The 55,397-nt window shown below is 66.9% G+C and carries 56 protein-coding genes (1 of these 56 running past the window's edge); 34 read left to right on the forward strand and 22 right to left on the reverse strand.

The window, feature by feature from the left end; translation table 11 throughout:
• The first annotated feature begins 213 nt into the window (after window positions 1–213).
• The gene (locus J7I92_RS02020; RefSeq protein WP_214836649.1) at window positions 214–990 is read left to right on the forward strand and encodes an SDR family oxidoreductase; all 777 of its coding nucleotides are present in this window, start codon (window positions 214–216) and stop codon (window positions 988–990) included.
• On the opposite strand, the gene J7I92_RS02025 is transcribed toward J7I92_RS02020, so the two are convergent.
• Together J7I92_RS02025 and J7I92_RS02030 are read right to left on the reverse strand one after the other, a co-directional pair.
• Complete coding sequence (locus J7I92_RS02025) at window positions 961–2,049, reverse strand: FUSC family protein (protein WP_214836652.1); 1,089 nt, start codon at window positions 2,047–2,049, stop codon at window positions 961–963. The two genes, J7I92_RS02020 and J7I92_RS02025, sit on opposite strands and share 30 nt — an antisense overlap.
• 132 nt (window positions 2,050–2,181) lie before the next feature.
• Window positions 2,182–3,825, reverse strand: coding sequence for an MFS transporter (locus J7I92_RS02030; RefSeq protein WP_214836655.1), 1,644 nt, complete (start codon window positions 3,823–3,825; stop codon window positions 2,182–2,184).
• Window positions 3,826–4,397: 572 nt separating this feature from the next.
• Here J7I92_RS02030 and J7I92_RS02035 point away from each other — a divergent pair.
• Both J7I92_RS02035 and J7I92_RS02040 read left to right on the forward strand, forming a co-directional pair.
• Entirely contained in the window at window positions 4,398–4,622 is a 225-nt protein-coding gene (locus tag J7I92_RS02035; RefSeq protein ID WP_214836658.1) for a hypothetical protein, read from the forward strand.
• Window positions 4,623–4,699: 77 nt separating this feature from the next.
• On the forward strand, window positions 4,700–4,954 hold the full coding sequence (locus J7I92_RS02040; protein WP_214836661.1) for a hypothetical protein: 255 nt from the start codon (window positions 4,700–4,702) through the stop codon (window positions 4,952–4,954).
• A 143-nt stretch (window positions 4,955–5,097) separates the two neighbouring features.
• Here J7I92_RS02040 and J7I92_RS02045 read toward each other — a convergent pair whose 3' ends face one another.
• Window positions 5,098–7,698 (reverse strand): ATP-dependent DNA ligase, encoded by a 2,601-nt coding sequence (locus J7I92_RS02045; protein ID WP_214836664.1) that lies wholly within the window; start codon window positions 7,696–7,698, stop codon window positions 5,098–5,100.
• Between the two features lie 40 nt (window positions 7,699–7,738).
• On the opposite strand from J7I92_RS02045, the gene J7I92_RS02050 reads away from it, so the two are divergent.
• Entirely contained in the window at window positions 7,739–8,806 is a 1,068-nt protein-coding gene (locus J7I92_RS02050) for a Ku protein (protein WP_214836667.1), read from the forward strand.
• Between the two features lie 32 nt (window positions 8,807–8,838).
• Here J7I92_RS02050 and J7I92_RS02055 read toward each other — a convergent pair whose 3' ends face one another.
• The 7 genes from J7I92_RS02055 to J7I92_RS02085 all read right to left on the reverse strand — a co-directional run bounded on the left by J7I92_RS02055 (window position 8,839) and on the right by J7I92_RS02085 (window position 14,880).
• Entirely contained in the window at window positions 8,839–9,105 is a 267-nt protein-coding gene (locus J7I92_RS02055; protein ID WP_214836670.1) for a Rho termination factor N-terminal domain-containing protein, read from the reverse strand.
• 2 nt (window positions 9,106–9,107) lie between these two features.
• Window positions 9,108–9,728, reverse strand: a complete 621-nt coding sequence (locus tag J7I92_RS02060; protein ID WP_214836673.1) for an SRPBCC family protein — start codon at window positions 9,726–9,728, stop codon at window positions 9,108–9,110.
• A gap of 351 nt (window positions 9,729–10,079) precedes the next feature.
• Entirely contained in the window at window positions 10,080–10,358 is a 279-nt protein-coding gene (locus J7I92_RS02065) for an HPr family phosphocarrier protein (RefSeq protein ID WP_214836676.1), read from the reverse strand.
• A 55-nt stretch (window positions 10,359–10,413) separates the two neighbouring features.
• Window positions 10,414–12,483, reverse strand: a complete 2,070-nt coding sequence (locus J7I92_RS02070; protein WP_214836679.1) for a fructose-specific PTS transporter subunit EIIC — start codon at window positions 12,481–12,483, stop codon at window positions 10,414–10,416.
• 2 nt (window positions 12,484–12,485) lie between these two features.
• Window positions 12,486–13,481 carry a 1-phosphofructokinase family hexose kinase gene (locus J7I92_RS02075; protein ID WP_214836681.1) on the reverse strand — a complete coding sequence of 332 codons (996 nt, stop codon included), beginning with the start codon at window positions 13,479–13,481 and terminating at the stop codon, window positions 12,486–12,488.
• On the reverse strand, window positions 13,478–14,287 hold the full coding sequence (locus tag J7I92_RS02080; RefSeq protein WP_214836684.1) for a DeoR/GlpR family DNA-binding transcription regulator: 810 nt from the start codon (window positions 14,285–14,287) through the stop codon (window positions 13,478–13,480). The genes J7I92_RS02075 and J7I92_RS02080 overlap by 4 nt, the downstream gene beginning before the upstream one ends.
• A gap of 335 nt (window positions 14,288–14,622) precedes the next feature.
• Window positions 14,623–14,880, reverse strand: a complete 258-nt coding sequence (locus tag J7I92_RS02085; protein ID WP_214836687.1) for a DUF6458 family protein — start codon at window positions 14,878–14,880, stop codon at window positions 14,623–14,625.
• A gap of 329 nt (window positions 14,881–15,209) precedes the next feature.
• Here J7I92_RS02085 and J7I92_RS02090 point away from each other — a divergent pair, with 329 nt between their 5' ends.
• The 5 genes from J7I92_RS02090 to J7I92_RS02110 all read left to right on the forward strand — a co-directional run bounded on the left by J7I92_RS02090 (window position 15,210) and on the right by J7I92_RS02110 (window position 21,667).
• The gene (locus J7I92_RS02090) at window positions 15,210–16,430 is read left to right on the forward strand and encodes a beta-ketoacyl synthase (protein WP_214836690.1); all 1,221 of its coding nucleotides are present in this window, start codon (window positions 15,210–15,212) and stop codon (window positions 16,428–16,430) included.
• Between the two features lie 29 nt (window positions 16,431–16,459).
• A complete protein-coding gene (locus J7I92_RS02095) occupies window positions 16,460–17,080 on the forward strand; it encodes an alpha/beta hydrolase (RefSeq protein WP_214836693.1) in 621 nt (206 codons plus the stop codon).
• A gap of 200 nt (window positions 17,081–17,280) precedes the next feature.
• Window positions 17,281–18,291 carry a LacI family DNA-binding transcriptional regulator gene (locus tag J7I92_RS02100; protein ID WP_311380044.1) on the forward strand — a complete coding sequence of 337 codons (1,011 nt, stop codon included), beginning with the start codon at window positions 17,281–17,283 and terminating at the stop codon, window positions 18,289–18,291.
• 136 nt (window positions 18,292–18,427) lie between these two features.
• Window positions 18,428–19,234: an HAD family phosphatase gene (locus J7I92_RS02105; RefSeq protein WP_251039367.1), complete on the forward strand. Its 807-nt coding sequence runs from the start codon at window positions 18,428–18,430 to the stop codon at window positions 19,232–19,234.
• Between the two features lie 72 nt (window positions 19,235–19,306).
• Window positions 19,307–21,667, forward strand: a complete 2,361-nt coding sequence (locus J7I92_RS02110; protein ID WP_214836701.1) for a glycoside hydrolase family 65 protein — start codon at window positions 19,307–19,309, stop codon at window positions 21,665–21,667.
• A 26-nt stretch (window positions 21,668–21,693) separates the two neighbouring features.
• Here J7I92_RS02110 and J7I92_RS02115 read toward each other — a convergent pair whose 3' ends face one another.
• Complete coding sequence (locus J7I92_RS02115; RefSeq protein ID WP_214836704.1) at window positions 21,694–23,040, reverse strand: MFS transporter; 1,347 nt, start codon at window positions 23,038–23,040, stop codon at window positions 21,694–21,696.
• Window positions 23,041–23,113: 73 nt separating this feature from the next.
• Between J7I92_RS02115 and J7I92_RS02120 the strand changes: the two genes are divergently transcribed.
• From J7I92_RS02120 to J7I92_RS02130, 3 genes are all read left to right on the forward strand, one after another.
• Window positions 23,114–23,707 carry a hypothetical protein gene (locus tag J7I92_RS02120; RefSeq protein ID WP_214836707.1) on the forward strand — a complete coding sequence of 198 codons (594 nt, stop codon included), beginning with the start codon at window positions 23,114–23,116 and terminating at the stop codon, window positions 23,705–23,707.
• A 112-nt stretch (window positions 23,708–23,819) separates the two neighbouring features.
• Entirely contained in the window at window positions 23,820–24,725 is a 906-nt protein-coding gene (locus J7I92_RS02125; protein WP_251039368.1) for a hypothetical protein, read from the forward strand.
• Complete coding sequence (locus J7I92_RS02130; RefSeq protein WP_214836713.1) at window positions 24,709–25,458, forward strand: LamB/YcsF family protein; 750 nt, start codon at window positions 24,709–24,711, stop codon at window positions 25,456–25,458. Before J7I92_RS02125 ends, J7I92_RS02130 begins: the two co-directional genes overlap by 17 nt.
• On the opposite strand, the gene J7I92_RS02135 is transcribed toward J7I92_RS02130, so the two are convergent.
• Window positions 25,455–26,810, reverse strand: a complete 1,356-nt coding sequence (locus J7I92_RS02135; RefSeq protein WP_214836716.1) for a DUF445 domain-containing protein — start codon at window positions 26,808–26,810, stop codon at window positions 25,455–25,457. The two genes, J7I92_RS02130 and J7I92_RS02135, sit on opposite strands and share 4 nt — an antisense overlap.
• Before the next feature lie 50 nt (window positions 26,811–26,860).
• Here J7I92_RS02135 and J7I92_RS02140 point away from each other — a divergent pair, with 50 nt between their 5' ends.
• The 5 genes from J7I92_RS02140 to J7I92_RS02160 all read left to right on the forward strand — a co-directional run bounded on the left by J7I92_RS02140 (window position 26,861) and on the right by J7I92_RS02160 (window position 29,717).
• The gene (locus J7I92_RS02140; RefSeq protein ID WP_214836719.1) at window positions 26,861–27,760 is read left to right on the forward strand and encodes a glycerophosphodiester phosphodiesterase family protein; all 900 of its coding nucleotides are present in this window, start codon (window positions 26,861–26,863) and stop codon (window positions 27,758–27,760) included.
• Between the two features lie 64 nt (window positions 27,761–27,824).
• Window positions 27,825–28,247 (forward strand): hypothetical protein, encoded by a 423-nt coding sequence (locus tag J7I92_RS02145; protein WP_214836722.1) that lies wholly within the window; start codon window positions 27,825–27,827, stop codon window positions 28,245–28,247.
• Window positions 28,244–28,987 (forward strand): AzlC family ABC transporter permease, encoded by a 744-nt coding sequence (locus J7I92_RS02150; protein ID WP_214837094.1) that lies wholly within the window; start codon window positions 28,244–28,246, stop codon window positions 28,985–28,987. The genes J7I92_RS02145 and J7I92_RS02150 overlap by 4 nt, the downstream gene beginning before the upstream one ends.
• Window positions 28,984–29,295, forward strand: a complete 312-nt coding sequence (locus J7I92_RS02155; protein ID WP_214836725.1) for an AzlD domain-containing protein — start codon at window positions 28,984–28,986, stop codon at window positions 29,293–29,295. The genes J7I92_RS02150 and J7I92_RS02155 overlap by 4 nt, the downstream gene beginning before the upstream one ends.
• Window positions 29,296–29,414: 119 nt before the next feature.
• Window positions 29,415–29,717 (forward strand): hypothetical protein, encoded by a 303-nt coding sequence (locus J7I92_RS02160; RefSeq protein WP_214837121.1) that lies wholly within the window; start codon window positions 29,415–29,417, stop codon window positions 29,715–29,717.
• A 94-nt stretch (window positions 29,718–29,811) separates the two neighbouring features.
• Here the strand turns inward: J7I92_RS02160 and J7I92_RS02165 are convergent, their stop codons facing one another.
• A complete protein-coding gene (locus tag J7I92_RS02165) occupies window positions 29,812–29,997 on the reverse strand; it encodes a hypothetical protein (RefSeq protein WP_251039369.1) in 186 nt (61 codons plus the stop codon).
• A gap of 194 nt (window positions 29,998–30,191) precedes the next feature.
• The gene (locus J7I92_RS02170) at window positions 30,192–30,827 is read right to left on the reverse strand and encodes a TetR/AcrR family transcriptional regulator (RefSeq protein ID WP_214836730.1); all 636 of its coding nucleotides are present in this window, start codon (window positions 30,825–30,827) and stop codon (window positions 30,192–30,194) included.
• 98 nt (window positions 30,828–30,925) lie between these two features.
• Here J7I92_RS02170 and J7I92_RS02175 point away from each other — a divergent pair, with 98 nt between their 5' ends.
• The 5 genes from J7I92_RS02175 to J7I92_RS02195 all read left to right on the forward strand — a co-directional run bounded on the left by J7I92_RS02175 (window position 30,926) and on the right by J7I92_RS02195 (window position 35,010).
• Complete coding sequence (locus J7I92_RS02175; RefSeq protein WP_214836732.1) at window positions 30,926–31,276, forward strand: thiamine-binding protein; 351 nt, start codon at window positions 30,926–30,928, stop codon at window positions 31,274–31,276.
• An 89-nt stretch (window positions 31,277–31,365) separates the two neighbouring features.
• Window positions 31,366–32,043: an O-methyltransferase gene (locus tag J7I92_RS02180; protein WP_214836735.1), complete on the forward strand. Its 678-nt coding sequence runs from the start codon at window positions 31,366–31,368 to the stop codon at window positions 32,041–32,043.
• 107 nt (window positions 32,044–32,150) lie between these two features.
• Window positions 32,151–32,630, forward strand: coding sequence for a Dps family protein (locus J7I92_RS02185; protein WP_214836739.1), 480 nt, complete (start codon window positions 32,151–32,153; stop codon window positions 32,628–32,630).
• A 115-nt stretch (window positions 32,631–32,745) separates the two neighbouring features.
• Window positions 32,746–34,425 carry an HNH endonuclease signature motif containing protein gene (locus J7I92_RS02190; RefSeq protein WP_214836742.1) on the forward strand — a complete coding sequence of 560 codons (1,680 nt, stop codon included), beginning with the start codon at window positions 32,746–32,748 and terminating at the stop codon, window positions 34,423–34,425.
• Window positions 34,426–34,782: 357 nt separating this feature from the next.
• A complete protein-coding gene (locus J7I92_RS02195) occupies window positions 34,783–35,010 on the forward strand; it encodes a hypothetical protein (protein WP_214836745.1) in 228 nt (75 codons plus the stop codon).
• On the opposite strand, the gene J7I92_RS02200 is transcribed toward J7I92_RS02195, so the two are convergent.
• From J7I92_RS02200 to J7I92_RS02230, 7 genes are all read right to left on the reverse strand, one after another.
• Window positions 34,979–35,980: a zinc-dependent alcohol dehydrogenase family protein gene (locus J7I92_RS02200; protein ID WP_214836749.1), complete on the reverse strand. Its 1,002-nt coding sequence runs from the start codon at window positions 35,978–35,980 to the stop codon at window positions 34,979–34,981. The two genes, J7I92_RS02195 and J7I92_RS02200, sit on opposite strands and share 32 nt — an antisense overlap.
• 31 nt (window positions 35,981–36,011) lie before the next feature.
• Complete coding sequence (locus tag J7I92_RS02205) at window positions 36,012–36,857, reverse strand: universal stress protein (protein ID WP_214836752.1); 846 nt, start codon at window positions 36,855–36,857, stop codon at window positions 36,012–36,014.
• 127 nt (window positions 36,858–36,984) lie between these two features.
• Window positions 36,985–38,217 carry a YihY/virulence factor BrkB family protein gene (locus J7I92_RS02210; RefSeq protein ID WP_214836755.1) on the reverse strand — a complete coding sequence of 411 codons (1,233 nt, stop codon included), beginning with the start codon at window positions 38,215–38,217 and terminating at the stop codon, window positions 36,985–36,987.
• Window positions 38,218–38,293: 76 nt separating this feature from the next.
• Window positions 38,294–38,914, reverse strand: a complete 621-nt coding sequence (locus J7I92_RS02215) for a DUF3618 domain-containing protein (RefSeq protein WP_214836758.1) — start codon at window positions 38,912–38,914, stop codon at window positions 38,294–38,296.
• Window positions 38,915–38,947: 33 nt separating this feature from the next.
• Window positions 38,948–39,370, reverse strand: coding sequence for a phage holin family protein (locus J7I92_RS02220; RefSeq protein WP_214836761.1), 423 nt, complete (start codon window positions 39,368–39,370; stop codon window positions 38,948–38,950).
• Entirely contained in the window at window positions 39,367–40,323 is a 957-nt protein-coding gene (locus J7I92_RS02225) for a hypothetical protein (RefSeq protein ID WP_214836764.1), read from the reverse strand. The genes J7I92_RS02220 and J7I92_RS02225 overlap by 4 nt, the downstream gene beginning before the upstream one ends.
• Before the next feature lie 184 nt (window positions 40,324–40,507).
• The gene (locus tag J7I92_RS02230) at window positions 40,508–41,551 is read right to left on the reverse strand and encodes an NAD-dependent epimerase/dehydratase family protein (RefSeq protein WP_214836767.1); all 1,044 of its coding nucleotides are present in this window, start codon (window positions 41,549–41,551) and stop codon (window positions 40,508–40,510) included.
• 200 nt (window positions 41,552–41,751) lie between these two features.
• Here J7I92_RS02230 and J7I92_RS02235 point away from each other — a divergent pair, with 200 nt between their 5' ends.
• The 11 genes from J7I92_RS02235 to J7I92_RS02285 all read left to right on the forward strand — a co-directional run bounded on the left by J7I92_RS02235 (window position 41,752) and on the right by J7I92_RS02285 (window position 53,920).
• Window positions 41,752–42,648, forward strand: coding sequence for a sigma-70 family RNA polymerase sigma factor (locus tag J7I92_RS02235; RefSeq protein ID WP_214836770.1), 897 nt, complete (start codon window positions 41,752–41,754; stop codon window positions 42,646–42,648).
• A 156-nt stretch (window positions 42,649–42,804) separates the two neighbouring features.
• Complete coding sequence (locus J7I92_RS02240; protein WP_214836773.1) at window positions 42,805–43,359, forward strand: HAD-IIIA family hydrolase; 555 nt, start codon at window positions 42,805–42,807, stop codon at window positions 43,357–43,359.
• A complete protein-coding gene (locus tag J7I92_RS02245; protein WP_214836776.1) occupies window positions 43,356–44,432 on the forward strand; it encodes a glycosyltransferase family 9 protein in 1,077 nt (358 codons plus the stop codon). Before J7I92_RS02240 ends, J7I92_RS02245 begins: the two co-directional genes overlap by 4 nt.
• Complete coding sequence (locus J7I92_RS02250) at window positions 44,429–45,445, forward strand: glycosyltransferase (RefSeq protein ID WP_214836779.1); 1,017 nt, start codon at window positions 44,429–44,431, stop codon at window positions 45,443–45,445. The genes J7I92_RS02245 and J7I92_RS02250 overlap by 4 nt, the downstream gene beginning before the upstream one ends.
• Window positions 45,442–46,695: a glycosyltransferase gene (locus J7I92_RS02255; RefSeq protein ID WP_214836782.1), complete on the forward strand. Its 1,254-nt coding sequence runs from the start codon at window positions 45,442–45,444 to the stop codon at window positions 46,693–46,695. The genes J7I92_RS02250 and J7I92_RS02255 overlap by 4 nt, the downstream gene beginning before the upstream one ends.
• A complete protein-coding gene (locus J7I92_RS02260) occupies window positions 46,692–47,405 on the forward strand; it encodes an SIS domain-containing protein (protein ID WP_214836784.1) in 714 nt (237 codons plus the stop codon). The genes J7I92_RS02255 and J7I92_RS02260 overlap by 4 nt, the downstream gene beginning before the upstream one ends.
• Window positions 47,402–48,841: a PfkB family carbohydrate kinase gene (locus tag J7I92_RS02265; protein ID WP_214836787.1), complete on the forward strand. Its 1,440-nt coding sequence runs from the start codon at window positions 47,402–47,404 to the stop codon at window positions 48,839–48,841. The genes J7I92_RS02260 and J7I92_RS02265 overlap by 4 nt, the downstream gene beginning before the upstream one ends.
• Window positions 48,842–48,948: 107 nt before the next feature.
• Window positions 48,949–49,665 carry an SDR family oxidoreductase gene (locus J7I92_RS02270; protein WP_214836790.1) on the forward strand — a complete coding sequence of 239 codons (717 nt, stop codon included), beginning with the start codon at window positions 48,949–48,951 and terminating at the stop codon, window positions 49,663–49,665.
• 179 nt (window positions 49,666–49,844) lie between these two features.
• Window positions 49,845–51,278 carry an aldehyde dehydrogenase gene (locus tag J7I92_RS02275; RefSeq protein WP_214836793.1) on the forward strand — a complete coding sequence of 478 codons (1,434 nt, stop codon included), beginning with the start codon at window positions 49,845–49,847 and terminating at the stop codon, window positions 51,276–51,278.
• A complete protein-coding gene (rfaE2, locus tag J7I92_RS02280) occupies window positions 51,275–52,924 on the forward strand; it encodes a D-glycero-beta-D-manno-heptose 1-phosphate adenylyltransferase (RefSeq protein ID WP_214836796.1) in 1,650 nt (549 codons plus the stop codon). The genes J7I92_RS02275 and rfaE2 overlap by 4 nt, the downstream gene beginning before the upstream one ends.
• A 33-nt stretch (window positions 52,925–52,957) precedes the next feature.
• On the forward strand, window positions 52,958–53,920 hold the full coding sequence (locus J7I92_RS02285; protein ID WP_214836799.1) for a spermidine synthase: 963 nt from the start codon (window positions 52,958–52,960) through the stop codon (window positions 53,918–53,920).
• 212 nt (window positions 53,921–54,132) lie between these two features.
• Here J7I92_RS02285 and J7I92_RS02290 read toward each other — a convergent pair whose 3' ends face one another.
• Window positions 54,133–55,029 (reverse strand): LysR family transcriptional regulator, encoded by an 897-nt coding sequence (locus J7I92_RS02290; RefSeq protein ID WP_214836802.1) that lies wholly within the window; start codon window positions 55,027–55,029, stop codon window positions 54,133–54,135.
• A 217-nt stretch (window positions 55,030–55,246) separates the two neighbouring features.
• Between J7I92_RS02290 and J7I92_RS02295 the strand changes: the two genes are divergently transcribed.
• Window positions 55,247–55,397, forward strand: partial view of a 3-hydroxybutyrate dehydrogenase gene (locus J7I92_RS02295; protein WP_214836805.1) — the 5' portion only. The gene runs 599 nt beyond the window's last position; the window shows 151 of its 750 coding nt (coding positions 1–151); its start codon is at window positions 55,247–55,249; its stop codon lies off the right edge, out of view.

Consider the following 55,397-nt stretch of genomic DNA (forward strand, 5'->3'; position numbering starts at 1 on the left):
ACATCCAAATACCCGCGCTGCGCGTCCTCGCGTCCCTGCATAAGACCAGTCTTAACCACCAGCCGCGCCAGTCCAGCCGACGCGCCTTGACGCTCGCGATTAATTCAGCAGGCTCCTAGGAAGCCCTGGATCCCGCCGCTACCGCTTCGGCAAGACAGCCGGGAAGCCGGCCCGACCGCTGCGCGGACGGGCCGGCACGGCTAGGCTTCTGCCATGACGCAACCAGCTCCCGGACCCACAGCCCTGATCACCGGCGCCACCTCGGGCCTTGGCGCCGAGTTTGCCCGGCAGCTCGCCGAAGAGGGCCACCATGTGGTGCTGGTCGCCCGGGACGGGGACCGGCTGCGGGCAGCCGCGCACGAACTCGAGAACAACTACAGCATCACAGCGGAGGTGCTGTCCGCAGACTTGACCGACGACGCCGGGGTGGCGGCCGTCGTCGAACGCCTTTCCGATCCGGCGCGCCCGGTGGAAATCCTGGTCAACAACGCGGGGATCGGGCTGCTTCGCTCCTTTGAGGAGAACACCGTGGAGGAGGAGCGCAGGCATCTCCGGCTGCATGTCCAGACGCCCCTGGAGTTGTGCCATGCGGCGCTGCAGGGAATGCTGGCACGCCGTTCGGGACGGATCATCAACGTGGCCAGCGTGGCGGCGTTTGCGAACCGGGGCACTTACTCGGCGGCGAAGGCCTGGCAGGTGACGTTCAGCCGCTGGGCCAACCTGGCCTACGCCGGGCACGGAGTGAAGGTGACGGCGGTGTGCCCGGGCTTCACCCACACTGAATTCCACGACCGCATGGGCATGGACAAGTCCGTGGCGCCGCGCTGGCTCTGGCTGCACGCGGACCGCGTGGTCCGGGAGGGCTTGGCGGACAACGAGCACGGCCGGTCGGTGTCCATTCCGACGAAGCGCTACAAGGTGGTGGCGACGGTAGCCCGCATGCTGCCCGCCCGGCTCACGTCAGGTCCGCCGAAGCGGCCCCTGCAGTAGCCCGACCGCCTTCAATGTCCGGCGCCGGACCAGCACAATGACCAGGATTCCGATCACCGCGCCCACCACGGTTTCCACGGCACGTTCCATGATGAGGACGTATGGATCCGCCGGGGCCGCGAGCTGCGTCATCAACAGGATCACGGGCGTAAAGGACACCATGGCCAGCCCGTAATGCCGGGTCACGAACAGCTCGGTGGTGAACTGGAACACGATAACCAGCACCGCCAGGGCCGCCGCCTGCGCTCCGGGAAACCATCCCTGCGGGGCCCACGGGGCCGGAAAGAGCACGACGGCGACGATCACCAGACCGAGGAAGGTCCCCACCATGCGGTGGAGCCCGCGGTGCACGCTGCTGGGCAGGTCGGCGCCCGCCAGCGGCACCGCTGCCGCGGCCATGGCCCAGTGCGGGTGGCCGCTGCCGCTGAGAACACCGATTGCGCCGGCCGCCCCTACCGCCAGGATGTAGCGTGCCGCGTGGATTATGGCCGCCTGCCTGCGGGGGCCGTTCAACGGCCGGGCAGAACGTGCCGCTCCCGGTTGCCATGTCCGGCCGCGGATCCAGCCGCCAAACCCGACAACCATTGAAAACGCCGCTGAGGCAGCCGCGATCAGCAGCGCGGCAAACCAGGGAACCGTCGTGGGGACCGACGCGCAGGCACCCAGGGCCAGGATGCCGAAGAAGGGGCCGTTCGGCTTCAGGTTCACCCTGTCGGAGAACACCGAGCCGGCACCCGCCAGCACGGCTTCCACACCCACCAGCCACCAGGAATGAAGGTGGTTGACGGACAGGAAAACGCCCACGCCAACCCCGCTGAGCAGGACCAGTGCGGCCTGCGCCTGATGCGTGAGGCGGAGCTGGTGGGGCTCGGAGCGTCCGTACATCCCGGTCAGCGCGCCGAAGACGGCGTAGATGATCAGGTCCGGGCGTCCGAGGACGAGGAGGGCCAGTGACGGAACAGCAACGCTCACGGCGACGCGAAGCGCTGACAGGTGATCGTTGTTGGCGGGACCAAGGCTGTGCAGGGCCCGGAGGTGCCTCAGGAAGACATTGGTCACGGGGCGCGTCCTCTCTTCCTTGCAGCCGGACCTTAAAAGTGTGCCAGACACGCGAGAGGCCTGCTTTGCACGATGTCGCAAAGAAACATCATGCAAAGCAGGCCTCACCGGGCGGGGCTACGGACTGGAAAATCAGACCCTTGCAGGCACCTTTCCGGTCTCCGGCAGCTCATCATCGAACGGCAGTTCATCATCGAACGGCAGTTCATCCTCGAACGGCAGCTCATCCAGGTTGATCAGCGGGTTCTCATCCTGGGTGGCCACCAGCTCCTGGGCCTCAGCCTTGGTGTCCACGCTGGGCATGGAACCCGGCAGGGGACGGTTGGCGGATTCCTTCAGGAAGTAGATCGCGACGGCGCCGACGGCCGAGGTGGCCATCAGGTAGTACGCGGGCATCATGTCGTTGCCGGTCGCCTTGATCAGCGCCGCCACAACGAACGGCGTGGTGCCGCCGAAGATCGCCACGGAGAAGTTGTACGCGATTCCCATGGCGCTGTAGCGGCTGGCCGTGGGGAACTGGGCAGGCAGGGCCGAGGCCAGGTTCGCCACGTAGAAAGTGACCGGGAAGGCCACGAGGGCCAGGCCGGCCAAAGTGGACCAGATGCTGCCGATGCCGATCAGGAGGAACGCGGGTGCGGCCAGCACGATGGTGCTCACGGCGCCGATCCACAGGACGGGCCGGCGGCCGATGCGGTCGGAGAGCTTTCCAGTCAACGGAATGCACAGGCTCATGACTACCAGCACGGGGATGGTCAGCAACGTACCGTGGACGGGGTCGTAGCCCTTCGCGTCGGTGAGGTACGTCGGCATGTAGGACGTCAGCGCGTAGCCGGCGGTGTTGGCCGCGGCCACCAGGATCATGGCCACGATAATGGGCCGCCAGTTCGCCTTAAGAACGCCCACCGGACCCTTGGACCCGGCGTCGTCGGCCTTGGCGGCGTCCTTGCTGAGTTCCTCCTGCGCGTCCAGGGTCGCCTGGAACTGCGGGGACTCCTCAATCTTGCTCCGGAAATAGACAGCGACGAGGCCGAGGGGACCGGCGAGCAGGAACGGAAGGCGCCAGCCCCATTCCTCCATGGCAGCCTGGCCCATGGTCAGTTGAAGGGCCGAAACGAGCGCGGCACCCATGGCAAAGCCCAGGTAGCTTCCGAGGTCCAGGAAGCTCGCGAAGAAGCCGCGGCGCTTGTCCGGGGCGTATTCACTGACAAAAGTGGTGGCACCGGCATATTCGCCGCCGGTGGAGAAGCCCTGCACGATCTTCAGCAGCACCAGCAGGGCGGCCGCCCACAGGCCGATCTGCGCGTAGCCGGGGAGAAGGCCGATGGCAAACGTGCTGGCCGCCATAAGCATCAGGGTTGCTGCCAGGACCTTCTGGCGGCCAACCTTGTCACCGAGCCATCCGAAGATCACTCCGCCAAGCGGGCGCGCGATGAAGGTCGCGGCAAAAGTGCCCAGTAGGAACAGCGTCTGCGTGGACGGATCGGATTCCGGCAGGAACACCGGTCCCATGGTGGTGATCAGGTAGCCGAACACACCGACGTCGTACCACTCCATGGTGTTACCCACGATGGTGCCGCCGAGTGCTTTCTTGAGCATCGGCTGGTTGACGACGTTGACATCGGAGACTTTGAGCCTGCGGCGAGGCAGCAGCCTCGGCTTCTTGGCGCTTTGGGGCGCAACCCCTTGGGGCAAAACGCCCGGGGGCATAATACTGTCGGTTCCGCGGGCGTTGTCCACGCCTGCTGAAGAGTCGGTCATGCTTCGGTCTGTGGGCATTTGGGCTTCTCCTGTGGAGGTCATTTGCTTGCGACTTGTAGCTGCCCCGCTCCGGGCAGGCTTTCGATTTTACGCGAAATCCATGGCGTTTCCGAGTTGGGTGGCGTATGATCCGAGGTTTCGAGGGTCGATACAGCCCCAAAACAGAAAGACTTTTGGGCTGTTTCACCGCGCCAGCACTGGCATCCGGAGACCCGCCGCATCGTTATCAAACCTTTTTTCGTGAACGGGCTCAAAAAGCACGCCAATGGGCCGCAGTTCCCCCTTCAGCGCAAGCCTGCCCGAGCCTCCCCGTGGTCCTGAATGCTTCCGAACCGGGGGTTCCCACGGGCCGGATCACTGCCTAAGGTTGAGCCATGGGAACACTGATCTTTGGATAGGCCTGCGGCCGGCCGTCAGCCGTTGAGTTGCTGGCCAGTCCGCCCACCGTATTCACCAGCAATCTGGCTAGTCGGGACGCACCTCAGCGTTGATCCCCGCGCGGCAACCGCCGTCGTAATTTTCCTAGCGCGATCCAGCGCCTGTGCGCCTGCAAACCAGCCACCCGAGTCCGCATCACAAGGAGAGTTTCCGTGACCGATAAAACCAACACCGACAGCGCCGAGCCCGCGTCCGACCCCAAGGCAGAGGCTCCGGATTCCGGACAAGGCATCAAGTCCAGGCTGACCGACGCCCAACGGGAAATGCTCGCCAGCAAGTCCCGGGGCGGCACGACGTCGCAAAGTGTTTCCCACGGCCACAAGCCCACGCATGCCAGCGGAAAGCAAGGCCCTGCCCAGAAAAAAGTCCGCTGGTAGGCCCTGCAGACAGGCAATTCCTGCAGTCCTCGTATTGGCGGACACTTCATTTCAACGCGGAAAGGAAGAGTAAAAAAATGGCTGAGATAAATCCTGGGGGAAGGCTCGAACCGGAGCTCGCCAGTCACTTGGCGGAGTCCATGGACGAGGTTCCTGCGCCCGAGATGCCAGCTCCCGCCGGACCGGCCAACGGCGGCAAGCAGTGGCCGGACGGAAACGGCAAGCGGCGCCATCCCAAGGAACGGGACCTGGCCCACGGCCGCGTGGGCCACGAGGCAGCAGTGACCGCAGTCCACCGGACCGGCCGGCCGCAGATGCCGCACTCCTCGTAGATATTGCCGGCGAAGGACGCTCGACCGGCCCGGGGACACAGAAACGGCCGGGGGACACCCGAATCCAGGTGTCCCCCGGCCGTTTCCGTGTCCTGCGGGCGTGTGGACGTCCTGCGGGTGTGCGTCTCCGGCCGGAGGGCCCGTCAGCCAGACTCCATCACGATCTGGTCCGCGTTCTTGTCGAGGCGCCAGCCCCGCCACACCGGGTGCCTGAGCTTGCCGCCGCCTGTCCAGTCCCCAAAAGTAACTTCGCCCACCAGTCCCGGCGTAACCCACTTGGCGTCGGACGCGTCCTCCCGGGGAACCTCGGTGAACGGCGACGTCTTCCTGGCCAGGGAATCCATCCGCAGCCGCAGTTCCTTCAGCTCACGGTCGCTGAAGCCGCTGCCCACCCGGCCCACGTACCGCAGCTCGGAGCCCTCCGGAATGCCTACCAGCAGCGAGCCCACAGAGCCCTGCCGCGCACCCTTTCCGGGCCGCCAGCCGCCCACCACCACTTCCTGCGTGCGTTCGAACTTTAGCTTCAGCCACGACCGGGTGCGCTGGCCGCTGACGTAGCGGCCATCGACGCGCTTGGCCATAATGCCCTCCAGGCCCAGCTCCTTGGCGCTCTCGAGGATGTGCTCGACGTCGTGGACGAGCACCTCGGACAGGTGCACAGGGCAGCCGCCGGGCCACTCAAGCTGCTCCAGGCGCACCCGGCGCTTCCGCAGCGGCATCCTGCGGAGGTCCTCGCCGTCGTCGGACAGCAGGTCGAACACCATCAGCCGCACCGGGGTGCTGGCCCGGGCCTTGGCGACGTCCGCCGGCTTGGTCAGTTTCATGCGCGTCTGCAGCAGCCCGAAATCGGGCCGCCCGGAAGGCCCGACGGCGACGATCTCGCCGTCGGCGGTGAAGCTCTTCTCGGGCCAGCACTTGCGGTCCGTGAGTTCCGGGTAACTGGCCGTCATGTCGTTGCCGTTGCGGCTGATGAGGCGGATTTTGTCGGCGTCGCCGATGATGAGGGCGCGGATTCCATCCCACTTCAGTTCGAACTGCCAGTCCAGGCCCTGGAGGTCCGCCGTGGTCCCCGAACCGGCCAGCATCGGGGTGAAGTCCGGGGCCACAGGTGCGGGCTCGGTGCGCGCTGGCGCCGGCGACGGCGCTGGCCTGACACGCTCCGGCTCCTGTTTCTTCGCTGCGGATTCCTCGCTTGCGGATTCCTTGTCCGCGGCCGGAGCGCCGTGCCCCTTGCGGTCCATGAGATGGATCAGCCATTGGGCCTGCTCGGCTTTGTCGCTGTCCCGGCTGGTCCGGATCAAGGCGAACCTCTTTGTGCCGCCAAGGCCTCCGCCCTCCGCCCCGGTGAGGGTGGCGATGACTTCCTTGCCCGCGATCCATTTGTCGCATTCGTAGGTACCGTGGTCCCAGATGGTGACCGTTCCCGCCCCGTACTGGTCTTTGGGGATGGTGCCCTCGAAGTCGATGTAGTCCATGGGATGGTCCTCGGTCTGGATGGCAAGGTGGTTTTGCGCTCCAGTAACGGGCACCCCTTTGGGAAGGGCCCAGGACACGAGGACACCGTCCCGCTCCAGCCGGAAGTCGTAGTGCAGCCTGCTGGCGTGGTGCTCCTGGATGACAAACCGCTCCGTGATGGTGCCCGCGTTCGGGTCCGCGCGGTGCACGTCCGCGCTGAACGGCTCGGGAGTCGCATCCGGATCCCGCATGGAGCGGTACTTTGCGAGCCGCGGGTCCGTGCTGCCGCCGTCGGGCTTTCCGCCCCCGTCCCGGCTCTCGGCCCCGGATGCGCTGCCGCCGGACCCGTCACCGCGCGGATCACCGGATCCGCCGCCGTCGGGATGGCCGTGCAGGTGGCCGCCGGCGGAGACCGTAGCGAACGGGTCCTTGCCGTCCTTCACCCGGCGCATAACTTCCTGATAGTCCAGTTGCTTCAGGGCGGGGGAGGCGAGTTCGCGCCACGTCCGCGGGGCCGCCACCGTGGGACGCAGCCGGCCCCGAAGGGAGTAGGGGACGATCGTGGTCTTGGCCGCGTTGTTCTGGCTCCAGTCCACCAGCACTTTGCCCGTGCGCAGCGTCTTCTTCATGTCGCTGACGGCAAGGTCCGGATGATCCGCTTCCAGGGCGCGCGCAAGTTCGTGCGCGAACTCGGAGATCTGGTCCGAGCTTTGCGTGCCGTCGAGGCCGGCGTACAGATGGATGCCCTTGCTGCCGCTGGTTACCGGCACGGGATCGAGGCCCACGTCCTTCAGGATGGCACGGGCAAGCCTGGCCACCTCCACGCACTCAGCCAGGCCGGCGCCTTCACCAGGGTCCAGGTCCAGCACCAGCCGGTCGGGGAACATCGGATTGCCGTGCGGATCCACCCGCCACTGCGGAACATGGATCTCCAACGATCCCATCTGGGCCAGCCAGGTCAGCGTTGCCGCGTCATTGACCAGGGGGTACTGGTTGCTGCGCTCCTTGTGGCTGATGGAGGCGCGCGGAATCCAGCCCGGGGTGGACTCTTCCAGGTTCTTTTGGAAAAACACCTGTCCAGGCGCATCGGCCGTGCCCACGCCGTTGACCCAGCGCTTCCGGGTAACCGGCCGATTGGCCGCGGCAGGGATCAGAACAGGGGCGACGGCGGCGTAGTACGCCAGGACGTCCGCCTTGGTGGTTCCCGTCTCGGGGTACATCACCTTGTCCAGGTTGGTGACCACAAGCTCCCGGCCCTGGACCCGGACACGCTCCCTACTGCCTGCCAAAGGTCTTCACCTCCGGGCAACTCTGATGTTCACTTGATCCATGAGAGCCATCTGGAAAGGCGCTATCGCCTTTGGGCTGGTCAACGTGCCGGTCAAGGTCTACAGCGCCACTGAGGACCACGACATCGGGCTGCACCAGGTCCACAACGCCGACGGCGGCCGCATCCGTTACCAGCGCCGCTGCGAAGTCTGCAGCGAGATCGTGGACTATGCGGATATCGACAAGGCCTACGAAGAGGACGGGCGTACGGTAATCCTCACCCGTGACGAGCTCAAGTCCATCCCGGCCGAGAGCAGCCACGAGATCGAAGTGGTGCAGTTTGTGCCGTCCGAGCAGCTCGACCCCATCATGTTCGAGCGGAGCTACTACCTCGAACCCGACTCGAAGTCGCCCAAGGCCTACGTCCTCCTCCGCCGGGCCCTGGAGGACACGGACCGCGTGGCCGTGGTGCAGTTCGCCCTCCGCGACAAGACCAGGCTCGGTGCCCTCCGGATCCGCGATGATGTCCTGGTGCTGCAGTCCCTGCTGTGGGCGGACGAAGTGAGGGAAGCGGCTTTCCCTGCCCTCGAAACGACCGTCCGCATCTCTCCGCAGGAGCGCGAGATGTCCGCCGCGCTGGTGGACTCGATGGCCGGGGACTTCGAGCCCGGCCAGTTCACGGACGATTACCAGGTGCAGCTCCGCAAACTCATCGACGCCAAGATCGAGCAAGGCGAGTCCTTGGACACAGAGCAGACGTTCGGCGCCGAGGCTGCCGAAGCGGGCACCGGCGAAGTGATCGACCTGATGGAAGCCCTCAAGCGGAGCCTGGAAAAGAAGCGGGCCGGCGGCGGTGCCGCGGCCATGGACTCCGACGCCGGCGCCGACTCCGACGAAGCCCCGGCCAAGACGACACGGGCCAAAGCATCGTCGTCCCGTTCCGCCACCGCGAAAAGCACCGGTACCAAAACCACGGCAGCCAGTTCGTCCGCTTCCAGGGCGAGTTCTTCCAAAGCGAGCCCGGCCAAGGATCCCGCAGCCAAGGCTCCCAGCAAAACGGCAACCAAGACCGCTGCGAAGGAGCCGGCGGCCAAGGAGCCGGCCAAGAACCGGCGCAAGGGGGCCTGAGGCGGCGGAGCGGTAACCCATCGCTGCCGCGGTCAGGAGTTTCTCAGAGCTGAAATGAGCTCGCTCTTCTTCTTGGACGAGTACCCGGTGAGCCCTATTTCCTTGGCTTTGGCCTTGAGCTGGTCGACCGTCCAATCTTCATAGTCGCCGGACTTGCCACCCTTGCGCCCTACCGCCGAGCGTCCCCGCTTGGCTGCGGCATTGGAAATCCGGGCCGCCTTCTGCTTCGAGGCGCCGTCTTCACGGAGTTCCTCGTACAGCTTCGGGTCCTTGATGCCGGGGTTCTTTTTCTCGGGCATGCCTAGCTCGGATCCGACGGTTCGGCGTCGTCAATGAAAGGGTCCACACCGGCCGGACGCTGCGGCGAAGGAGTGGGCGTGTGGGGCGGAGCGGACGGAGAAGCACCAGGAGCCGGATGCTTCGGGGCGTTCGCTGCGAACCCTGCCTCTTCATCGGTACTTTCCACTTCTCCCTGGGCCACGGCGGAACGCCAGGCGCCCGTTTCAATACCGCGGGATTCGATGAACTCCTTGAACCGTTTGAGGTCCGCGGTGATCTGGCGGCTGTCCGCGTGGACTGCCGACCCTGCCTTCTCCACCAGCCCCTCCGGCTCCCATTCCAGCGATACTGTGACCCGGGACTGGTCCGGCCCCAGTGGTTCGAAGGTCACAGTTCCCGCGTTGCGCGGTTTATCCGTGCTGACCCACGCGATGCGCCGGTCCGGCAGCTGGTCGGTGATCTGGGCGTTGTATTCCCGCCTCACCCCGGCGATGTCCGTCCGGAAATGCAGGGACGTCTCGTCGACCTGCTCGACCGACTCCACACCCTTCATGAACTCCGGAAATGATTCGAACTGGGTCCACTGGTTGTAGGCGGTGGACACAGGAACGTCCACTTCGATGGTTTCCTGCAAAGTAGCCACTGTCTCATCCTCTTTCAGCCGGGGAACGTGCCCCCGATTGCGGGTCTGGTGAACGGCATGTCGCCACGTTTTCCACGCTAGCCGCGGCATCCGGCTAAAACAAGGAATTTACTAAGCTCGCTTAGGATGCTTCCCGAGCGGGCGAAGGGCTGGCAGGAGAAGGCGCAGCCCGCTCTCGGTTCAACGGGGGCTAGCTCGGTTCAACGGGGGTTAAACGACAGCGGCCGGTCCGCGCGCCACGTGCCCGCATTATTGCGGGACTTACCGTTGCGCAGCGGACCGGCCACTGCTGTGCTGCCGTACTAGCCGGCACTGGCACCCGGCACGGTACTGGTGCCGCGCGCCGTACTGTTACTCGGCGTCGTGATCGGTTTCCAGGATCTGGACCAGGTGGTCCAAAGCGGTGTCGGCGCCGTCGCCCTCGGCACGCAGGACCACGACGTCGCCGTGCGATGCGCCCAAGCTCATGAGGGACAGGATGCTGGCGGCGTCCATGGCCTCGTCGGCCGGCTCGCCCTGGCGGGCAATGGTGATCTCGTGCGGGTACTCGCCGGCGGCCTCGGCAAAGATGGCGGCCGGGCGGGCGTGCAGGCCGACGCGGCTGGCGATGGTGGCGTTGCGTTCGAACATGGGTGCTCCTTGGATATCAGGTCGGGACAGGGGTTTGGAAAGATACCGAACCGGGTCAGACAGTTACCGGAACCGGCTCCACGGTATCAACGGACTTGCGGACGGCCCAGCGCTTCAGCGCGATCACAGCGAGGGCGGTGACGATGGTGCCTACCAGGATCGAGACAACGAACATCACGAAGTTGTCGATGGCGAAGAAGACGAAGATGCCGCCGTGCGGGGCCTTCGAGCCCACTGCCGAAGCCATAGAGATGGCACCGGTCACTGCGCCGCCCAGCATGCTGGCGGGGATGACACGGAGCGGGTCGGCTGCGGCGAACGGGATGGCGCCTTCGGAGATGAATGATGCGCCCAGCAGCCAGGCGGCCTTGCCGTTTTCGCGTTCGGCCAGGCTGAAGCGCGTCTTGTCCAGGACGGTGGACGCGAGGGCCATGGCCAGCGGCGGGACCATGCCGGAGGCCATAACGGCTGCCATGATCTGCCACGGTGCCTGGTTGTCCATAGTTGCGGCACCCAGGCCGGCGACGGCGAAAGAGTAGGCAACCTTGTTAACCGGGCCCCCGAGGTCGAAGCACATCATGAGGCCCAGGATGACGCCAAGGGCGATGGCGCTGGCGCCGGTGAGCCCGGACAGGAACGTGTTTAGGCCGTTGGTGATGCCGACAATCGGTGCGCCAAGGATCAGGAACATCAGGCCGGAGGCAACAATGGAAGCCAGCAGCGGGATGATCACCACGGGCATCAGGCCGCGCAGCCAACGGGCCACCTGCCAGGTGCCGATCAGGTGCGCGATGTAACCGGCAAGCAGACCACCGACGATGCCGCCCAGGAAGCCGGCTCCCATGAACCCGGCAACTGCACCGGCGACGAAGCCCGGGGCGATGCCGGGACGGTCGGCGATCGCGTAGGCGATGTAGCCGGCCAGGGCAGGGACCAGGAAGCCGAGCGACAGGGCACCGATCTTGAACATCACGGCGCCGAGGTAGGCCCCCAGCGGTCCCCATGCCAGTGCCGGGTATTCGGTGGGCAGGTTGCCAAGGTTGTTCTCGGCAAGGATCTTGTCCGCGAAGCCCGTGATGTCGTAGCCGCCCATCAGGAAGCCCAGGGCGATCAGCAGACCACCGCCAGCCACGAACGGGATCATGTAGCTGACGCCCGTGAGGAGCGCCTTCTTCAGCTTCTGGCCGATGTGCTCGCCCTTTTCGGTGGCTTCGGCTTCGGCCTGCTCCTCCGCACCGAAGTGCGGCACGCGGCGGGCGTGGGGGTTGTCGGCCGCGGCCAGTGCTTCCTGGACCATCTTGTCCGGCTCGTCGATGCCGCGCTTGACCGGTGCGTTGATGACAGGCTTGCCGGCAAAGCGTTCCTTGCCGCGGACGTCAACGTCAACCGCGAAGATCACGGCGTCGGCGGCTGCGATCACGGCCGGGTCCAGCGGCTTGGCGCCGGAGGATCCCTGAGTCTCCACCTGGAGGTCCACCCCGACCTCCTTGGCAGCTGCCACCAGCGAGTCGGCGGCCATGTAGGTGTGGGCGATGCCGGTGGGGCAGGCGGTGACGGCGACGAGCCGCTTGGGACCGCCGGACCGTGAGCCGGCTGCGGCACCGGCCGAGGGAGCCACTGCGGTTGCTCCTGCGGCTGCTGCTGCGGGCGCGGGCTCCCCGGCTGCCGCCGGCTTGTCAGCGAGGGCACCGTCCACCAGTTCGACAATTTCCGCCTCGGTGGTGGCCGCGCGGAGGGCCGCCGTGAAGTCCTTTTTGATCAGCGAGCGGGCCAGCTTGGACAGGAGCTTCAGATGCTCCTGGTCCGCGCCTTCCGGGGCTGCGATGAAGAAGATCAGGTCCGCCGGGCCGTCCTTGGCGCCGAAGTTCACGGACTTCGAGAGCCGCGCCATGGCCAGGGTGGGCTCGATTACCGCAGCGGAGCGGCAGTGCGGGATGGCGATGCCGCCGGGGACGCCGGTGGCGGTCTTTGATTCGCGGGCGAAGGCGTCCGCGAACAGGCCTTCTACTTCGGTGGCGCGGCCGTTGGCGGCGACCTTGCCGGCGAGATGGCGGATCACGTCCTCGGGCGAGTTGCCCAGGTTCTGGTCGAGCTCGACCAGTTCAGTAGTTATGAGCTGAGTCACTGTCAGTCCTTCCGGAGGGCCGTGATGGTTACGGCATCAGGGGTGGTTTGGTGGACCGCCGGAACTGTGGAGCCCGGCAGGGAAGCGGCGGCGGCACCGTGTGCCACAGCCTGACGGAGGCAGTCGGCCGGGGCGGCGCCCTGGCAGGAAGCGAGCAGGTACCCGGCGAGGGATGAATCGCCCGCGCCGACCGTGCTCACGGCTTTGACCGGCGGATGCGTGGCCAGCCACGCGCCGTCGGACGTCACAAGGACCGCACCCTTGGAACCGAGCGTTGCCAGCACGGCCCCTACACCGGAACGCACGACGGCGGCGGCGGCTGCCGCGGCAGCCTCCGGATCCGCTTCCAGTTCGTCAGCGGTGGACGCCGCAGCGAAACCGGCTGCGGCAGCCAGTTCAGCCAGTTCTTCGGCGTTGGGCTTGAGGAGGTCCGGCATGCCCGACGCATCGCCCGAGAGGGCTGCGGCGAGGGGTGCGCCGGACGAATCGACGGCGATGCGCGGGCTCTGCCGTGTGCCGTTGCCGGCGTCGGCAGAACGCAGCCGCCGGGTGACGGTGGCATAAAAATCGGCCGGGACTCCCGGCGGGAGCGAGCCGGCGAGCACAACCCAGCTGGCGCCGCGGGAGCGCTCCAGCAGCAACCCGATCAGGGCCTCCTGCAGCTCGTCGCTCAGTACAGGGCCGGGTTCGTTGATCTTGGTGGTGACGCCGTCGGGCTCCGTCAGCGCCACGTTGGTGCGCAGCGGTTCGTGGATGGCCAGGGCGGCGAAGGGGACGCCGGTGTCGCGCAAGCCAGCCAGCACGGGATCGGAGTCGCCGCCGGGGAGGACGGCCACTGTTTCCAGCCCGGAGGCCACCAGTGCACGGGAGACGTTGACGCCTTTCCCGCCGGACTCCTGGCTGACGGAGAGTGCCCGCTGCACTTCGCCGCGCAGCAGCGCGGAGGGCAGGGAAACGGTGCGGTCCAGGCTCGGGTTCGCGGTGAGGGTGACGATCATGCGACCACCACGTCCACGCCGGCGTTAGCAAGCGCCGCTGCGAGTTCCGGGCTGGGTTCACTGTCTGTTATCAAGGTGTCCAGATCTTTCAACGAGGCGAACTGGACCAGCGTTTCCGCATCCAGCTTGGACGAATCGGCCAGCACCACAATGCGGCGTGCCGATTGGACGAAGGCCGCCTTGACGGCGGCTTCTTCAGGATCGGGCGTACTCAGCCCGAAGGCCGAGTGGATTCCGTTGGCGCCGATGAAGGCGATGTCCGGACGGATTCGGTGGGCTGCGTCCACGGTGGACTGGCCCACAGCGGCCTGGGTGAGGCCGCGGACCCTGCCACCGAGGAGGTGGAGGGCGATGCCGGGCTCGCCGGCGAGCTTTGCGGCGATGGGGATCGCGTGGGTGATCACCACAAGTTCGTTTTCGGAACCGGTGGACGGGGACGCGGAGGGGTCCGCGATCCGCAGTGCGATCAGGTCGGCCAGCGCTTCGGTGGTGGATCCGGCGTCCACCAGGATGCTTCCGGCCGGGCTGTGCGGAATGAATGCCAGGGCGGCTTCGGCAATGCGCAGCTTTTCGGGCTGCCGCTGCACGGTCCGTTCCAGGATGCTTTCCTCGGTGGTGCTGATGCGGTCGGGAGCGACGGCGCCGCCATGGACCCGGCGGACAGTGCCGACGGATTCCAGCGCGGCCAAGTCGCGACGGACGGTTTCGGTGGTGATGTTGAAGCGCTCGGCAAGGGCAGTGACGCTGGCCCGGCCGCTCTCGGCGACTAGGCCTGCGATCAGCTGTTGGCGCTCCTCGGCGAACACTTACCCTCCATTGCGTAAAAACTGCAGGTACTTCAGGACTGGCGCGAGTGACTGGTTACGGTGACTGCCATCACACGATGTTGAATTGTTTGACTTTATCTTTGTTCCTGTTGGTTTGTCAATGAAAACAACATGGACACAGATCCGGCCCCTGGGCGGCTTGGAGTTTTTGTCCACTTATCGCGAGATAAACGCCCTCGAAGTCGCGATAAGTGGACAAAAACTCCAAGGAGACGGGGGAAGCCGGACCTGACCGTGATGGTCTGGCCCGGCTTCCGGGTTGTTCAGTTGCGGTGCGCCTGCCTCCATGGACCAGGGCGGCCGGAGGGGCATGGCTAGATGCCGCCGTCCCGGCTCTCGTTGCGGGTGATGCGTTCGCCCGTGTTCGGGTCCACCACCGACCGGGTTTCGCTCACCCGGCGGCTGCGGCCCGGCGATGCCAGGACCAGGGAGGCTATCAGGCCGATCACGCCGACCGCCATCAGGATGTACCCGATGAGGGTCTGGTCCACATAGGGGATCAAGCCCGGAGCGACGGCCCAGGCGAGGATGGCACCGAGGGCGATAAGGAAGATGGAGGAACCGATTCTCATGACTTGCTCCTAGCTGTCCGGGGGACCTGCGGGCAAAACTTCATCAGTATGCTGTCTAGCCACACGCTACAGCCCGCCCCCTGCCGTTTCAATGAATCGGACAGCGCGTGCCGGGGCTGTATCCCAGTCGTTATACCGCGTGCAGGACACCCATCCGGCGGCTCAGCGCCTTCGAACTGCTGTGTGGGACCGGCACACTTGCGCACGCCTGGAAGTAACACCGGCAGCGCAGGGTGCGCCCCGCGTACTGTGGATTGCTCACGCCATCTCCGGCGAACCGGAGGGCGGCCCCGCCGCAGCGTCAATGAAATCCAGGAGCACTGTTACCAATGTCTGAACTCTTCCCCGCGGTTGTCGTCACCGGCCTGGGAGCGGTGACTCCCGTCGGCTCAACCGCCGCCGAAACCTGGGACGCACTTGTGGCCGGACGCTCGGGAATCGTGCCGCTCGACGACGAGTGGGCCAGCGGCCTTCCCGTCCGCATGGCAGGACGCGTCGCCGCCGATGTCCCTTCGCTGCTGTCCACTTTGGAATACAAGCGGATGGACCGGTGCGGTCATCTTGCCCTCATCGCCGCCCGCGAAGCGTGGGCACATGCCGGCCGGCCGGAGACTGACCCGGAACGCCTCGCCGTCGTGATCGGCTCCGGCTACGGCGGACTGGACACCACCTTGGAGCAGACCCGGACGCTGGACGGGAAGGGGCCCCGCCGGGTTTCCCCGCACACCCTGACGCGGATCATGACCAACGGCCCCTCTGCCTGGGTCTCCATTGATCTCGGAGCCCGCGGCGGGGCACGCACTCCCGTCAGCGCCTGCGCCTCCGGGGCTGAAGCAATCTCCCAGGCGGCGGACATGATCCGCAGCGGTGCCGCCGACGTGGTGATTGCCGGCGGCGTGGACTCCTGCATCAACGGCCTCACCATCAGCGGGTTCGCCCAGATCAGGGCGCTGTCCACGCGCAACGACAGCCCGGAGTCCGCCTCCCGGCCCTTCGACCGTGACCGCGACGGCTTTGTCATGGCCGAAGGTGCCGGGATTGTGGTCCTGGAACGCGAAGACCATGCCCGTTCCCGCGGGGCCGAAGTGCTGGGGGTCATCGCAGGAAGCGCCGTCACCTCCGACGCCGTGGACATCGTGGCGGCGGACCCCGCCATGCAGCGGCGCGTCCTGGAGAAGGCCATTTCCGCGGCAGGCCTGAGCGGCGAGGACATCGGCTTCGTCCACGCCCATGCGACGTCCACCCCCGTGGGGGACCGGCTCGAAGCGGAAGCCATCCGCGCCGTCGTCGGGCGTTCCGTCCCTGTCACCTCCACCAAATCCCTTACCGGGCACCTGCTGGGAGGTGCCGGGGCGCTGGGCGCCATCGTCACCATCCAGGCGCTGCGCACAGGGGTGGTTCCCGGGACCCTGAACCTCGAAAACCCGGATCCGGACATCAACCTCAACATCGTTTCGGAGTCAACCCCGGGCCTCCGGGCGCGGGCCGGCATCTCCAACGCGTTCGGATTCGGCGGCCACAGCGCCTCGCTGGTGATCACCTCGGGCTGAGCCCTGCGGCGGAAAGTTAGGCTGTTGCGATGAAGACAGTCGCATGGTCCAAGCCGCAGAACCAGCGGGCCGGAACGCCGCTGCTGGTGATGATGCACGGTTACGGCACGGACGAAATCCGCATGTCCGACCTGTTCGGCCAGGTGCCGCCTGAGTTCACCTGCGCGGCGCTGCGGGCTCCCAAGGTGATCGGCGACGACTACGGCTGGTTCCTGCTGGACTATTTCCTGACCCATGACTTCGCCGACGTGATTTCCGTCAGCAACGCTGTGTTCGACTGGATCAACTCAGTCAAAGCCGAGCACAGCAGCGTGAGCCTTCTGGGCTTCTCGCAGGGAATGGCTATGGCCAGCACGCTCCTGCGGCTGCGGCCGCACGAGTTCCGCGCGGTCGTGGGGCTGTCCGGGTTCGTCCTGGACAACGAACTGCTGGCCATGAGCGAATCCTTTGACGACGTCAAGCCGCCGTTTTTTTGGGGCCGGGACAAGGCCGACCTGGTCATCAACGACGACGCGATCGAGCACACGGAGGAATGGCTGAACCGGAACACGCAATTGACCGCGCGGACCTATCCCGGAATGGGCCACACGATCGCCAGGGCGGAAATGGTGGACGTGGGAGCTTTCCTGCGCCACTACGTCCTCCGCTGAGGAGACCTGCGCAGATAGGGGCTGCGGCGGGAAAGCCGCGCTTCCGCTCCCGGAAAATCCGCGAAATCCCGCACTTCAGAGAAAAACCAGTTGCGCGCTAAATTTGTAAGCGCTTACACTCTTCTTCGGCCATGTACCGGGCCCAGTACTCCCAAGAGAAGAAAGGGCTGAGCCCGTGTTGCATGGCTAAAGCTCCGCGCGTGACCATTCAGGACGTCGCCGCATTGTCGGGACTGTCCATCTGCACCGTTTCGCGTGCCCTGCGCCGGCTGCCGAATGTGTCCGAATCGGCCCAGCTGAAAGTCGCTGACGCCGCCACCAAACTGGGCTACAAGGCATCCTCCGCCGCGTCGCGGCTGGCCGGCGGAACCACCGGGTCCGTGGCCATCATCGCGCCCACCGCCACCGCATGGTTCTTCGCCCAGGCCGTGGAAGCAGCCGAGGAAGTCTTCGCGGACAGCGGACTGGATACCGTGCTCATCAGCCTGCGCAACACCCCCGGCGTGCACCGCAAGGTCTTCGGCGACCTGGACGCCCTGTCGCAGCGGGTGGACGGGGTCCTGCTGCTCAACATCGCCCTCAGCGATGCTGAAGTGGAGGCCTTGGCTTCCTCGGGCCTGGCCGTTGCGAGCGTGGGCATGCACAGCGTCCCGTGGGACAACGTGGGCATCGACAACGAGGAAGCGGCCTGGAATGCGACCAACCACCTGCTCGGCCTCGGCCACTGGGACCTGGCCGTCCTCTCCGGCCGGGAACCCGGGGAGCGCTCGGTGGCCACCGCCACCGACCGGCTCAATGGCTTCCGGCGGGCGCTTGCCGAACATGACCTGACCGTGGACCCGGACCTGGTGATGGACGCGGGATCGAGCATCGAAGGCGGCCGGCGGGCGATGACCGAGCTCATCGAAAACCGCAGGATGCCCTCCGCGATCTTCGCCGGCTGCGACGAAACAGCCTTCGGCGCCCTGATGGCCCTGCGCGAGTTCGGTTTGTCAGCACCGAAAAACGTGTCCATCATAGGAATAGACGATCATCAGATGAGCTGGTTCCTAGGCCTGAGCACGATGGCCCAGCCGGTAGCCGATCAAGGCGCCTTCGCAGCCAACCTGCTGGTCGAGGGACTCCAACATCCGGGGCGGCCCACCGCCCCCGCCAGCCACGTGCTGGATACCAAGCTGATCGAACGCAAGAGCACGCGCCGCAAACGCTGAGCGCGGCTGAGCGAAAGCACCAGTCCGGCCGACGACGCCCGCCGCCGCCCGGCCCGACCCTCCGGCGGTCCAGCACACGAAAACCTGAAGCATCCATGCACGTCCCTGCCCGCGTCTGAAAGGACACCGAGTACCCATGACTGAACTCTCCAACAGCACTTCCGGCGCCAGCACAACTACCGCTGGCACTGCTACAGCCGGCACTGCTACCGCCGGCACTGCCGGTAACGGCAGCCGCGGCTGGACCGGCGCTTCCGCCATCCTCTTTGACCTCGACGGCGTGCTGACTCCCACGGCGATCGTCCACGAGCGCGCCTGGCAGGAGCTTTTCGACGGATACCTGCAGGACGTTCCGGAAGCGGCCGGCTACCGCGAAAGCGACTACTTCGACCACATCGACGGCAAGCCCCGCTTCGACGGGGTGCGTGACTTCCTGGCCTCCCGCAGCATTGCGCTGCCTGAAGGTCCGCTGGACGACGACCCCGCCAACGACACTGTCCACGGCCTGGGCAACCGCAAGAACAAGGTCTTCAACGACATCGTCGCCGCCGGCGTGGCACCGTACGAAGGCTCGGTGCGCTTCCTGGAAGCCGTGCTGGAGCTGGGACTGAAGGTCGCCGTCGTCTCCTCCTCGCGGAACGCGCCCGCAGTCCTGCAGGCAGCGGGACTGGCGGACCGCTTCCCGGTGGTGGTGGACGGCGTCGTCGCCGCTGCCCAGGGCCTGCCCGGCAAGCCGAGCCCCGCGACCTATGACTACGCCGCGCAGCTGCTGGACCTGCCCAGCGAAGATTGCGTGGTGGTGGAGGATGCCGTGTCCGGTGTCCAGGCCGGGAGCGCCGGGACCTTCCATTCGGTGATCGGCGTGGACCGGGGAGCCGGCCGGCAGACGCTGCTGGATGCCGGCGCCACGCTGGTGGTGGCGGACCTCGACGAGCTCCTCTAACCCCCGCCCCACCCTCACCAGCGCCGCTGCGTCAACTTCTCTGCATCAACGCCAAAAGGAACCCCAACAGCCATGGCACTCATCACCTCTGACCGTGCTCGTTTCCCCAACGATCCCTGGCAGCTCGTCGAAACGGACCACCTGCCCGGAAACGCCGGAACCCTGGAGACCCTCTTCAGCCTGGGCAACGGCCATCTGGGCGTCCGCGGCGCCCACTGGGCCTCCGCCGACGCCGACCTCCCCGGTAGCTTCATCAACGGATTCCATGAAACCTGGGACATCAAGCACGCAGAAAACGCCTTCGGCTTCGCGCGCACCGGCCAGCGGATCCTCTACATCCCGGACGTCAACAACTTCACCGTCATCATCGACGGCGAAACGTTGACCCTCAGCGAATCAACGGTACTCGACTACCGCCGGTCCGTTGACTTCGCCACCGGGATCTACGAGTGCCGCATCGTCTGGCAGTGCCGTTCCGGCGCCACCGTGACCACCACCGAACGCCGCGCGGTTGGCTACCAGTCCCGCGGCGCCCTGGGCATCGCACTTGAGGTGGCCGCGGACCGGGACGTCTATGCGGATGTGACGTCCTCCGTGATCAACCGTCAGGACCAGCCGGTGGAGGACCACTCCGCCCACGATCCCCGCCGGGCCGGCCGCCACGCCGGCCGCGTCCTGCTGCCAGTCAGGCTCGACGGCGGCGACGGCTCGCTGCGCCTGTCCTGGGAAGCGGCGGAGTCCCGGCAGCGCGTTGGCTTGGCCGTGGACCACTGGACCTCGGCCGAAGTCCAGCCCTTCGAGACCCAGGTGGACCAGGACGACAGCAGCGTCCGGTACGTGCTGGCGGTGAGCGCAGACCAGCCGTTCCGCCTCGAGAAGAGCGCAAGCTACGCCGTGGCGCGGGCTTTCCGGGAAGGAACCGTGGACGGCGGATCCGCCCAGGATCCGTCCGAAGCAGCGGAGAACGCCCTTCAGCCCGTCAGCGCGATCTTCGCCGAAAGCCAGGCGCACTATCGGGACTACTGGGCCACCACGGACATCGTTGTAGGCGGCCAGCCCGAACTGCAGCAGGCCATCCGCTGGAACCTCTTCCAACTGTCCCAGGCCACGGCCCGCGCGGACGTTGCCGGCATCCCGGCCAAGGGCGTCAGCGGCTCCGGCTACGAGGGGCACTACTTCTGGGACCAGGAGGTGTACCTGCTGCCCTACCTGACGTACACCAATCCGGACAACGCGCGCCAGGTCCTGGAGTTCCGGCACGAGATGCTGCCGGACGCCAAGGTCCGCGCCAAGGAGCTCAGCGTGGACGGCGCACTGTTCCCGTGGCGGACCATCAACGGGCTGGAGGCCAGCGCGTACTACGCCGCCGGCACCGCCCAGTTCCACATCGCTGCCGCCATCGCCTTCGCCACCAACAGGTACATCTGGGCCAGCGGCGACGCGGACTTCAAGCACGGCATGGGCTCGGAGTTGCTGATTGAAACTGCCCGGATGTGGGTTTCGCTCGGTTTCTTCGGCAAGGACGGACTGTTCCACATCCATGGCGTCACCGGCCCGGACGAGTACACGGCCGTGGTGAACGACAACCTCTACACCAACGTCATGGCCCGGTTCAACCTGCGCGCCGCGGCGGCGCTGGACCACCCGGAAATCGACGACGCCGAGCGCCAACTCTGGGAGCAGGCCGCCATCCGGATGCAGCTGCCCTACGACGAAGACCTGGAAGTGTATTCGCAGGACAACGACTTCATGACCCTGGAGCCGTGGGACTGGAGCACGCCCCGGTCCAAGTACCCGCTGCTGCTGAACTTCCACCCGCTGGTGATCTACCGGCACCAGGTGCTCAAGCAGGCGGACACCGTTCTGGCGATGTTCCTGCAGTGGCAGGACTTCACGGCCGAGGAAAAGCGGCGCGCGTTCGACTTCTACGATCCGATCACCACCGGCGACTCCACCCTGTCCGCCTGCGTGCAGGGAATCATGGCTGCCGAAGTGGGTTACGGGAAGGCCGCGCTGGACCACTTCACCCACGCGCTGTTCATCGACCTGGACGACACCCATGGCAACACGATCGACGGCGTGCACATCGCCTCCACCGGCGGCGTGTGGAGTTCGCTGGTCAGCGGCTTCGCCGGGCTCCGCGACCAGGGCGAGGTTCCGTTCTTCGACCCGCGCCTGCCGGGCGAATGGGACGGGCTGGCCTTCCATCTCAAGGTGCAGGGCCGGCTGCTGTTCGTGGAGCTGGAACAGGGGTCGATCCGTCTCAGCGTCAGGGAGGGCAGCCCCCTGGAAGTCAGCGTCCGCGGCGAGCTGCTCACCGTGGGCAACGACCTGGTCCGGGTGCCGCTGGCCCCCGTCGCCGTCCCGGAGCCCACCGTTTTCCCGAGCGGACTTCCGACGGCGTCAATCCCGATCGTCCGCGCCGCCAGCTAGGCGGGCCGGACCGTGGACAGCCCCGCCTAGGGGCTGTCCACGGACTTTTGGCTGTCCGCCGGCACGTTGTCCGCCGGCTCCTTGGCCCCGATGCCGCCGCCTTCCGAGCCGCGCCCCAAGGGATGTGCGAGTTCGTCGGCCGGCATCCGGGCCACCGCCATGGCCACCACCGCCATGACCGGGCAAACGCCGCCGGCCACCAGGAAGATCACCCAGGTGGGGACTACCTCAGCCGCGGGACCGGCCAGTGCCATCGAGACGGGCATCAGCGCCAGGGACACGAAGAAGTCCAGGCTGGAAACGCGGCCCAGCAGCTGCGGAGGCACGCGGCGCTGCAGAAGCGTCCCCCAGATCACCATGCCCACGGCCCCTGTGGCCCCGAAGATGAACAGGGCCACAGCCACCAACCAGAAGCTGTGCATGATCCCGACGGCCGCGAGCGGAAGGCTGCCGGCACCCCACGAGACCATCATCACCGTGAGGTAGCGGCGGGGCAGCGGGAAGGACGCCGTAGCCAGGGAAGCCACCGCCCCGCCCACGCCCATCACGGCCAGCAGGAAACCGAACATGCGCGAGTCGCCGCCCAGCTGATCGCGGACCACGAACGGCATCAGCACTTCAATGGGGCCGATCAGGAACAGCACCGAAATGCAGGCCCAAACCAACGTCCACAACAGCCAGGGCGTCCGGACCGTGTAGCTGACACCTTCGCGGAGGTCGTGGAAGAAGGACGTCTTGGCCCTGGCAACAGCGGGTTCCCCGTCGGGGCCGGGAGCGTCCAGCGTGTGCTGGCCGAGGAAGTTCAGAATGATGAAGGCAAGGAGATGGCAGGCCGCCACCCCGGTGACGGCGTGCGACGGCGACAGCGCGGCCACCAGGATCCCGGCGACCGCGGGACCGGCAGCCTGCTGCAGGATCGGCCGCATGGTCCCCTCCATGCCGTTGGCCGCGAGCAGGTCCTCGGCCGGCAGGATCCTGGGCAGGATGGCCGAATAGGCCGGGAAGAAAAACGCCGCTCCCACGCCAAGGACGAAAGCACCCACGGCCAGGTGCCACAGCTGCAGCCAGCCAGCCAGGGCAAGCCCGCTGATCGCGGCGATCACGGCGAGGTTGGTGCCTTCCACCGCGATGATCAGCAGCCGCTGGGGCGCCCGGTCCGCAGCGATCCCGCCGGCCAGGACGAACGCCACCAGCCCCGCGCTGCCCGCGGTGGCAACCAGGGACAGCTGCAGCGGGCCGCCGCCCAGCTGGATCACCTGGTACACCATCGCAACAGCCCACATCCCGGAGCCGAAGATCGAAACGGCCAGTGCCGCGATCAGCACTCGGTACTCCCGATGGGCAAAGGGCCGGAGGGCTTTGGGGGCGGGCATACGGCTAGTTTAGGCCTGCTTCATCCGGCCGCGCCGCCGCAGCCGCCGCCCTCCGCCGGGCTAGGCTTTCCGCATGGGGAACAGTCCGGCGGGCACCTGGCGACGCAGCATGGCCTTCATCGGCAGCAACCCGGGACTCGCCCTGCACCCGGTGAACCGCGACGGCGTTCACATCCCCGGTGAACCGGCCAGCTGCTTTGCCTCCTTCTGGATGGCCGACTGGTCCAAATGGGGCCGCGGAGACGCCCTGCTGATCGCCACCCGCCAGGGCTGGCGGAGCTACGGCGCCAACGGCTATTTCGCCGAAACCCTCGCCAAGGAACTGACCCGCTACTTTCCGGAGGCGGCCCGGTTTCCGCTGGAAGAAATCACGCACACCCAGGACGAGTTCGACGTCGAACTGGACATCGAGCGCGGCTTCCGGGCCGTGGGGCGCAAGGCGGAGCTGGAGATCAGCGGCGTTTTGGACCGGCGGCAGTTCTCGGCCCCGGACTTCCAGCTGGGCGCCGGCGGCAGTGCCGCCCTGACCAACGTGTACCTTCCCTGCAGCGCCGGACGGCTTTCGGAATTCGGCGTCGAATGGCCCGGCTCACCCACGGTGTACCCCGGACCCCGCGGACCGTCGTCGTCCGCGTATATTGCCTTGGCCGAATCCTGGGTGATGTAACAGTGTGGCCTAGTGTTAAGGGTGCAGGCAGCCACGGGCTGTCCTGCCCGGCTGTAACTACGGTTGCTCATGTTTGCACCGGCGGATTGTTCCCGTTCCAGGAAAGGTGACGATGGCCATGCGGAAGAACCCGGCAATGAGAATTGCACAAAAAACCGCCCACAAGGCGGTGTTCGACTCCCAAGGCAAGCCAAAGCCCGGATTGCACAGCACCCTGCTGCGTGCCGTCGAAATCCAGCGTCCGCTGGTGCTCGCCAACCTTCGGCGGCTCCAGCGCAAGTACCCGCGCGCCACGGCGGCGCAGCTGGCGGACAAGCTGGAGCGCGACTACCTGTTGGCCGTAACCGGCGGCGGGGCGCTCGTGGGCGGCACCGCCGTGATCCCGGGCGTCGGCACCGTGGCCGCCCTGGGCCTCTCCGCCGCTGCAACAGTCGGCTTCCTGGAAGCCACCGCCCTGTATGCAACGTCCCTGGCGGAGCTGCACGGCGTCCGTATGGTCGACCCGGAGAAGGCCAGCACCCTGGTTATGGCCATCATGCTGGGCGAGGAGGGGACCTCCCTCCTCGGAAGCCTGAGCGGCCAGGCCGCGGGCAGGGGCAAGGGCACCACGGATGCGTGGGGTACGGCGTTCGCCCGCAAGACCTCGTTCCCCGGCTTCGGTTCGGTGCGGGACCGCATCCAGCGGGCGTTCCTCCGCAACCTGCTGCAGCGGCAAGGAACGGCGCTCCTGGGCCGGGCCCTTCCTTTCGGCGTCGGAGCCGTGGTGGGCGGCGTGGGCAACCGCGTGATGGGGCGCGCCGTCGTCGCAAGCGCCAAGGAGGCGTTTGGCTCCATGCCGGACACGATTCCCGGCGAACTTACTCCCGCCACGCGCAGCGGCAGCGCCGGCACGCCGGGCGCACTTGATTCCGCCGCGGACACCCCCGGCGTCAACACCCCCGGCGCAAACAACGCCGGCGTCAACGCCCCCGGCGGGGACTCAACCGCGAAAGGCGGATTCCTTGGATCTGAACGCTGACCTGGGGGAGTCTTTCGGCTCCTGGACCATGGGGGACGATACCGCCATGTTCCCGCTCATCACCAGCGCCACGGTGGCCTGCGGCCTCCACGCCGGGGATCCCGTCACCATGCTGGACACCTGCCGGGCCGCCTTTGAGCTGGACGTCAGGGTGGGCGCCCACGTTGGCTACCCCGACCTGGCCGGGTTCGGGCTGCGGTCCATCGACATGACGTTCGACGATCTCTTCGGGGCCGTGCTGTACCAGCTCGGGGCGCTCGACGGCGTGGCGCACGCCGTCGGGGCCTCGGTTGACTTCGTGAAGGCACACGGTGCGCTGTACGAGCGGACAGCGCACGACGCCGACCAGGCCTCCGCCGTCGTAGCCGCCGTCCAGGCCTACGACCCCGGGCTGCCCATCCTGGGCCAGCCCGGTTCAGCGCTGCTGGCGCTGGCGGAGGAAGCCGGCCACCCCGTGTTCCATGAGGTCTTTGCCGACCGCGCCTACCTTGCCGACGGCAGACCGGTGCCGCGCTCGCAGGACGGCGCCCTGCTGCACGACGCGGGTGAGGTGGCCGCACGGGCGGTCCGCCTCGCCACCAAGGGCGAAGTGGAAGCCGTGGACGGAACAGTGATCAGGCTGCAGCCCCATTCGCTATGCCTCTCCGGCACCACTCCCGGCGCGGCGGAGACGGCCGCCGCCGTCCGGAAGGCGCTGGAAGAAGCCGGAGTGGAGCTGGAACCCTTCGCCTAGCCGAAGGCCAGGTGCGCCACGGTGAAAATGGCCACGCCGGCCAGGGCGCCCACCACGGTGCCGTTGATCCGGATGAACTGCAGGTCCTTGCCCACCTGGAGCTCGATCTTCTGGGAGGTTTCCTCGGCATCCCAGCGCGCCACCGTATCCGTGATCACACCGGCGATGTCCGAGCGGTAAGTCTTCACCAGGTAACCCGCGGCGTCCCCGATCCACGCGTTGACTTTGCCGGCCAGCTCGGGGTCCACCACCAGCCGGGTGCCGAAGTCGTGCACGGCCGCCTTGAACTTGATGGTCAGTTCGCTGTGGGGATCGTCGACGGCGGTAAGTAACGCCTTTTTGATGGTGCCCCACGTCCGGGACGCCAGTTCGCGCACCTCGGGATCGCCCAGGACCTGGGCCTTGATGCCTTCGGCCCGGGCGATCATGACGGGATCGTGCTGGAGATCCTGCGCGAGCGAAGTGAGGTAGGTGTCGATGGACTGCCGGACCTGGTGGTTCGGATCGGACTGCACGGCCTTGGTGAACTTGAGGATTTCCACGTACACCTTGTCGCCCACCAGGCCGTCCACGAACTGCGGGACCCACTGCGGCGACCGGTCCGAAACCAGCCTGCTGACCGTCTCATGGTTGTCCCTGACCCAGTCCACCGTCCGGTCCACCAGCAGGTCCACCAGGGTGTGATGGTGCCCGTCGGCGAAGATCCGCTCGGCGAGCCGGCCCACCGGCGGGCCCCACGGCGGGGTCAGCAGATGCTTGCGGACCATCGACTCAATCACTGCCTGGACGTCGTCGTCGTTCAAAACCTTAAACGCGCCCCGGATCACGGCGGCGCCCTCCTTGGCCACGCGCTCGGGGCCGCCGGGACTGGACAACCAGGCGCCGGCCTTCCGCGCGATATCAACGGAGGCAAGCTTTTCCTGGACCACCTGTTCGGAGAGGAAGTTCGTCTCCACGAACTCCCCGAGTGAAGCACCGATCTGGTCCTTGCGGCGCGGAATGATGGCCGTGTGCGGGATCTTGATCCCCATGGGGTACTTGAACAGTGCCGTAACCGCGAACCAGTCCGCGAGGGCGCCCACCATGCCGCCTTCCGCCGCGGCCCGGACGTATTCCAGCCACGGGTACTGCTTCTGCAGGGCGAAGGCAAACACGAAAATCACCGCCATGACAATCAGCAGCGCCAGCGCCAGGAGTTTCATTTTCCGCAGCGCAGAGGCCTTTTCGGCGTCGGTGCCCAGCCGGGCACGGACGACGGCGGCATCGAGGCCGGTGCCGGCGGCGGCGGACGAGCCGGTACTCACCGGTTTCGTTGCAGCGGGACGGGTGGTTTGTTCACTGTTCACCTGCATGTGCCCAGCCTATCGCCGCATCCGCCGTGGGTGTCCGCTAACGTGTCACCATGAGTACCAACGAGTCCGTCTCCGCCCGGCCGCTGGTTTACGCCCACCGGGGATCCAGCGCCGCCTTCGCCGAGCACACGAGGGCCGCCTACCTCCAGGCGATCGCAGACGGTGCGGACGGGGTGGAATGCGACGTCCACCTCACCCGGGACCAGCATGTGGTCCTGCTGCACGACGCGAACCTGGACAGGACGTCGGACGGCACCGGCCCCGTGGCCGAACAGACACTCGAAGAACTGCGATTACTGGATTTCTCCTCCTGGAAGGGGGCCCGGATTCCGCACCAATACGGCGGCAGGTTCGACCAGCTGCTCACCCTCCCGGAACTGCTTGACATCCTCCGCGCGGCAGGCCGGGACATCGGACTGGCGATTGAACTGAAGCACCCCAGCCCCTACCTGTTGCAGCTGGAGGACCGCGTGCTGGAGGTGCTGGCACTGGAGGGCTGGGATCCCCGCACCTCCAAAGTGGACAACATCAGTGTCTCGTTCATGAGCTTCAGCCCGGATTCCGTACGTCACCTGCTCAAGACCGTTCCCAGGGACTTCATCTGCCAGCTGGTGGACGACATCAATGTGGACGAGGTCCGCGAAGAACTGGGCCTGGGAATCATCACCGGCGGGGCCGTGGCAAACGTGATGCGCGCGGCGCGGCTGGAAGGCGAACGGATGCTGGACACCGGCCAGGTGCGGTTGGCCGGCCCCGGCATCGAGTATGTGCGCGAGCACCCCGGCCCGGTGAAACGGTGGCTGGAAGCCGGCCGCCGGTTCAGGGTGTGGACCGTCGACTCGGAACAGGACGTAGCGTTGTGCCGGGAGCTGGGTATCCACGAGATCACCACCAACCGGCCCGCGCAGGTGCTGGCTCAACTTTCCGAAAGCACGCACCCTGTCCGCTGAACGGGCTTGCTGCTGAATGGCAGGCGGTTACCGGCCCTATCGGCTGCTGTGGTTGCATGGATCCATGCCATTCACCTGGTCCGGCCGGGCCACGCAAACACTCTCAGCGGCTGCCTTGGGCACGCTCCTGCTGGCGAGTGCCATGAAACGCTTCCGCGAGCCCGCATTCTTCCACCAGGTGGTGCCCGATTTCCTGTGCCGCGATGACTCCGGCGCACGGCCCAACGGCCCGTTCGCTGTAATGACCTGCGATGAATGGGTGGCCGTCAGCGGGCTGCTCGAGGCGGGCGCCGCCGTCGGACTTTTCATCCCGGCGACCCGCAAATCTGCCGCCGGTGCCGTGACCGCAATGTTGACGGTCTTTCTCGCCGGACACGCCGATGCGCTGCGCCGCGCCTACGGACCGGCGGGAACGCCGTCACAGCGGAAGGTGCACACCGCCAGGCCGCGCCTTGCCCCCGGAAGTATGGTCGGCCTGTGGCGGTGAAGCTGCTTCAGTCACCGGCAGTGCGTGTGGGGCTCTCCATCAGCATCGCCACGGGGTTGTACGGGATTTCCTTCGGTGCCCTCGGCGTCACGTCCGGCTTGGACTTTTGGCAGACCATGGCACTGAGCCTGCTCCTCTTCAGTGGCGGCTCGCAGTTCGCATTCATCGGGGTGGTGGCGGGCGGCGGATCAGGGGTTGCCGCCATGGGCGCAGCGACACTCCTGGGCATGCGCAACGGCATCTATGGCATGCAGCTGAACGCGTTGCTGCAGCCGCGGGGGTGGCGGAAGTACGCTGCCGCCCACGTCACCATCGATGAATCAACCGCCACAAGCACCGGGCAGACGGATCCGGCCGAGCAGAAACGCGGATTCTGGACCGCGGGCGTCGGCATCTTCGTCCTGTGGAACGTCTTCACCGCCGTGGGGGCGTTGTCCGGTGCGGCACTGGGGGACCCCAAACAATGGGGGCTCGACGGCGCCGCGGTAGCAGCCTTCCTGGGCCTCCTCTGGCCGCGGCTCAAGGGCCGGGAGCCCGCGGCAATCGCCGTCGCGTGTGCGCTGGCCACGATCCTGGCCGTGCCATTCGTGCCTGCGGGAGTTCCCATCCTGATCGCAGCGGTGGTGGCGGCAACGATCGGCTGGTTCAGCCACGGCCGCAGCGACGAAGGGCTGGAGCCCGACGTCGACCCCTACGGCGGGCCCCATCATCACGGGCGTCCGGAAGAGGCGGGGAAATGAATCTTTGGATGTGGCTGCTGCTTGCCTGCCTCCTCGGTTACTCCTGGAAACTGCTGGGGTACCTGGTACCGGCAAGCCTGCTGCGCAATCCGCGGATGTCCCGGGTTGCGGGGACCATGACCATCGGCCTGCTCGCCTCGCTCACGGTTGTGAACGCCCTGGCGTCCGGACAGGCGCTGGCGTTCGACGCGCGAATCGGTGCCCTGGCCGCGGCCGGAATTGCCCTCTGCCTCCGGGCGCCGTTCCTGGTTGTTGTCCTCGCCGGAGCAGGGGCAGCAGCCGGGCTGAGGCTGCTGGGCTGGAGCTGAGCCCCTTGCCTGAGCCCCTTCCCGCAACCGGAGTTGTGGTGGCGGCGCGGGCTGGCGGGGACGCCGGCGACGGTCGGTAGGCCCTGTTGGCCGGGGCACCGCTGTGACATTATTCGAACATGAGCGAAGAACAAGCGCCCGACGTTTCTGTCACCGAAAAGGACCATCAGCCGAAGACCTACGTCCCCACCGTCCCGCCGGGATCCGAAGCCACGCGCGAAATGCGAGAGGTCTCCCGGCGCCGCCGGGATGCTGAAGAGAAGCTGCAGCAGCACCTGCAGGAAGCCGATCAACTGCACGAAGCCCACGTGCAGGCACATTTGAAAGAGACCGAGGAAAAAGACGCCGAGGGCGAAAAGAAAGCCTCCGGCAGTAAGGATTCCCACGGTAAGGATTCCCACAGCAAGGATTCTCACAGCTGAAACGCTCAGGGTGAGTCCTCCGGTTGGAGAACTCACCCTGATAGGGAATCCCGTTAGGGAATCTAGGAAACTCGTCCCGTTAGCTGGCGTCCCGCTAGCTGGCGAGGGCGGCCCCGTTGTTGCGCCGATCCAGTTCTTCCATTGCGAGGTCGTACCAGATCTGTGCTCCGAATGCGGGGTGGTCTGTATCCAGGTTCCTGAAGAGGGCATCGCTGAGCGACTGCAGTTCAGAAGTGGTGGCCGCCCTGACGACGGTTTGAGGGTCTCGGTCCGTGTTCATTAGCAAAACAAGCTGCTGCCGTGTCATGGCCGGGCCTCGAGGGACGAATTACGTAGTTCGTGGATCATGTCGAACTCCCAAGAAAGAGATGCTTCGGCTGACTGCGTAACCTCCACCAATTGTATTGGGATGTGGCTCAGCTCACAACGGCTCCCGGCCGGCGGTGGCCTAACACCGACCGGCCGGAGGGCGAGTCAGGGCAGGACGACTGAATCGAACGCCGTTCCGGGCAGCGGTGACTGCGGAGGGAGTGGCCGGTGCGGCCGCTCTGTGCGGATGGCGTCTTCCACCAGTGCAACCGGACGCCGCCACGCGTCCGATCCGGGCTCCATGGTGTCCACGACTCCGATGAGCATTGCCAACAGGCGGATCACGTCAGTCATGGAGATGTCAGTGCGCAGCGTCCCCTGCGCCTGGCCCCGGCCCAGGAGGATCGCCACGGATTCAAAGAGGCTGCCGGTGATCCCGGTCAGGAGGCCGCGGCGGCCGGCGACGGCGCCGAGCAGGTTGGCGTCATCGCTCGCGGCCGCCATCAGGGCGTCGACCACGCGTAACAGGCCCGCAGCTGCGTCGGGGCCGGCCAGGGCGTCGTCGATGACCGGATCAACCATTAGGCGGAGCTGGCGGTTGAGCGCCGCGAGAACCAGCTGTTCCTTGTCCGCGAAGTTCCGGAAGAGGGTGGCAGGTCCGACGCCCGCCGTAACGGCGATGGTCTGCAGGGGCACTTCCGGGCCGTACTCACGGAAGCACTTCCGGGCGGCGGTGATGATCTTATCCACGTTGCGCGCAGCATCCGCACGGAGGGGCTTGCGTTCCACTGCGAGGTTCATTTTTCAAGGTTAGCAACGCCGCGACTGAGGGCCCGGGTTACTGATTGGTAGCGGCGAATGTCCTCTTATGTGACGAATCGGCGTGGCAGACTGGGTGCATGTTGCTCGCATTCTCCGTTGCACCCTCCGGCCAACCCGACCCTCTGGCCGGCGCCCCGGCCACCCCGGAAAGCGGTGCGGCCGCCGACGCTTCAGTCCATGATGCCGTCGCGGCCGCCGTCAAGATCGTGCGGGAATCCGGCCTGCCCAACCACACGGATTCGATGTTCACCACCATTGAGGGCGAGTGGGACGAGGTGTTCGCCGTGGTCAAAAAGGCTACCGAAGCCGTGGGCCGCTTTGGCAGCCGCGTCTCGCTGGTTATCAAAGCGGACATCCGTCCGGGATACTCCGGTGAGCTCACCGGCAAGGTGGAGCGGCTGGAAAACGCCATCGCCGACGCCGGCTAGACGCGGCAGCAGCGCCATTGGCGCGAAAGCTTCCGGGCTAGCTTCCGTGACACTTCCCACGGGGGAGCGGCAACTGCAAGACTGGGCCCATGATTGAGCACAAGCCCGAGCCCCAATGGGTGGCTGTGGAGGAGTACCTGTCCGACGTCGTCGTCCGCCCCGGAAGCCCGCTCAAGCGGGCCGTTGCCTCCGCCGTCGAGGCGGGAATGCCCGCCATCGAAGTGGCGCCGAACGCCGGAAAACTGCTCAAGCTGCTGGTGCAGCTTTCGGGCGCCCGGCGGGTCCTGGAGATCGGAACGCTGGCGGGTTTCAGTACCATTTGGATGGCCCAAGGACTGCCCGACGACGGCGAACTCGTCACGTGTGAATACCTCCCCAAACATGCGCGCGTTGCGCGTGCGAACGTGGACGCTGCGGGCGTCGGGCACAAGGTGGACATCCGCGTGGGCGCCGCGCTGGACACGCTTCCCGGGCTAGAGGATGACGGCCGCGGACCCTTCGATTTTGTGTTCATCGACGCCGACAAGGAAAACGACCCGCAGTACCTGGACTGGGCCGTGAGGCTGGGCCGGCCCGGGACCGCCATCGTAATGGACAACGTGGTGTGGGAGGGTGCGCTCCTCGATCCGTCCATGGACGAGATCAACGCGCCGGGCATCATCAGCGCCTTGGAAATGATGGGGAATGACCCCCGGCTGGATGCCACGGTCATGCAGACCGTGGGAGCGAAGGGCTGGGACGGCTTCGCGCTCGCTGTTGTACGGTGAGCGGGGCTGGAGGAGCCGGCCGGTCGCCGCGGAAAGATGCTAAGTATGCTTAGAATGAGCTAGTATGCGACGGACGCGTCCCGCCTTTGCCTGCGATGGAGGAAGAAATGAAGGCTTCACCAACCCTTGCCAGCAATCTCCAGATGGTTCTCACCGACCTGATCGAGCTGCACGTCCAGGGCAAGCAGGCACACTGGAATATCGTGGGAACCAACTTCCGCGACCTCCACCTGCAACTCGACGAAATCGTCACCAGCGTCCGGCTGTTCGCGGACGAGACGGCTGAACGCATGCGCGCCCTGCACGCGCTTCCGGACGGCCGGAGCGCCACAGTCTCCTCGGACACCAGGCTGGAACAGTTCCCCGAAGGACTCACCTCCACTAAGGACGCCGTGAAGCTGATTACGGCCCGGCTGGAGCGCACTGTGAAGACCATGCGGGACGTCCACGACGAAGTGGACGAGGAAGATCCCACCAGTGCCGACCTGCTTCACGCAGGAATTATGCGCTTGGAGCAGCTGGCCTGGATGGTGAACGCCGAGACTATGACCCCTGCAGCTTCCGTCACGGCGCCGGCGGAGGGCTGAAGTTAGCCTCGGCGGGAGAACAGATCCGGGGACGATCTTGGCATTTATCCTTCGTCCGTCGTCCGCCGCCTGAGCCGGAGGCAATATTGTCAGAGCCTCGAGGCAGAGTTGTCCCATGGAAGCCATGGGGGAACTTGCAGCAGTAGGGTCGTTGCAGTGGGCGGGATCGCCCGTATCTGCCCGCGGCCTGGGCCGCGTCGCTGACGAAGTTCGCCCCACAGACTTGGCGTGCAACGGCGGTGGTTCCGGTGTTCTGTTCCGGTGCCTTGAGCTGCTGAGGAACGCGGGTTCGACGGCGGTGGCGGACGCTGCGCTGTTCAGTTTCGGTGAGGCTGTTGATTTCGCCGCGGGGGTGGAGGAGATCTCCAGATCTTTGGAGTTCCTGCAGGTGGTCGCGGCCGGGGCTGTGGACCGGACCCGTCGTCAGGCGGTGGCGGCGGGCAGTTCAGGTACGGCGGTCGGCTGGACCACGGGCTGGGATGCTGAGGGGACGGACTTCGAAAGCCCCGAGGGCGACGCTCCCAACTCCTTACGGCAGAACCAAGGAGCGCCAAATCCGGCGGATGACGGGTGCCGGAACGCCGCCGAAGTCCTGCGCTCCCGGCTGCGGATCAGCGCCGGTGAGGCCCGGCGGCGGATCGCCCTCGCCGGGGCGGTGCTGCCCCGCACCGGTTTCACCGGCCACGAGGAACCGCCGGAACGGCCCGAACTCGGTTGCGCCCTCGCCGTCGGGACCGTCGGCTCCCGCGCCGCGACGATCATCACCCTCGCGTTGGACCAGGTCCGGCACCACGCGCCGGAGGAAACCACTGTCCTGATGGAGCACGCCCTGGTCAGCACCGCGGCCGAGGACCACGCGGACTTCCTCTCCCGCATGGCCCGGCGCTGGATTGACGCGATCGACCAGGACGGGACCGAGCCGTCCGAGGAGGAACTCCGCCACCGCCAGGGTGCGTTCATCCGCCGGGCCCGCCGCGGGCTACATCATGTGGAGATCTTCGCGACCCCGGACCAGTACGAACACCTCCTGACCGTCATGAACACCGCCACCAACCCCCGCACCCGCCCCGGCGAAGCCAGTGAGAACAACGCTGGCGGCGATGGCGGCAGGGAGCCGGCGAGCCTGGATGAATCCTTCAAGGACGGTGCCGGGACACCTGATCCGGAGCTGGACCTGCGCACCCTCCCGCAGCGGCGCCTCGACGGCCTGGTCAGCGGCTGCAAAGCGGCCCTGGCCAGCGGAAAACTCCCGGCCGCGGGAGGACTCCGCCCGCAGGTCATGGCCACCATCGATTACCGCGACCTCCTGAACCACCTCGAACACGCCACCGAAGATCAAAGCGGCACCGGCCCCCTCGACAACCCTGGCATTCCCGGCACCGGAACGTTCACGTTCACCGGCCCGGTCACCGCCGCCACGGTCCGCAAGATCGCCTGCGACGCAGACATCATCCCGGTCCTGCTCGGCAGCGAAGGCCGCGTCCTGGACATCGGCCGCACCACCAGGGTCTTCCCGCCGCACATCCGCAAAGCCATCACCGCCCGAGACCAGGGCTGCGCCTTCCCCGCCTGCACCATCCCCGCCCCCTGGTGCGAAGCCCACCACATCACCTACTGGTCACACAATGGCGCCACCAGCACCGAGAACGGCACCCTGCTCTGCTCCCATCACCACCACCTCATCCACAAAGAACAGTGGACCATCCAAGTCAAAACCGGCATCCCGTGGTTCATCCCGCCGCCCCACATCGACCCGCGCCAAAAACCACAACGAAACAGATACTTCAGATGCTGACCAGGAAGCGCTGGCGCACCCGGGAGGACGGTGTGACTACATTTTTATCCGCTCGGGGCGTCACGCTACGGCCGGGGGAGCCCTCCGACCCGCCGTCGGACTGGACCTTATACGGCCTGGGCAAGCGAAGAACCAGATCTTTGAGCAGGTCCTGGCGTCGCGGCCGGTGCCGGTTTTCCCTGGGACACTATCGCTTCTGGAGCGGCTCAGGGCCGGACAAGTCCCGGTCGCGTTGGCAACCTCCAGCCGCAATGCCCGGCCTGTCCTGCAGGCCGCCGGGATCGAGGACGCCTTCGACCTCATCGTTGACGGCAACCTTCCGCGCAGCAAGGGCTGGCGGGAAAACCGGACCCCGCCATGTTCGTCCACACCGCGCGGGAGCTCCGTGTGGAACCGGCCCGCGCCGCAGTCATCGAGGACGCAGTGTCCGGCGTGCAAGGCATACACCTGGGCGCGATGGCGGGATCCATTGACGTGGTCCAGCGGAGCTTTGCCGGCCTGCGCATCACCCCGGCGCGTTGGATTTTGACATGGGCCGGCGGCAGCCGCCAGGTCAGGTCATGTGCAGAACGGCCGCACCGGTGATGCGGTCCGCCGCGAGGTCCTGCAGCGCCTGGCCTGCCGCTTCCATCCGGTAAGGGACCGTGGTGGGGCGCAGCGGGATCTCCGCTGCCACGCGGAGGAACTCCTCGCCGTCGGCCCGGGTATTGGCCGTGACACTGCGCAGCTGGCGTTCCTGGAAGAGCTCGGACCCGTAATGCAGCGGCGGAATATCGCTTAGATGGATGCCTGCCACGGCCAACGTGCCGCCCCGCTCCAGGGCGCGTAGCGCCTGCGGCACGAGCCAGCCTGCCGGGGCAAAGATGATGGCCGAATCCAGCGGTACAGGAGGTTCGTCGTCGGCGTCCCCTGCGAACGCCGCCCCTAGATCCAGGGCGAGGCGGCGGGCCTCCTTTGAGCGGGTCATGACGTACACGCTGGCTCCGCGATAGACGGCCACCTGGGCGGCCAGGTGGGCGGAGCCGCCGAAGCCGTAGATGCCGAGCCGGCCGCCGTCCGGAATCTGGGCCCGGCGCAACGCACGGTAGCCGATGATGCCTGCGCAGAGCAGCGGTGCGGCCTGCTCGTCCGAAAAGACATCCGGAATCCGGTAGGCATAGTCCTCGTTAACCGTTATGCGGTCCGCGTACCCGCCGTCGCGGTCCCAGCCCGTGAACGTGGGGGACAGGCACAGGTTCTCCTGGGAACGGAGGCAGAACCGGCAGCGCCGGCAGGTGTTGCCGAGCCAGGCCACACCCACCCGTTCGCCCAGCCTGAACCTGGCGGCACCCTCACCGAGCTCCACCACTTCCCCCACCACTTCATGGCCAGGGATGATGCCGGGCCGGCGGCGCGGGAGGTCGCCTTCGGCCAGATGGAGGTCGGTGCGGCACACTCCGCAGACCCGTACGGAAAGCAGGACCTCACCCTGCCCGGGGCGGGGATCCCGGCGTTCGCCGAACACTAGCGGATGTCCCGCTATGGGACCCGGCCGCCCGACCCACCAAGCACGCACGGCACACTTCCTCGCTGCTAACCCGGGACCATTACCTGGTGATCAGCACGTTGCACAGTGCGCGCTCCAGCGCGGACGACACCGTGCTCCCCGGGTGGCCTTCCCGGTGATGGGCCCCGAGGACCAGAACCTGGGCCTGGGCCGCGGCAGCCAGGAGTTCCTTGGACACGGGGTGGTCCTCCAGCAGGACGCCCTCCACCGGGACGTCCGGGACCAGGCTCCGGGCCAGTTCCACGGCCTGGTCCAGGAGCTCTTTGCCGTGGAGCGGAGCGTGGCGCCCGTGGTGCGGGTCCCGGGCCACATGGATCAGCTGCAGCGGTACATTCAACTCCGCAGCCAACGCGGCCGCATCCGCAACGACCTTCCCCTGGGTGGGCTTGTCGTCGATTCCCGCCGCAATGGGCTGGCCCTGCCGGCCCGGATAACGCACCACCATCAGGGGACAGGGTGCATGAACGGCCAGGTCGAGGCAGGCAGAGCCCACGAGCTGGCCGAGGAGCCGGCCCATCCCACGGTGCCCTATGGCGAGGATGCTCCCGCCTTCGGCCGCCGCCCGGAGGGCCTGGGCGGGAAGTCCGGTTCGGATGACGCCTTCAATCTCCAGCGTGCTGCCTAGTTCGTCAGCAACTGACCGGGCGAGGTCCAGGCCTTCCTGCAGGGTTGCCTCGGCAGCATGGCGCAGCCCGCTGCCTTCGACCCCTTTGACGGGGCCAAGTTTCTTGGTGAACACCGGCCACACCCACGCATGGATGACCTTCAGTTTCCGGTGGGTGGCGGCTGCATGCCCTGCGGCCCAGCGGACGGCCAATTGCGACGGCTCGGACCCGTCGTAGCCCACCGCCACCGGGCCGGTCTGTTTTCCTGCTGAAGCCGGCATGGAACCTCCCCTCCCTGGTTAGGCCGGAGCCACCGGTCCCGATACAAACCGGTACCGGTGGCGCGTCCACCAAGTAGAGACCCGGCCCACCGTTCACACTAGGGGCTTTGGTCCCGCATGAGTAGCCTCAGCGGCCTTTGTCCCGCCCGCCCCGTTCACTAGCCCCGCGTTCGCTAGCTCCACGTTCACTGGCCCCGCCCTTGCTGTCCCCGCGCCCGCTTTCACGGGACCAACCTTCCGTGCGTTCCTTCTCGCGGCGCTGGCGGTCATAGCGTTCACGCAGGTCGCGTCCATGCCGGACGTCCTCTTCTTCCCGGACCTGGAGTTTGTCGCTTTTCTTCGTGCCGCGCGGGGGCAGCTGGAGGGTCTCCTCCGCCTCAATGCCGGCCTGAAGCTGCCGGCCGCGTTCCATCTCGGCGTCGAACTCTGCGCCGAACAGCAGCGACATGTTCAGGATCCAGAGCCACAGCAGCGAGATGATGACGCCGCCGATGGCACCGTAGGTCTCGTTGTAGCTGCTGAAGTTGGCTACGTAGAACCCGAAAGCCAAGGAAGCAAGCAGGAAGATCACCAGGGCGATAAGGGATCCCAGGCTCATCCAGCGGAACTTGGGCTGCTTCACATTGGGAGTGGCGTAGTAGAGGATGGCGATCGCCACCACAACGAGCACCACCATGACAGGCCACTTAAGGATGTTCCAGACGGTCAGGAAGGTGCCGCCCAAGCCGATTGCATTGCCGACCGACTCCGCCACCGGCCCGGTGAGGACGAGCATGACTGCCAGGACGACGACGATCAGCAGGTTGACGACCGTGACGCCGAGGACGGCGCCACGGAGTTTGACGAACCCACGGCCTTCGTCCACTTCATAGATGCGGTTCATGGCCCGGGAAAACGCGCCCACATAGCCGGAAGCGGACCAGAGGGCGGTGAGGATACCGATGACGAGCGTGAGGCCGGCTGCGGAGGAACTGGCGAGTTCCTGGATCGGCTGCCGAACCGCTTCCACGGTTTCAGCCGGAGCGAAGCCCTGGACGATTTCCAGGAGAGCAGTGGTGGTCTTCTCGGCCTGCCCGAAGATACCCAGCAGCGACACGAGGGCGAGGAGCGCCGGGAAGAGGGAGAGGACTGCGTAGTACGTCAGTGCCGCTGCCAGGTCCGGGCACTGGTCGGTCGTGAATTCGCGGAAAGTTTTCTTCGCGATGTACTTCCACGATGGTTTGGCGACATCGGTGGGGCTGTCCGGTTTGCGCGAATCGTCGGGAGCAGGCGCCTTGCGTGCCTTGGCAGTGCTGCTCTCTTCTGTTTCAGCATCGGTTTTCGCTGGGTTGCCGTTCTCGGTGGCGGGCTTCTTGGCCATGGAAACCATCCTCAAATCTGCCGGGAGCCGGCCTGCCCCCCAAGCAGGGGCAGGCCGGCTAAAGGAACCGGTGCTGTTACGAGCGCTGGACGTTGTCCTTGGCGTCGGCGGCGCGGTACTTCACGTCTTCCACGGCGGTCTGGCCCTCGCCCTTGACGTGCTCGGTGGCATCCGCCGCAGTGGCCTTCACGTTTTCCATGGCTTCCTGCGCGGGTGCCTTCAGGCCTTCGGCCATATCCTTGGCGGCCTCGGTCAGTTCGTGGGTGAGCGGCTCGGCCTTGGTCTTGAGTGTGTCCGCAGCCTCACGCTCCTTCTCGCTTGCCGGGATCAGGGACGACAGCAGCATCCCGGCGCCGAATGCGATCAGCCCTGCGGCCATCGGATTGCCCTGCGTCTTCGAACGGACCTGGCGGGGTGCGTCGCCGATCGCCGCTCCGGCGTCGGACAGGGGACCGCCGGCACCAGCGGTTCCGGAGTGGGTCGCGTAATGCACGCGGTCGCCGGTGTGCTCGGCTGCTCCCATGACTTTCTCCTTCACTCCGAACACGGCGTCCTTCACAGATTCTTTGACCTTGTCAGTCTGGCGATGGACGATGTTCGACGGGGTAACTTTGTCCGCCACGGCGTCGACATTGGTGCCGAGCCGTGTACGGGTTGCTTCGATATCGGCGCGGATGGCATCCGGGTTTTCACTCATCGTGTGTACCTCGAGCTCTCTTGTACCTGGGGTCTAGTGGCTGGGTTTGAGGGTGGGCGGTATTTCCTGAAGCGTCTCGGCGGTCTGCGGCATGCCCTTGATCGCGTTGAGCTGTTTGCGGCCAACTGCTGCCAGGACGGCGGCAATAATGCCCCAGATCACGGCCACGACGACGGCGGACCATCCCAGCCCCATCAGCGTTCCCAGCGCCCACCAGAGGGCAAGGGAGAGGAAGAGGAGGACGAAGTGGCCGGCGACGCCGGCCCCGGCCAGCATCCCGGTGCCCTTCCCGGCCCGGGAGGCTGACTGCTTCAGTTCCGCCTTGGCGAGTTCCACTTCCTGGCGCATCAGTGTGGAGATGTCCCGGGTGACGTCGCCGAGCAGGTCGCCCAGCGACGTTGCGTCGGCCTTGGCGTGCGCCTCTGTCGGAGGCGTCTCAGGTAACTGGCTGCTCATCGCTGCCCCCCACGGAGGGGATCATCGCGGTACGGGTCGTCTTCCGGCCGGTCCCCCGTGAGCGGGGATTCAGGAATGCGGTCGCCGGCCAGGGGGTCATCCGACCACTGGTCCCGCTGGGTTCCGTCATCCGTCAGGGGGTTCGGCGGATAGGTCTCCTCCACGAAGCCGTCCGAGCCGGCCCCGGCGCCTGCGTAGTCACCCCCGGCGCCCACTCCGGCCCCCGTCATCCCGGTCCCTGTCAGGCCTGCGGTGGTAACGCCCGGTCCCGGCAGGTCAACAGGGGGCGGCGGAACAGCCGTTCCGGCGGCGGGCCGGTATGTGCCTGCCCCTCCGCTGTAGGAAGCGGTGGTCGATTCCGGTGCCCCTGCGCTGAGGCTGCGGGTGAGCCGGCCAGCCAGGATCCCGGCTCCGGCTGCCAGCAACAGGAAGGTGCCGGGACGCTGCCGGGCGAAGGACTTCACCTCGTTGAGCAGGGAACCCGGGTCCCGGCCTTCGAGCCAGGAAGCCACGGAAGCGGACCGGTCTGCTGCCTGGCGGATCAGGTCGCTGGCCACCCCGGGCTGATCCGAAGCGTTCGCCATGGTGCGGAGTTCACCCGAGATTGAATGAAGGCCCTGGGCCACTTTTTGCTGCTGCGTGCCGGCCTGGTCCGTGAGGTCCGACTTGGCTTGGTACAACAGGTCCTTGGCATTGGCCTTGACCTCGCCGGCAACGTTGGCTGCCTCGGCCTTGGCGGTTTGGGCAACCTGCTGGGCTGAGTCCGTAGCCTGGCGGGTCACTTCCCCTGCCTCATTTTTGGCCGCATCAGTCTTCGACGGTGTGCCCTCCGCTGCGCCGTAAGGGGCTGCAGGGTAGTCGGCATCTGTTCCCGGCGCAGCCGGATCGGCCGTTTGCTTTGTGACCCCAGTGGTGCCGAAGCTCCCGCTCTGCGGCCATTGGTTCTCTGTCATCTTCGCTCTCTCTTTCCAAGAAGGTCGGCTGCTGATCAAGAACCAGCAATTACTGGCCTTAAGATAGTAAGCATGATTACTATCGAATGGTAAGTACCCTTGGCAAATCAGTTGGGAATGATGCTGAAAAGTCATGCAGGACAAGGGTTTTCCGCGGCCAAAATTTCCCGGCCGGTTTTCCCGCTTACGACGTGGCGCGCGGTTTCAACGGCGGCGAAGCTGTCCTCCCCCGACCCTTGCCCAGCCCTTCGATCACTTCCCGGATGGCATCCAGCGAGGAAGTCCGCGGCTCCCACCCGAGTACATCCCTGGCGCGGGTCGTGTCCATGATCGGAGCACCCTGCGCCATGGCAATCCACCCGGCATCCGTGGGCTGCAGGCGAAGCCGCCAGCTCAGGTCCGCCGCAGCGCGCAGCAGGGAGAACGGAACGGGAAGCCAGCGCTTTGCATGGACAATCTTCGCCACCTCCAAGGCGGTAACGACGGGTTCCGCCGCGATGTTGAAAGCGCCCGGGGCCCGGCGTTCGATCACCCTCCAGTAGGCGTCGGCGACGTCGTCGGCATGGACCGCCTGGAAGGCAAGGTCCGGGGGGACCGGCATGATTGGCAGCGTCAGGCGGCCCGGCACGAGCTTCGGGAGAAGGCGGCCGAGAAAATAAAGGCCGACTTCGCTGCCTGCTTCAGCCTGGAAGATGAGTGCGGGCCGCAGCCGTGAGACGACGATGTCCGGATTTTCAGCGGCGAACCGGTCCAGGAGCTCTTCCTGTTCGGCCTTGTGCCTGCTGTAATGCGATTCCGGAATCCCGGTGGCCGGCCAGTCTTCGCTCCTGCGTACGTCTTTGCCGGAGCTTTTATAGGCACCAACAGAGGAAGCGCACACGATGTGGCTAACGCCCGCTTCTTTGGCTGCCCGGAGGACGTTCGCCGTCCCGGTGACGTTTGTCCGGTGCAGCACGTCCAGGTGTCGGTTCGGCTGGATCAGCCACGCCAAATGGACCACGGCGTCAACGCGGGAGAAGGCAGCGCGCAGCAGCCCGCCGTCGTCGTCATCTTCGATGTTCAGCGAATGCCATTCGACGCCGATGTACGGCGGGGCAGAGGAGTCCGGCGACCGCCTGCCTATGCCCACAAGTTCGAGCCAGCCGGGGCGTTCCTCCCGCTGTTGCTGGAGGCGCCGCAGCAGGGCGGTCCCCGCATTTCCACTGGCACCCACAATTGCTATCCGCATGGCTGACCATCCTTTCCGTTAAGCCGGAAATCCGTTAATCCGGAAAGCCAGCCGGACCCGGGTCGACGGCCGTCCGGTGCCTCTTTGGGGGTCGCTCCCAACGCTACCGGCCATTGTGCAATAAGCAACCTTATGGTTTTCTTCTTCTAAGTCTTGCCACGGGCTTCTGGCCGCTCCGAAATACAAAGGAACGAACCATCATGGCGCAATTCCAGCAAACGCTCCTCATCAGCCACCCTGAAGCGGACAGCCCTCCTGAACTGCATGGGCCGCCGGCACCTCGGCGGCATGCCGGCCAGATCCGGCGAGCCTTCGAAAGCCACCTCGTACTCGACCACCTCAATCTGGCGGAAGCCTTGGCCGCACGCTTTCAAGCCCGCGGCCGGGACCGCGAGGACCTCAACCAGGTTGCGTACCTAGGCCTCGTGAAGGCCGCACAGGGCTTCGACGCCGGCCGGGGAACCAGCTTTGCGGCGTACGCGGCGCCCACCATCACCGGCGAGCTTAAGCGGCATCTCCGCGACCGCTGCTGGATGATCAGGCCGCCTCGCCGGATCCAGGACCTGCGCACCGAGGTGCTGCGCTCCGAGCAGGCGTTGACGCAGGCGCTGGGCCATCCGCCCACCGCCGGAGAGCTGGCCATTGAGCTGGACGTGCCGGCGTCGGAGGTAAGGGAGGCGATGGCCGCGGCCGCCAGCATGCGCCCGGAGTCCTTGGACGCCGTCGAAACCGACACTTTTGAGCCACGCAGGCACGAGTCCCCATTCGCCCACGCTGCCGCGCTCCAGGACAATCCGCTGGACCGGCTGGAGGAGCTCATCTGCCTCAACCAGGCGATCCACGTGCTCAGCAGCGAGGACCAGGAACTGCTCTACCGGCGCTATTTCTGTGAGGAAAGCCAGGCCGAGCTGGGCCGGCGGTTCGGCGTCTCCCAGATGCAGATTTCGCGGCGCCTGTCCCGGGTCCTGGTGCGGCTGCAGGAGTTACTGCAGGATGGCGCGGCAGCAGCGGACTGCACTCAACCGAGCCCGGGCGCACGGACGGCGGCCCGCACATCCGCGGAGCCGAAGAGGACAAGCGGTCCGAACAGGACATAGCACCTGCTGTTCACCGGAAAGTCCCGCTAACTCAATGACCCAACACGGCTCCCGCCGTCGTCCTTCCGTGCCCGCAAGACCGCCGCTCCGGGCGACTATTCCACGCAAGCCTGAACTGGCTGTTTGATCCGGCCTTCTAGGGGGAACAAGGTGAATATGGGAAGTTTCAGTTTTCGAATACCCAAGGCGGTGCTCTTCGACCGGGATGGCACCCTGGTCCATGACGTCCCCTACAACGGCGACCCCGACCTGGTGGCACCCGTGCCCAGGGCCCGGGAAATGCTGCAGGAACTCCGCGCACGCGGCATTGCCACCGGCGTGGTCAGCAACCAGTCCGGGATAGCCCGCGGCCTGTTGTCGCGCGGCCAGGTGGACCGCGTCAATGCCCGCATCGATGCCGTCCTGGGCCCCTTTGATGTCTGGGAAGTCTGCCCCCACGGCGAGGAGGACGGCTGCAGTTGCCGCAAACCGGCCCCCGGAATGATCCTCAGCGCCTGCCGCCGTCTCCGGGTCGAACCTCAAGAAGCGGCCTATATCGGGGACATCGGCAGCGACATGGAAGCCGCCGAAGCCGCCGGGGCGCGCGGGATCCTGGTGCCCACGCCGGAGACCAGGAGAGCCGAGGTGGCCGCGGCCCGGGAGTACGCGGCGGACCTGGTGTCTGCTGTGGGACTCCTGCTGGGCATGGCTCCGGTGGGGAGCCGTCCGTGACGCGGGTGCTGGTGGCCCGGCTGGACAGCGTGGGGGACGTCCTGCTGGCCGGTCCCGCCGTAAGGGCCGTAGCCAACGGCCGCAGGGCCGGCGGCGGTCCCGCCAACGACGTTGTGTTCCTCTGCGGGCCGCAGGGCAACGCTGCCGCTTCGCTGCTGCCCGGGATCTCCGAGGTCTACAGCTGGCAGTGCCCTTGGATCGTCAATCCGCCCCCGCCCGTTACTGCGGAGAACCTGGACCGGCTGGTTGCCTTCATCCGCAACTCGAGGATCACCGAAGCGGTCATCCTCACCTCCTTCCACCAGTCACCCCTCCCGCTGGCACTGCTGCTTCGGCTGGCAGGAGTGCGTTACATCGCCGGGGCATCCACTGACTATGCAGGGTCGCTGCTGGACGTCCGGCTCCGGCCCGGCGAGGACTTCCCCGAGGACCAGCCGGAAGCCGAGCGGGCGCTGGGCATCGCGCGGGCGGCAGGGTTCACCCTGCCGCCCGGTGACGACGGGCGGCTGAGGGTCAGCGAGCCGCCCGACGTCCGCGAACTCGTGGGGGAGGGGCCGTACATCGTGGTACATCCCGGTTCGTCGGCACCTTCCCGGGCGTGGCCGCCGCTGCACCATGCCGCGGCCGTGGAGCTCCTCGAGGGCGCGGGCCACCGGGTGGTGGTGACCGGCGGGCCGGACGAAACGACACTGACCGCCACCGTGGCCGGCCCCTCAGCCCTGGACCTCGGCGGCCGGACCGACCTCCGCACCCTGTCCGGAGTCATCGCCGGTGCCAGTGCTGTGGTGACCGGCAATACCGGGCCGGCCCACCTGGCCGCCGCAGTGGGCACCCCGGTGGCCTGCCTCTTCTCCCCGGTGGTTCCCGCCATCAGGTGGGCGCCTTACGGTGTGCCGCTGGAACTCCTGGGCGACCAGAACGCGCCCTGCAAACTGAGCCGGGCCAGGGAATGTCCGATACCGGGGCATCCTTGCCTGGCGTCCGTGTCTCCCGAGCAGGTGGTGGACGCGGTGGAACGGCTCATCAGCGGAGTGACTTCGCTGTCCACCCGACGGAAGGTGCGGCACAAATGAGGATTTTGCTCTGGCATGCCCACGGTGCCTGGACTGATGGTTTTGTCCGGGGACCGCACGAATATCTCCTGCCCGTGGCCCCGGGAGGAGGGCCCTGGGGGCTGGGCCGGGCCGGCCGGGACTGGCCGCACGCGGTCCGGGAGGTTGCCCTGGAAACACTGGACCCGGACAGCATCGACGCCGTCGTGCTCCAGCGCCCCGAGGAAATCACCGAAGTTGCCCGGGCCACCGGACGGCGGCCCGGGGCTGACCTGCCCGCAGTCTTCGTTGAGCACAACACGCCCAAGGGCGATGTTCCCTTCTCCCGGCATCCGCTCGCTGACCAGCAGGAGATACCGGTGGTCCACGTCACGCACTTCAACCAGCTTTTCTGGGACTGCGGGACGGCTCCCACTGTGGTGATCGAGCACGGCATCCACGACCCCGGCTACCTGTACACCGGAGAGCTGCCGGAGCTGGGCGTAGTGGTCAACGAACCCGTGCGGCGGGGGAGGGTCACCGGCACCGACCTGCTCCCGCGCTTTGCCGACGCCGCGCCGCTGCGCGTTTTTGGCATGGGCGGGGAAGAACTTCCCGGCTACTCGGGACTGCCGCCCTCCCGGCTCACAGTCGGCGGCGACCTTCCCACAGCCAGGCTGCACAGCGAACTGGCCCGCTGCCGCGTATACATCCATCCACTCCGCTGGACCTCCCTGGGACTGGCGCTGCTGGAAGCCATGCATCTGGGCATGCCCGTAGTGGCGCTGGCCACCACGGAAGCAGCCCGCGCCGTCCCGCCCGCTGCCGGGGCGATTTCAACTGACGTTGATGCGCTGGTCCGCGAGGCGGAGCGCCTGGTCCGGGATCCGGAGGAGGCCAAGGAACGCGGCAGGATTGCCCGCGAGGTTGCCTTGGAGCGTTATGGCCTGGGGCGCTTCCTCGACGCCTGGGACGCCCTGTTGGATGATGTGCGCTCCCGGCGTTTCCGCACAGCACAAGTCCTAATCCCGGCGCGAGAAAGGAAGCTCCCGTGAGGATCTCCATGGTTTCTGAACATGCAAGCCCCCTGGCTGCACTCGGCGGGGTGGATGCGGGGGGCCAGAACGTCCACGTCGCAGCACTGTCCATTGCCTTGGCCCGGCGCGGCCATGATGTCACCGTTTACACCAGGAGGGATGACCCTGAGCTTCCCCGGGAAGTCCTGATCCGGCCCCGGCTGAAAGTGGTCCATATAGATGCCGGCCCGGCAAGCCACGTACCCAAGGACGCGCTTCTGCCGTACATGGACCGGCTGGCCGAAGGGATAGCAGACGACTGGGGAGCCAGGCCGCCCGACCTGGTGCATGCGCATTTCTGGATGTCCGGGCTCGCCGCCCTGGACGCCGGCCGGAGGCCCGGCGGAGCAAGGGTGCCGGTGGTGCAGACGTTCCACGCGCTGGGCACGGTCAAACGCCGGCACCAAGGTAGCGAAGACACCAGCCCTTCGCAGCGCCGGTGGCTTGAACCGGCGGTGGGCCGGTCCGTCGACCGCATCATCGCCACGTGCTCGGACGAAGTCTTTGAGCTGAAGGCTATGGGAATCGATCCGGCCAAGGTGTCGATCGCCCCGTGCGGGGTGGACCTGCAGCTGTTTGCCGCGTTGGGTGCGCCGGCGCCGCGTCCCCGCGCCCACCGGATCCTTTCCGTGGGCAGGCTCGTTCCGCGCAAGGGAGTGGACCTCGTCATCCGGGCGTTGCCGCTGCTCCGCGAGGCGGGGTTCGACGACGTCGAACTCCTGATTGTGGGTGGCGGGGGCGATGCCGCCGTCACGGGAGCTGACCCGGAGGCGCGGCGGCTGTCGGAACTCGCCCGCGAACTCGGCGTGGAGAACCAGGTGACCCTCCGGGGGCAGGTGCCAAGGGAGGACATGGCGGGGATCCTGCGCAGCGCCGATGCCGTGGTGTGCGCCCCTTGGTACGAACCGTTCGGCATTGTCCCGCTGGAGGCCATGGCGTGCGGCGTTCCGGTGGTGGCTGCCGCCGTCGGCGGACTGACGGACAGCGTGGTGGACCGTGGCACCGGGCTTCTGGTGCCGCCGCAGGATCCGTCGGCGATCGCCGCGGCCGTGGCGGAACTCCTTGCTGATCCGGACCTCCGCGCTGAACTGGGGCGGGCCGGCCAGCAACGGGCCCGCACACGGTTCTCCTGGGAACGCGTAGCGGCAGAAACGGAAAAGGCCTACCAACTGACCCTCGCGGGAAGCGCGGGCACCCTGCTGGAACCGATGGAAGGAGCAGCACTATGACTACCGAATGGCCGCTTCGCACCGACGAACTGCCGGCATTGCTGCCGCTTCTTGCGGGCACCGAGGCACCGGCGATGCCCGGCCTGCCCGGAGATCCCACGCGACCGGACTCTGTGCACGCCGTCCAGGCGCACTTGGACAACGTGCTCCCGGCGCTCCAGTCGCTCAGCCGGCAGTCGTACCATCTCGCGGCCTGGGGCGAGGAGCTGGCCCGCCGGCTGCTGCGGGGGCAACGGCTCCTTGCCGCCGGCAACGGCGGTTCCGCTGCGGAGGCCCAGCACCTCACGGCGGAACTCGTGGGAAGGTTCGACGGCGAACGGGTGCCGTTCTCGGCCATCTCACTGCACGCGGAAACTTCCGCCGTGACGGCCATCGCCAACGATTACGGCTTCGATGAGCTTTTCGCGCGGCAGGTCCGGGCCCACGGCCGCTCCGGTGACGTGCTCATGCTGCTCTCAACGAGCGGGAAAAGTCCCAACCTCCTGCGGGCTGTTGACGCGGCCAGGCGGCTGAATGTCACCACCTGGGCCCTCACCGGACCTGCCCCGAACCCCCTCGCCGAGAGGTGCGATGAAGCCGTGGCCATCGACGCCCTCTCAGCCAATGCCCAGGAGGGCCACCTGATTGCACTGCATGCGGTCTGCCGGGCGTTCGATGCCGAAGTGGCCAGGCGCGGAAGGACTGCAGCTCCTGAAGGCGGGCTGCCATGAAGATCGTAGTGGTCGGCGACGTCCTGCTGGACGTCGATATTGACGGTGAGGCCACCCGGCTCTGCCCCGACGCCCCGGTCCCGGTGGTTGACGTTTCCGCTGTCCGCCGCCGGGCCGGAGGCGCCGGGCTCGTAGCCCGAATGCTGGCCGGGGACGGGCACAATGTCACCCTGGTGACCGTCCTGTCCGACGACGACTCGGCGCGACACCTGGAGCGGGCATTGGACGGCATCACGGTGGTGGCGGGATCCTCCGGGGCGCCCACACCCGTCAAGACGAGGGTCCGCGCTGAAAGCCACCCCGTGGTCCGGTTCGACGAGGGGTGCGAACGGCCCCCCGTTCCCGAGGTGACCCGGGCAATGCTGCACGCACTGCAACGGGCCGCCGCGGTAGTTGTTGCCGACTACGGCCGCGGGCTCACCGCCAACAGGGAACTCAGGGCAGCCCTGGCGGCGCTGGCCCCGCGCATCCCCATCATCTGGGATCCCCACCCGGCCGGAACAGAACCCGTTCCCGGCGTGTCCGTCGTGACGCCCAACTTCACGGAGGCCCGAAGCATGGCGGGCCGTTTGGCCGTCGGTCAGGAACCGCCGGCCACCGGGCAGGAATCCCCGGCCGCCGGACAGGCGGCGTCGGGACCGGCTGGCGGCCGCGGCGCCGACGCTGCCGAACAGCTGGCCACTACCCTTCGGGAAGGGTGGCGGAGCAAGGCAGTGATGGTCACCATGGGCAGCCAGGGGGCCATCCTGGTGCAGGACGACGGCGCGGCGCCCCTGCCCATTCCGGCGCCACAGACCACCGTAACCGACCCCTGCGGGGCCGGAGACCGGCTGGCGGCAAGCCTCGCCGTGCACCTGTTCGAGGGCCACACCCCGGACGTTGCCGCAGTTCTGGCTGTCCGGGAAGCTGCCTCCTTCCTGCGCAATGGCGGGGTGTCGACCATGGGCGACGAACCGCAGCCGGTCAAACTCCGCGGGCACGACACCGACGCCCTTGCCCTGGCCCGCAACGTCCGTGAGGCCGGCGGGATCGTGGTGGCCACCGGGGGCTGCTTCGATCTGCTCCATGCCGGCCACGCACGGGCCCTGGCCACGGCGCGGAGCCTGGGCGAGTGCCTGGTGGTGTGCTTGAATTCCGACGATTCAGTGCGGCGGATCAAGGGCCCGGAGCGGCCCATCATCAACCAGGAGGACCGTACCGAGCTGCTCCTTGCCCTCGAATTCGTCGACGCGGTGCTGGTGTTTGACGAGGACACCCCGGAGGCCTGCCTGAACGCGCTCCGCCCCGACATCTGGGTGAAGGGCGGGGACTACGACGTCACGGAGCTGCCCGAAACTGCCCTGGTGGAGAGCTGGGGCGGCCGGTGCACCACGGTGCCGTACCACCCGGCGCGGTCCACCACCGACCTTGCGGCGGCGCTGTCCCGCGTCAGTTGACGGGCCGGTCAGTTGACGGGCCGGTCAGCTGACGTTGATGGGGCGGCTGACCGGCGCTTCAAGCCGTAGCACTTACAAGATCCCCGATCATCCACGAGAGGAACACTATGACTGAACAAACTTTCCCTGCAGGTCCCTACACTCCCGGCCGCGTGCTGGTCACCGGAGGCGGATCCGGGCTTGGCGCCGCCGTCGTCGATGCGGTGCTGAGGGCGGGCGGTACGCCCGTGGTGCTGGACCGGGACATCCGGAACGTCTCGGCCGCAAAAGCCTTCGAAGTGGACGTTGCGGACCGCGAAGCAGTCGCCCGGGCCGTGCAGCAGGCGGCGGAGACGCTGGGCGGGCTGGACGCCGTGGTGACGGCTGCCGGAATCGACCGCTGCGGCAAGCTGGAGGACGTCCCGGCCGAAGACTGGGAAAAGGTGGTGTTCGTGAACCTGTTCGGCACCGTGTCGGTTGTCCGCGCCGCCCTGCCCTATCTGAAGGAGTCCAGGGGAAGGGTGGTCACGGTCGCCTCGACGCTGGGGAAGCGGGCGCTGCCTGAGGCGTCGGCCTACTGCGCCTCCAAGTTCGGTGTGGTGGGGTTCAGCCACGCCTTGGCCGCGGAAACCGGTGGCGAGATCGGCGTGACCACCATGATTCCGGGCGGGATGAAGACCCGGTTCTTCGACGACCGGGCCGAGCAATACAAGCCGCAGGACAATTCCCGCTTAAATGACCCCGCAAACGTGGCCAACGCCATCCTCTTCGCGTTGTCCCAGCCCCCGGGGTGCGAGGTCCGCGAGATGCTGATCTGCCATGAGGACGAAGGGTCGTGGCCTTAGGCAGCCTGAGCAAATCCAACCGTCCTGCCCCGGACCAGCCCCCTGAAAATCATCGGCAGGAAGTGTGTAAGCCTGCCTCCGCGGGGGTATGAAAATCGTCATAGGAGGCCTCGGCGCAGCCTGCCCGTTATAGGCGGCAGGTGCTGTCAGCGCCGCGGCCGTCTTTGGAAGGAGTTCCCATGTCTGCGATCGTTCACCGTGTCCATGACCGTGACAAGGAAGTGATATTGATCCGCGACCCCCGCACCGGTGAGGAGGTGGGTTCCCTGCCGGAAGCTGAACCCTTGGCGATCCGGCGGGCAGTGAATGCCTCACGGGCGGCCCTTCAGCTGTGGGCAGCGACGCCCCCGGCTGAGCGCGGGGCAGCTCTTCGCGCCGCGGCCAGAGCCCTGGAAGGAGCCGCGTCGGCGCTGGCCGAGCTGAACAGCCGGGAGACCGGGCGTCCCGTGGCCGAGGCCAAGGAGGGGATAGCCGCAGGGATTTCCACGCTGGAACAGTACGCCGAACTGGGCCCGCTCCACCGCGGACACAGCCTCCGCGGCCATCCCCTTGCGTCCGATTACACCGTCGCCGAGCCCCGTGGAGTGGCAGTTGTGCTCACGCCATGGAACGACCCGGTAGCTGTTACCTGCGGCCTCATCGGTGCCGCCCTGGTCACTGGAAATACGGTGGTGCACAAGCCCAGCGAACGGTGTCCGCACCTGGGTGCCATGCTTGGGGACGTTGTGGCGGCAGCCTTCCCGCCCGATGTGCTGATTACCCTCACCGGCGGTTCCGGTGTGGGCGCCTTGCTGACAGAGCAGGCCGGGGTGGATGTCGTGGCGCACGTCGGGTCAAGCGAGGCCGGCGCCCGGATCTCCAGGGCTTCGAACCTGACCGGGGCTCACGTCATCCGGGAAAACGGCGGTAACGACCCGCTGCTGGTCGACGAAGATGTGGACCCTGTCTGGGCCGCGGAACAGGCGGTTATCGGGGCCTTCAGCAACAGCGGACAGATCTGCACTGCCGTGGAGCGGATCTACGTGCATCAAGCCATCGCGGAGCCTTTCTGCGCGGCCTTGGAGAAGGCTGCCCGGCGCCGCAACCGGGACGGCAGCCTGGCGCCGTTGGTGGATGTCCGCATGCGGGATGCAGTCCATCGCCAGGTGGAGGAAGCCCTGGAGTCAGGTGCACGCGCAGTGGAGGGCGGAGCGGTCCCGTCAGGACCGGGTGCGTTTTATCCGGCCACGGTCCTGCTTGACTGCACGGCGGAGATGGCAATCATGACCGAGGAAACTTTCGGACCGGTGGCACCCGTGCAGGTGGTGGACAGCTTTGACGAAGGTCTGAGACTTGCCGCGAAGGGCCGGTACGGCCTTGCGGCAACGGTATTGACGGGCAGCATCGCGCACGCCCAGCAGGCAATTGCCGCGCTCCCGGTAGGTACGGTGAAAATCAATGAGGTGTTTGGCGGAGCGCCCGGCGGCGCAGCCCAGCCACGGGGCGATAGCGGCCATGGTTTTGGCTACGGGCCTGAGCTCCTGGACGAATTCACCCGGGTCAAGGTCGTCCATATCGCCGCTCCGCCGGCGGGCACAAACGCAGGCGGCACAACCGCGGGTGGCGCGGCATGAGCCCCGCCGCCGAGCCGGGTGACCAGGCTCCGCCGGCCGACCAGGCCCCCGCGCCTGACCAGGTTTCCGCGCCTAACCCGGCTGCGCATGACCAGGCTCCCGCGCCTGACCAAGCTCCGTCCGCAGACCAGGCTCCGCTGGCTGATCAGCGCGGCCTGGCCGACTGGCTGCCCGGGCGGCTGGCCGCCGTCGCGCCGTCAGTAACCGTCGTCGGCGATGTCATGCTTGACGGCTGGTGGAACGGCTCCATCGAGAGGCTCTGCCGGGAGGCGCCGGCACCGGTGGTGGACATCACCAGCCGTGCCTTCGCGCCGGGCGGTGCCGCGAATACCGCCATGAACCTGGCCGCGCTGGGTGCCCGGGTCCGCATCGCCGGCGTGGTGGGCTGCGATGATGCCGGGAAGGAACTGCGGCGGCAGCTTCGCGCCGCGGGCGTGAATGTCAGCCACCTGCACGAGCACCCGGACATGGTGACCACCACCAAGACCCGCATCAGCAGTGCCGGCCAGGTGCTGCTGCGGTTCGACGACGTGGTGCGGAAGGTGCCGAAGGATGCCCTCGCGGCGCTCGCCCTTACCCTCCCCTCCGCCCTGGAGGGACAGGACGCCGTGGTGGTGTGCGACTACGGCACCGGTGCCCTGGCCGGACCGGTGGGGGAGGCCCTGAAGACTGCGCTGGCAGGACGGCGCGGGGGCCCGATCACTGTGGTGGACGCCCACGATCCGCGTGGATGGGCGGCCCTGCAGCCGGATCTGGCCACCCCGAATGCGCTGGAAGCGGCCAGAATCCTGGGTGTTGCGTTGCCGGCGGGCGGGGACCGTGCTGCTTTCCTCGCCGAGCACCGGAAAGAACTCGCCGAAGCCACCGCCGCCCGCGCCGTGGTGGTCACGCTGGACCGGGACGGAACCGTGCTGCTGCCTGCCACCGGTGATGCCCACCGGACCTGGGCACGGCCGGCAACCGAGAAACAGGCCTCCGGCGCGGGGGACACCTTCGTGGCTGCACTGACGCTGGCGCGGGCATGCACTTTGCCGCTGACCACCAGCCTGGACCTGGCGCAGGCGGCTGCCGACGTCGTCGTCCATCACGCCGGAACATCCGTCTGCAGTTCAGCGGACCTCACGCGGTACCTGGCGAGCTTCGCCGATACCGCCCTCAGCGCCGATGAACTGGCCCGGCACATCCAGGGCGACCGCGCCGAGGGGCGGCGGATCGTTCTGACCAACGGCTGCTTTGATGTGCTGCACCGGGGCCACACCCGCTATCTCAACCAGGCCAAGCAGCTCGGCGACATCCTGGTGGTGGCACTGAACAGTGACGAGTCGGTGCGCCGGCTGAAGGGGCCCGGCCGACCGATCAACACCGTCGCGGACCGGGCTGCGGTGATCGCCGCGCTCAGCTGTGTGGACTACGTGACGGTGTTCGACACCCCCACGCCCATCCCGCTGATTGAGAAGCTCCGCCCCGATATCTATGCAAAAGGCGGGGACTATACGCCGGAGATGCTGGCAGAAACCGAAGCCGTCGAGCGCTGCGGCGGCCAGGTCAGCATCCTGGACTATGTGGCGGACCTGTCCACCACCGCCGTCGTCAAGCGGATCCGCAATGGTGAGGGCGCCGCGTTCGGTGGGGCGCCGGTCACTTAGGGTTGATGCATGAGCAATGCGATGGCCGGCTAGATGGCACGGAAGGGCCGGGCAGCCGGCAGGAACACGGAACGTTCGACGCCGGGAGTCGTGGAGGTGCTGAAGGGAACCCGCCCTGACGGACCGGTTGAGGGCGTGTACTACATCGACACCGGGGACTGTCAGCTGATCGCTGACCAGGACAATTCCAACGGCTGGCTGCTGCGCATCAACGGCGTGATGAGCTCGCACATCGACCTTGTGGATCCGCTGTTCCTCGACTTTGAGTACATGCGGTGGATATCCGCGCTGGTGGAATCACGGTGGCCGCGGGAGACCAGGCCCAAGCTCCGGGCCCTGCACTTGGGCGGGGGCGCCTGCTCGCTGGCGCGCTACTTCCACGCCGCCTATCCGGAGGCCCGCCAGGTGGTGGTGGAGCTGGACGGGAAACTTGCCGAATACGTCCGCGGCTGGTTCGACCTGCCCAAGGCCCCGCTGCTGCGGCTGCGCGTGGGCGAAGCGCGTGAGGTAACGGAGTCGCTGACGCCGCAGACCCGGGATGTGATCATCCGCGATGTGTTTGCGGGTGCCCTGACGCCGCGGCCGCTGACCACCGCCGAATTCAACGAGCATGCCCGGCGCGTGCTGGCTCCCGGCGGGGTCTACATTGTGAATTCCGGTGACGCACCGGATCTGAAGAACGCCCGGGAGGACGCCGCCGGCATCGCGGCCGTTTTCGAGCACACCCTGATCATCGCCGACCCCGCCATGCTCAAGGGCCGGCGCTACGGCAACATGGTGATGGCGGGCAGCGACCAGCCGTTCGACCAGGATCCCGGGCTTGCCCGGAGACTCCTGGGCGGCGGCGTCCCTGCCCACATCTGGGATGACGCCAAGGTGCGTGCCTTTGCCGCCGGTGCAGCCGTCCGGCATGATCCGGCGGCGGATCCTGTGCCCCCGGCGGGGCCTGAACTTTCGGAGCATCCTGAACCGCCGGAGCCAGGCTCCCCGTCCTAGCCCCCGGCCCTTTCCGCAACACATCCCGCTGCAAAGCACAATGTTGCCTCAAGAATTTGCTGTCGCGGCGGATTTTGCTGTCCCGGCCCTTCGCGAGCTGTAAGTTGGTGGAAGCTCTCCGCTTTCCCCCAAGACCGGAGGGCGGGAGGCCTCCGCGCTTGAGTCTGACTCGCGCGGAGGCTTCCTTCATTTGGAGCAGAAGCCGACCCCCGTCAGCGCCCGCCCAGAAGGAACTCCCGGTGCTCCACGGTCTGATCCCGCAGTGCCTGCACCACCGCAGCCACCGCCGGCCGCCGCATGGAATCCGGACGCAGCACCATCCAGTAAGGGAGCCGTTCGGAGAAGGCATCCGGAAGCAGCCGGACCAAATCCTCGTGCAGGTCGCCCATGAAGCACGGCAGGAAGCCGATGCCAGCCCCGGCACGGGTGGCCTCAACGTGGACAAAGACGTTGGTGGAACTCAGGCCGTCCTTCATCGCCGGGACCAGCCGACGCGGGGCATCGAGGTCATCCACTTGCAGCATGGAGTCCACGAAATACACCAGCGGATGTTCCGTCAGCTCCTCCACCGTTGCCGGCGTCCCGTTTTCGGCCAGATAGGCACGGGAGGCGTACATGCCCAGCACGTATTCGCCCAGCTTGAAGGCCTCGGCCCGGTGCACCTGCGGCTCGCCCACCACCACTTCAATGTCCAGTCCGGACCGCTGCTGCAGGGCCCGCCGGGTCACGGTCACGATCTCCACGCTGAGTCCGGGATGCTCGCGCCGCAGCCGTGCCACCGCGGGCGCTGCGACGTAGGCGCTGAAACCGTCGGTGGCCGTCATGCGGACCACCCCGGTGATGGGGTCCGGCGCCCGCCCTGGCTGCCCCAAGCTGCGCACCGCCCTTTCCACCTCCTCGGCCACCAGAACTGCCTCCGCGCCTAGGTCGGTCAGTTCCCAGGCGCCGGCGGCACGCGAGAGGACCCGTCCGCCGAGCGTCTTTTCCAAAGCCGCTATCCGGCGCGAAACAGTGGTGTGGTTCAGTCCCAAGGCCTGCGCCGCCGTCGTGAATTTGGCTGAACGCGAGACGGCCAAAAGGACCAGCAGATCATCCGGATTAGCTTCCATATCTGCAATTCTGCACACAATGAGTGCCGGGTTGGGCATTGAATCGCAGACTTTCTGCGGTAATACTCATGTCAGCCCGGGTGGTGCTGTGGGTCACAGTGCGGCGTCGACGTCGACACCGTCCTGAGGACGGACCGGGCTGTCGGGGAGTGCAAAGTCTCGGCGGTGGCAGCCCTGCGCTGAGCTGCTTGAAATCTTCGAACTGGAAGGCTGGGTTATGGAAAACACGCTCAACGGCCGCAAGGCTTTGGTCACCGGAGGAGCAGGCGGGATCGGAGCCGCGAGCGTGCGGGCGCTCGCCGCACGGGGTGCCAAGGTGGTGATCGCGGACGTTGATGAGGCCGCCGCGGCAGCACTTGCCGATGAAG

It is taken from the genome of Arthrobacter sp. ISL-72, assembly GCF_018613755.1.
Classification (GTDB): Bacteria; Actinomycetota; Actinomycetes; order Actinomycetales; family Micrococcaceae; genus Arthrobacter.

What these genes read in the sequence shown, in the direction of transcription:
- J7I92_RS02260 (WP_214836784.1), top strand. Translation starts at nt 46,692, where the DNA reads ATGACTACCGAATGGCCGCTTCGCACCGACGAACTGCCGGCATTGCTG.
- J7I92_RS02075 (WP_214836681.1), bottom strand. Translation starts at nt 13,481, where the DNA reads ATGATCGTCACCCTCACCGCGAACCCGAGCCTGGACCGCACCGTTTCC.
- J7I92_RS02250 (WP_214836779.1), top strand. Translation starts at nt 44,429, where the DNA reads ATGAGGATTTTGCTCTGGCATGCCCACGGTGCCTGGACTGATGGTTTT.
- J7I92_RS02170 (WP_214836730.1), bottom strand. Translation starts at nt 30,827, where the DNA reads ATGAACCTCGCAGTGGAACGCAAGCCCCTCCGTGCGGATGCTGCGCGC.
- J7I92_RS02065 (WP_214836676.1), bottom strand. Translation starts at nt 10,358, where the DNA reads ATGTTCGAACGCAACGCCACCATCGCCAGCCGCGTCGGCCTGCACGCC.
- J7I92_RS02145 (WP_214836722.1), top strand. Translation starts at nt 27,825, where the DNA reads ATGCCATTCACCTGGTCCGGCCGGGCCACGCAAACACTCTCAGCGGCT.
- J7I92_RS02225 (WP_214836764.1), bottom strand. Translation starts at nt 40,323, where the DNA reads ATGACAGAGAACCAATGGCCGCAGAGCGGGAGCTTCGGCACCACTGGG.
- J7I92_RS02020 (WP_214836649.1), top strand. Translation starts at nt 214, where the DNA reads ATGACGCAACCAGCTCCCGGACCCACAGCCCTGATCACCGGCGCCACC.
- J7I92_RS02285 (WP_214836799.1), top strand. Translation starts at nt 52,958, where the DNA reads ATGGCACGGAAGGGCCGGGCAGCCGGCAGGAACACGGAACGTTCGACG.
- J7I92_RS02270 (WP_214836790.1), top strand. Translation starts at nt 48,949, where the DNA reads ATGACTGAACAAACTTTCCCTGCAGGTCCCTACACTCCCGGCCGCGTG.
- J7I92_RS02055 (WP_214836670.1), bottom strand. Translation starts at nt 9,105, where the DNA reads ATGCCCGAGAAAAAGAACCCCGGCATCAAGGACCCGAAGCTGTACGAG.
- J7I92_RS02235 (WP_214836770.1), top strand. Translation starts at nt 41,752, where the DNA reads ATGGCGCAATTCCAGCAAACGCTCCTCATCAGCCACCCTGAAGCGGAC.
- J7I92_RS02210 (WP_214836755.1), bottom strand. Translation starts at nt 38,217, where the DNA reads ATGGCCAAGAAGCCCGCCACCGAGAACGGCAACCCAGCGAAAACCGAT.
- J7I92_RS02190 (WP_214836742.1), top strand. Translation starts at nt 32,746, where the DNA reads ATGGAAGCCATGGGGGAACTTGCAGCAGTAGGGTCGTTGCAGTGGGCG.
- J7I92_RS02120 (WP_214836707.1), top strand. Translation starts at nt 23,114, where the DNA reads ATGGGGAACAGTCCGGCGGGCACCTGGCGACGCAGCATGGCCTTCATC.
- J7I92_RS02125 (WP_251039368.1), top strand. Translation starts at nt 23,820, where the DNA reads ATGGCCATGCGGAAGAACCCGGCAATGAGAATTGCACAAAAAACCGCC.
- J7I92_RS02030 (WP_214836655.1), bottom strand. Translation starts at nt 3,825, where the DNA reads ATGCCCACAGACCGAAGCATGACCGACTCTTCAGCAGGCGTGGACAAC.
- J7I92_RS02180 (WP_214836735.1), top strand. Translation starts at nt 31,366, where the DNA reads ATGATTGAGCACAAGCCCGAGCCCCAATGGGTGGCTGTGGAGGAGTAC.
- J7I92_RS02095 (WP_214836693.1), top strand. Translation starts at nt 16,460, where the DNA reads ATGAAGACAGTCGCATGGTCCAAGCCGCAGAACCAGCGGGCCGGAACG.
- J7I92_RS02105 (WP_251039367.1), top strand. Translation starts at nt 18,428, where the DNA reads ATGACTGAACTCTCCAACAGCACTTCCGGCGCCAGCACAACTACCGCT.
- J7I92_RS02165 (WP_251039369.1), bottom strand. Translation starts at nt 29,997, where the DNA reads ATGAACACGGACCGAGACCCTCAAACCGTCGTCAGGGCGGCCACCACT.
- J7I92_RS02220 (WP_214836761.1), bottom strand. Translation starts at nt 39,370, where the DNA reads ATGAGCAGCCAGTTACCTGAGACGCCTCCGACAGAGGCGCACGCCAAG.
- J7I92_RS02185 (WP_214836739.1), top strand. Translation starts at nt 32,151, where the DNA reads ATGAAGGCTTCACCAACCCTTGCCAGCAATCTCCAGATGGTTCTCACC.
- J7I92_RS02230 (WP_214836767.1), bottom strand. Translation starts at nt 41,551, where the DNA reads ATGCGGATAGCAATTGTGGGTGCCAGTGGAAATGCGGGGACCGCCCTG.
- J7I92_RS02175 (WP_214836732.1), top strand. Translation starts at nt 30,926, where the DNA reads ATGTTGCTCGCATTCTCCGTTGCACCCTCCGGCCAACCCGACCCTCTG.
- J7I92_RS02275 (WP_214836793.1), top strand. Translation starts at nt 49,845, where the DNA reads ATGTCTGCGATCGTTCACCGTGTCCATGACCGTGACAAGGAAGTGATA.
- J7I92_RS02155 (WP_214836725.1), top strand. Translation starts at nt 28,984, where the DNA reads ATGAATCTTTGGATGTGGCTGCTGCTTGCCTGCCTCCTCGGTTACTCC.
- J7I92_RS02240 (WP_214836773.1), top strand. Translation starts at nt 42,805, where the DNA reads ATGGGAAGTTTCAGTTTTCGAATACCCAAGGCGGTGCTCTTCGACCGG.
- J7I92_RS02215 (WP_214836758.1), bottom strand. Translation starts at nt 38,914, where the DNA reads ATGAGTGAAAACCCGGATGCCATCCGCGCCGATATCGAAGCAACCCGT.
- rfaE2 (WP_214836796.1), top strand. Translation starts at nt 51,275, where the DNA reads ATGAGCCCCGCCGCCGAGCCGGGTGACCAGGCTCCGCCGGCCGACCAG.
- J7I92_RS02110 (WP_214836701.1), top strand. Translation starts at nt 19,307, where the DNA reads ATGGCACTCATCACCTCTGACCGTGCTCGTTTCCCCAACGATCCCTGG.
- J7I92_RS02205 (WP_214836752.1), bottom strand. Translation starts at nt 36,857, where the DNA reads ATGCCGGCTTCAGCAGGAAAACAGACCGGCCCGGTGGCGGTGGGCTAC.
- J7I92_RS02140 (WP_214836719.1), top strand. Translation starts at nt 26,861, where the DNA reads ATGAGTACCAACGAGTCCGTCTCCGCCCGGCCGCTGGTTTACGCCCAC.
- J7I92_RS02195 (WP_214836745.1), top strand. Translation starts at nt 34,783, where the DNA reads ATGTTCGTCCACACCGCGCGGGAGCTCCGTGTGGAACCGGCCCGCGCC.
- J7I92_RS02115 (WP_214836704.1), bottom strand. Translation starts at nt 23,040, where the DNA reads ATGCCCGCCCCCAAAGCCCTCCGGCCCTTTGCCCATCGGGAGTACCGA.
- J7I92_RS02265 (WP_214836787.1), top strand. Translation starts at nt 47,402, where the DNA reads ATGAAGATCGTAGTGGTCGGCGACGTCCTGCTGGACGTCGATATTGAC.
- J7I92_RS02040 (WP_214836661.1), top strand. Translation starts at nt 4,700, where the DNA reads ATGGCTGAGATAAATCCTGGGGGAAGGCTCGAACCGGAGCTCGCCAGT.
- J7I92_RS02160 (WP_214837121.1), top strand. Translation starts at nt 29,415, where the DNA reads ATGAGCGAAGAACAAGCGCCCGACGTTTCTGTCACCGAAAAGGACCAT.
- J7I92_RS02090 (WP_214836690.1), top strand. Translation starts at nt 15,210, where the DNA reads ATGTCTGAACTCTTCCCCGCGGTTGTCGTCACCGGCCTGGGAGCGGTG.
- J7I92_RS02290 (WP_214836802.1), bottom strand. Translation starts at nt 55,029, where the DNA reads ATGGAAGCTAATCCGGATGATCTGCTGGTCCTTTTGGCCGTCTCGCGT.
- J7I92_RS02135 (WP_214836716.1), bottom strand. Translation starts at nt 26,810, where the DNA reads ATGCAGGTGAACAGTGAACAAACCACCCGTCCCGCTGCAACGAAACCG.
- J7I92_RS02085 (WP_214836687.1), bottom strand. Translation starts at nt 14,880, where the DNA reads ATGAGAATCGGTTCCTCCATCTTCCTTATCGCCCTCGGTGCCATCCTC.
- J7I92_RS02050 (WP_214836667.1), top strand. Translation starts at nt 7,739, where the DNA reads ATGAGAGCCATCTGGAAAGGCGCTATCGCCTTTGGGCTGGTCAACGTG.